Source organism: Actinospineispora eucalypti, assembly GCF_039543365.1.
GTDB lineage: Bacteria > Actinomycetota > Actinomycetes > Mycobacteriales > Pseudonocardiaceae > Pseudonocardia > Pseudonocardia eucalypti.
Genome location: NZ_BAABJP010000029.1, coordinates 171467 through 229137, shown reverse-complemented (window position 1 = coordinate 229137; position 57671 = coordinate 171467). Strand labels below are relative to the sequence as shown.

The 57671-nt window shown below is 70.6% G+C and carries 3 protein-coding genes (2 of these 3 running past the window's edge); 2 read left to right on the top strand and 1 reads right to left on the bottom strand.

Going from position 1 to position 57671, the window contains the following annotated elements:
* Positions 1–50838 carry the 3' portion of a trypsin-like peptidase domain-containing protein gene (locus tag ABEB12_RS24910; RefSeq protein ID WP_345703120.1) on the top strand. Its footprint begins 34521 nt before the window's first position, so the window shows 50838 of its 85359 coding nt (coding positions 34522–85359); its start codon lies beyond the left edge, outside the window; its stop codon occupies positions 50836–50838.
* Positions 50839–54083: 3245 nt separating this feature from the next.
* On the opposite strand, the gene ABEB12_RS24905 is transcribed toward ABEB12_RS24910, so the two are convergent.
* Positions 54084–54725, bottom strand: coding sequence for a TetR family transcriptional regulator (locus ABEB12_RS24905; RefSeq protein WP_185060781.1), 642 nt, complete (start codon positions 54723–54725; stop codon positions 54084–54086).
* Positions 54726–54855: 130 nt separating this feature from the next.
* Here ABEB12_RS24905 and ABEB12_RS24900 point away from each other — a divergent pair, with 130 nt between their 5' ends.
* A protein-coding gene (locus ABEB12_RS24900; protein ID WP_185060782.1) for a BTAD domain-containing putative transcriptional regulator crosses the window boundary here: on the top strand, positions 54856–57671 show its 5' portion. The gene runs 349 nt beyond the window's last position; the window shows 2816 of its 3165 coding nt (coding positions 1–2816); it begins with the start codon at positions 54856–54858; the stop codon falls past the right edge of the window.

Here is a 57671-nt window from a genome sequence, read left to right as displayed (position 1 = left end):
CAACAGTTCCAGGGACCACTGTGGTCGGCCCGAGTGGGCGACCACTACCCGGTTCGCGTCCGGTTCGCGGCCCGGGCCTCGGGCAATCGGGGGCCACCACCGGCGGCCGCCGGGGTGCCGCTGGAGCGGATGGGGGGCACACCGACGCCCCGCGAGGCCCTCGGCGGGAGCGCGCCGCGTGGAGTGCTGAAGGCCGTGCTCGTCGAGATCAACGGACGGTTGTTCGTGCTCAAGGCGGGCCACGACCTGAGGCACCCGTGGGTCGAGGTGGCGGCCAACCTTCAGTTCCGGTTGCTCGGTGGGCTGGCCCCGAGGATGCGTTTGGTGCTGGTCGAGACGGTGGTCGAGTACGGCGGCGAGCGGACGGCGGCTCCGGGCCAGCTCGCGGTGCTGAGCGAGCGGGTCCCCGGAAGCACACACAATGACTGGTGGGAACTCGAGCCGGGCAGGCGGGACGACGTCTTCGACCAGCTCGCGGTGAACCTGGTGCTGAACGCGTTGTCGGGCGGCTGGGACATGACCGGCGTGAGCAACGTGATGGTCGACGAGCACGGCCGGGCGTTCGAGATCGACTTCGACCTGGCCGACCGGTACTGGCCGAACCAGCAGCCCTCATTGAGCGGGTTCATGCCGGAGTTCGTCGCGGACGACTCGTTGGAGAGTTTCCTGCGGGTCATGGTGCACTCGGACCCGGCCATCTATGGCCGGCTGGGCGAGGATGAGGTCGTCGCCCAGCTGCGCGAGATGTTCCGGCACCGGGACGCGCTGCTGGCCACGGCGGTTGACGACGACGCCTATGCGCGCACGCTGACCGACCTTGGCTGGATCGAGTCGGTCCTCGCCGCCGCCGACGCGGACCAGCCGCAACCGCTCAGCGCCGCGCTCACCGAGTCGCTCGCTGCGGCCGCGGACTTCATCGCCAGCGGCCGTGAGGGCACCATCGGGTTCGGGGACCGGTCCCGCCGCGACCGCTACCGCGCCGAAGCGGCCGACCGAGCGGACGCCTTCGAGACCCCTTCCACCAGCGTCGCTCGAATCGAAACCCTCTACGCCGACGGGCTCGCCACCCTGTTCGATACCGGCGGCTCGATCAGCGTCTACGACGTCGACCCTGTGACCGGGCGGACAACGGTCGGCGTCAGCGAGCACCTTCCGGAAGGTGGCCCGTCCCGGTTGTCGCGCCAGGGCGAGACCGGCTCTGTGGCCCCGGCCATCGCGGCCAGCCCGCTCGTCCAGCAGGTGTCGCCAGCCAAGTTGTGGAAGCTGGCCAAGCGGGTCGGGGTGCCGCACCGGCTGTTCCGGGCCGCCGACAGGCCAGGACTCGATGCCCACGCTGGGTTCAACCGGCACGTCCGAGCCGACACCGACATTGACGACCTGATCATGCACTCCGGCTCCGACGGCCGGATGCATGCGGATGCACGGGTCTGGGTGGTGCTGCTCCGGCTCGCCGACACTCACCCCGACGTCGTGCGCGACCTGCTCGTACACGAGCTGACCCACCTGGCCCACCCCGACTGGACCGAGCAGCAGGTCCAGGCCGTCGCTCCACTGCCCCGAGACTGGCCCACCGAGCTGCGCACGGCTGTCGAGCTGGCCAGCGCCGACGGGCGGATGGCGGTGCAGACGCGGGCGCTGCTCGCGGAGCTGCGCCTGCTGCTGCGTGACCTGGAGCGGCTGGCAGCGGGGGCCGACCTCGATCTCGCCACGAACCGGCGTTACCTGGCCGTCCGCGCCGACCTGGTCGCCCTGCTGGCCCGCGCCGGTTTCCTGGACGAGGCTTTGCGCGAGTACCGGGAGATCACCTGGGTTCCGGGCGCCACCCGGGACCAGCGGGTGGAGGTCTTCCGCGCCCTGCTGCGCGCCGCGGAGACGCTGGTCCCGGCCTGGCGCGACGCCGGGCGCGACATCGCGGCGCTGACCGACACCGCGCCCACGCCGGAGCACTGGGGCGCGGTCGCAGCGGCGTGGGCTCGGTGGCTGGGCGCGCACGGCGAAACCGGCCAGGCGGTCGTGTTGTTGGAGCGGGCCAACAGGTTCACTCACCGATCCAACAAGGAGATGCCAAAACCCGGCTCCGACAGCGTGGCCGGGCTCGGCGTTGTGCCCAACGTGGTGATCGGCCTGCTGCGCGGCCGGATCGCCGCCGGCCTGGACACGCCGGACTCCCAGTCGCTGGGCATGGACCCGGACGACGTGGCGACCTTGTTGCCCATGCTGCGCGTCCTCGCGCTGGCCGCCGAGGGCAAGATCGACCAAGCCGGACGGGAAGCGGAGTCGATCGACGGTCCGGTTTATCGGGTGACACTAAGGCTGTTCGATGATGTGCTGGCCGAGCGCAACTCCCGCGACCTGGGCCTGCCCGCCGGTGTCACCGAGGGCTTCGACTGGTTCGGTGTGCTCGTGTCCGAGGCGAGCGACCTGGCCCGCCGAGTGCACTGGCTGCTCACCGAGCTAGCCGCCATCGGTCACGACGGCCTGACCGGGCAGACCCCCATCGAGGCTTTCACCGTCGCGGCCGCCGGTGAGTCCCCGGAGGTACGCTCGCGGCTCCTGGCCTGGGCGGTCATCGGCCACGCCCCGACCAAGGGGCCGGTCGACCCCGCATACTGGTCCGCCGCACTCACCGCGTTGGGCGAGCTAGTCCACGCACCGCTGGACGTCCGGCTGGAATGGGCCGAGGCGCTGCCGCGCACCCTGGTCGAGGTCCTGGAACTCCCGCTGGCCGAGGGCGGCGACTGGGCCGCGCTGGACGATCTGGTCGGCGGGGTCGACTGGCTGGCCGGCGCGGACCGGCCCGCGCGGCTCGCCTACGCGGTCGTGCTGGCCGTCACCCAGGGCTCCTGGCCGCTCGACGAGCTGACCCCTGCTGCCCGGCTGGACGCCCCGCAACTGGTGACGCCGTACCTGGTCGGCCTGGCCCGGCTGGTCACCGACCCGACCCTGGCCGAGGTGCGTGACGTGCTGACCCACCTGCTGATCCTCGCGCTGCCCGAGCCGACCGACCAGCAGGACCAAGAGCCGCTGCTCGACGCGTGGGTCCAGCTCGCCGGCACCCTGGTCTTGCTTGCCCCGGCGCTGACTCGGGAGGGCCGGATCGGCCAGATGAGCCTCTTGCCCACCTGGTTCGAATTGCGGCTCAACGAACACCGGCAGCTGGACTCGGTGACTGGAGCGCTCGACAAGCTCCGTGAGGACGTCCCCTCGATCCTGGCCGAACGGCTCGGCGTGGTCGCGGGCTCTGACCTGTGGGACCTGTTCACCACCCGGATGCACCGGCTCCCGGCAGATGTCCAGCGACTGCTGCACCACCTCGGCTGGCAGCTGCTCAACGGTGAGAACCCGGCCAAAGCCAGCGCTTTGGCCAGGGACACCTGGAACGGCGAGCTGCGCGAGCTCCACGGCAGCGGCGCGGTCGCCGTGCATCAGAGATTCTCGGCAAAAGACGAACACGCCCGAGCTGGCGGCCGGGACGTGGTGATCGGCGAGATCACCGACCTTGCGCTGCTCGATGAGCTCGCCAGCGCGAACGGCGAACCGGGCGACTACCTGCACCCCCGGCAGCTGGTCCTGGGTGTCTGGGAGGCAAGTAATGGGGCGCGGGGCCGGCTGCTGGGCCACGTGGTGCTGTTCCTGGGCCCAGACGGCATCCTGCCGCTCGGGCCGGTGCGCGGTCGGAGCGGGCTGGACCTCGGGCCGGCGCTGCGTGACTACGTCTGGGCGAGGGCGATCCGCCTGCGCAGGCCTATGCTTGCCGCGAGCGGTTGGGACGTCGGCTGGCTGACCCCCCGCTGGCGGGCGGGCAAGCCCGGCTCGGTGTGGCTGCCGGCCGACGGACGCCAGTTCCTGCGCACCCCGGACGGCATGCTTCCGCTGCCGGCACCCCTCGACCAGGTCCGGATATACCAACCTCGGCGCAAGTCCGCCGGCGGTGGCCACAACGGGCCGGTGTCGTTGCGGCCGTTGGACGGCATCGAAGAAGACGGCCTGGTGGCGGTGCTGCCGTGGCTGGACCGTCAGAGGACGCTCGAGCTGGAGGAGTGGGGCCGGTCGGCCCGAGGCCCACCGGAGCTCGCGATCGTCTGGGACGACCGGCTGGCCGAGCGGCTGACCGAGTACTACCGCGCGCACGACGACCCGGGCCGCGACGGCCGCGACACGGTGGCCAAGCTCGGCGCCTACACCGTCGGCCGCACGATCTACATCACCGTTGAGCGGCGGGCCCAGCTCGACGACGAGCTGCTCGACGACGTGCTGCGCCACGAGATCGACGAGCACGTCAACGGCGGGGCCCGGCGGGGCGGCCACGACCAGCGCGCCAAGCCCCTCGCCGCCCGGCTGCGGCAGGTCGACGACGCGTGGCGGCGCCTGCGTACCGCGGACCGTGAGGTCGATATCGCCGACCGGTGGGTCGACGAGGGCCGGCCGGACCTTGCCCGGATGGCGCTGCGTCGAGCCACCGACCTGTTCGGTGAGTTGGGCGACTGGCTGCGGGCGGACCTGGCGCGCGGGGCGCGGTTTGCCGCCATGGTCGGGGACGAGCTGGAGATGGTGCGCGGGCGGGTCGGTTCGCTGTCCATCCCGGACCCGGGCGCCCCGGAGTCGCCCACCGGGACGCGACCGGACCCAGTGCCGATGGGCGCGGTGTGGCCGATCTGGTCGGGCGGGACCCAGCGCGGCGTGGTGTGGGCGATCGGCCCGGACCTGTGGGTCGGCTCGGCGGGTGGGTTCGGTCGTCCCCAGGAGCTGGATGCGGCCGTCATCGGGTCCGAACCTGCCGGCCTGGTGATGCGCACCGAACCCGCCGACCACGGGGAGCACGCGGCGCTCGTCGAGCGGGCCGACCGGCTGTTCGGATGGCTGCGTGGGCACCCGGGCGCGGGCCTGGTGCTGTTCCGCCGGCCCGGGGCGGGCGCCAACACCTTCCGGCTGTCCGACCGGCCGGCCCGTCCGGGGGACCTGGTCACCATCGTCGGCCACCAGGGCACCGGCATGTGGCTGCACGCCGCGCTTCCAGCGGTCGCCGCCGGTAAAGCCACCCTCACGGTCCGAGTCGATCTGGACTACTCGGCGATCGGCGCCCCGGTGCTGGGCGCGGACGGCCGGGTGGTCGGGATGGTCGAGCACGTCGACCCGGACACCGGCCTGGTCACCGCGTCCACCACGGCGCCGCTGCGGCTGGCCGAGGGTGCCCGGCGGGTCCGTGCCCTGCATCCGCCGGCTACCCTGCTCCACCTGGTCGACGACATGTTCGAGCACGTCGATGCGGCGCTGGCCGCCGGGAACCCGGCGCTGGGCGCCGAACTGCTCAACGAAGTGGCCCAGGGGCTGGACACGGTCGCCCGCGAGCTCGGCCCGCGCCGCGACACCCGCCTAGAGCCCGAGGAGTACGACGCCGCCTTCGACCGCCTGATCGAGATCGGCCGCCACTGGTACGCCCTCTCGCCCCACACCGACCAGGACACGGACACCGACCTCGAGATCGGACGGATCCTCGCCGCCGCGGTCCTGGCCGCCGAGCGGGGCGACCGCCTCGACGCCGCGATGTTCGGCGAGGTGGCCGACGCCGCGCTGCTGGTCGGTGACCCCCGAGCGTGGCGGATGTATCTCACCTTCGGCTACGGGCCGGACCGGCTCGCGGCGGCGATCCAGAAGCTGGGCCGACAACAGCCGGCGGCCAGCACAGCCGACCTGATGAGCGTCCTGGCGAAGGCCGAAGCCGCCCTGCGGGCGTTGATCGACCAGCTACCCCCGGCGCAGACTGACCGCCTGGCGGCGGCCTGGGAGCGCGCCGCCGGGTGGTTCCACGAGCTGCCCGCGCTGCGCAAGCTGCTGCCGACCGCGCGCACCGCTCCCGCCCCCGCGCGGGCGGGGCTGGCCGTGGCCCGGTTCTGGCTCGGCCGGCTGGGCACCCTGGTCGACGGGCGCGGGCAGCGCCGGCGGCCGAACGGGCCGGACTCGCTCGCCGCGCTCCCGCTCGGCCTGCTCATCGCCGACGGCCACCCGGCGGCGATGCCGGAGCCGGTCGCCGACGTGCCGTCGTCGTGGCTGGGCATCACGCTCACGCTGCTCACTAGCCAGCCGGTGCTGGCCGGCGTGGTGGTCGGCGTGCTGGCGCTGGTCAGCTGGGTGTCGCTGCGCCTGTTCTCGAGCGTGATCGCGTTCGAGCCGGTGAGCTTGCGGCAACGGTGGGCGTTGCGCAAAGCGCTGAACGGGTTGGACCCGGCGCGGCCGTCGTCGCTGAGGACCGGGAAGCGCCGGGCCGCCGCCGTGCTGGCCGCCCTACTGTTCGCGATCGGCGCGCTGCGCGGGTCGGCGCCGCCGGTGCTGGACTTCATGCCGGTCCAGGACGCGGCCACCATGCGGGCCGAAGCGGCCGAACAGCGCCAGCTGGCCGGTCAGTTCACCCGGGCCGGGTTCGCCCCTCGGGGCACCGCCGGGCCGCGCGGGGAGATCATCGCCCTGCCCGACGCCCGGGGCGACGACCTGCTGATCGGTGCCGCGCCGGACTCGGTGATGTCGCTGCTGGTCGAGCTGCGCAGCCTCACGTTCGCCCGGGAGCACCGTGACTTCCTGGCGCCGTACGGCGGGGCGCTCGGGGAGATCCGCGATGACGAGATCTCCGCCGGCCCGGAGCAGATCGCGCAGGCCTGGCGGTCGCGCCCGGCCCGGCCGCACGCCCGGATCGGCGGGCTGGAGTACTACCTGAGCACGGACGCGCGCGGCGAGACCGTCGCGCTGCTGGTGGTGCGCACCGAAGCCGGGGCGTGGCTGGTGCAGTCCCAGCCGCTGGACCGCGACTACGCCGAGACCGCCCCGGGCGTGGCCGGACCGACCGCGATGGCCGGTGACCTGGTCGAGCGGGTGGTACCCGCCGTGGTGAAGCTGCGGCTGGCCAACGGCCACACCCTGGGCAGCGGGGTGCTGATCGACGCGCACGGCACGGTGCTCACCGCCGCACACGTGCTGGAGACGGCCGCTCGCGCCGAGCAGGCCATTGTCGCGGAGCTGTGGAACGGGCGCACCATCGGCACCGAGGTGCTGGACCTGCCCGAGGCCGAGCGGGTGCAGCGGCGGGTCGAGCAGGCCGTCGGGTTCGGCCGGCTGTCCGGGCCGCTGAGCTACGCCGGGGACGACAAGGCCGACTTCGCCGCGCTGCGGCTCGCCCGGCGGGACAGCGCGCCGTTGCCCTACCTGCCGCTGGCGGCGGAGCGTCCGGCGATCGGTGAACCGGTGCTCGGGTTCGGCTACGCCGGGGTTAGCGAAACCGCCCAGTACCTGGCGGTGACCGGCGGTCCGGTGGCCGAGGCGCGGCCACTGGACGAGTTCGACCGCCCGGACATCAAGGACTTCAGCTTCCTCGGCTGGGCCGTTCCCGGCTTCTCCGGCGGGGCGATCGTCAACGCACGTGGCGAGTTGGTCGCCCTGCTCACCAACCAGGGCCCGCTGCGCGGCCCACCGGCCGTGCACAGCCGGGGCGGCCCGGACGTCACCCGCGCCGTGGTCGAACTGACCACCCAGTCCCGCCGCCGTCCCCGACCCGCGAACCGTCCTGGTCCGAGCGAGCCGGGCTTTAGTGGGCCGCGCGATCCGGGCCGGCGCCCCGGCCGAACTGGGCACTCAGGAGCCCACGGCCCGGGTACGGGCAGGTCGACAAGCGGGAGTGCCGACACAGCTGGGTCGACCCGCGGCGGTCGGGGTTCCGGCGGCGAAGCGACCGACCGCCGGCCGAGCGGGCATGCGGCCACCGAGCCGCTTACCGGCCGGCACGCCACCCGAGCGCCCACCTTCGTTGAAGTGTGGGTGCTGGTGGCTGGGCGCCAGGCCCATGTGGCGCAGGCCGCTGGTTTCGTCGGCTTGCCGGGCATCCTCGGATGGCTCCAGCGGCGGTTCGCCGCCGGTGTTTTGGCCGCGCGCTCGCGGACCCGCTGGCTTCTGCTGCCTGGCAGCATGATGGCCGTCGCGCTCGGCATGGTCCTGGTCGCTTCGGGGATGCCGTTGCTGGGGGCGTCGGTCTTGTTCGGGGTCGTGTTGGTCGGCTTCTGGAAGCTCTATCAGGCTGGCGGCGTTCGGGCGCTGGCGGGCGTGTTCGGTGCGACGTTGCTGGTGGTTGTCGGGTTCGCGGTCCTCGGTGGTGGCGCAACGATGCTTCTGCTGCTCGGAGCCGTGGTGGCCGTGGTCGGCTGGGGTGCCTTGCGCACGCTGCGTTTCGTCCGGCAGGCACGCGGCCCGCCCGGCTGGCCGCTCCTGACCGGCGGCACGGCCCTGTTGTTCGGGGTCATCGAGCTGGCCGGCGGAGTGGTGCCCCTCGTGGTGACCATGGCCGGGTTGGTCGCCACGGTCGCCGTGCTGGTCGGGCTGCGCGCGATCACCCAGGGCTGGGAGACCAGGGAATACGCTCCGGTCGATCACCCTGGTACCGAGGTGCCGGAGGCCCTGCGCCCGTGGTCGGTGCGCTGGCGGGGCTACCGACCCGTGGATATCACTCCCGAGGAGCTGCGTCCGGCCGGGCTGGCCGCCGAGGTCGCCGCCGCATGGGCGGAGCTGCGCAACCGCCCTTCGGACATCTCGCCCGCCGAGTGGCGGAAGCGCCTGGCCGCCGCGCTGATCCCGTTCAAGCTGAACTGGCGCGGGTTGCCACTGAACCCGACCGGCCGCACCGGCCGGACTGGCCGAAACCTCGGCCTTTGGGGTGAGAACGCCGCTGTCGATGCGATCGTGGTCGCCGGGGTAGGCCGGGAACGGCGGGTGCTGCTCATCCGGCGCCGTGACCGCGGTGTGTGGGCGATCCAAGGCGGGATGATCGATGCCGGTGAGACCGCGTTGGCGGCACTTATCCGCGAGGCACGCGAGGAAACCGGTATCGATCTCACCCACGTCATCCCGATCATCCTCGGCAGCGTCTATGTCAAGGACTGGCGGGCCACCGACCTGGCCTGGGTTGTCACGTTCGCGGGGCTCTTCGTGCTGCCCGCGCCGGTGGGCGTGACCGCCGGTGATGACGCCGGGGACGCCGCGTGGTTCCCCTTCGCCGACATGGGCGAGCTCGACGCGGCGGTGGCCGCCTCCGGTGGAGAGGTGTATGCCGCGCATCGGCCGCTGTTTGCGATAGCGCTCGACTACCTCGCGGTGGTGGAGCGTCTGGCCGAGGTCGAGGAAGACCTTGAGTACCTGGCCGCGCGCCCGGAGCGCGGTGGCGAGCTGCGCGGGGTGCTTGCCGGTGCCGGCGCCGCCGTCGCGGGTGCGGTCACCCTGGTGCGGCGAATCCGGGATGAAGCGGCCGAAGGCAGCAGGGTGACGGAGCTGGCCGACAGCACCCTGCACACCCTCACCGCGATCGGCGCGGATCTGGGATTCGAGGCCCGCCGTGCCGATATCTCGGCGGAGCCGATCCTGACTGCTGTCTCGACGGTGATCGAGACGGTGCGGCGTCTCTTCGAGGCCAGGTCGCACGCCGAAGGTGACACGTTGGCGCGCCGTGAGGGTGGCGCGGTTGCCGTGGAGCCGGGCAGTGGGCGGCCGATCCGGTTGACCGACGTCGAGTACTGGGCGGTGCGGCAGGCGTTGACGGCGGCGAGCAAGCAATTCCTTCCTCGGGATCACCCGTGGTTGCGCCGGATCGACGTGACCGGTATGTGGGCCGAGCGGCGTAGCCGGTTCTACCAGGTCCACGGGCTGCACGAAGAGATCAACCAGTGGCTTCCGATAGGGAACCGGGAGTTTCGGGTGCTGTTGTTCGTCGCCCCCGACGTCGATGGTGTCCGGTCGGTGTATGCGGACGGGCGGCAGGTGCCGAGGCTGGCGTTTGCTCCGCTCGGGGCGCGGCGGCAGCTCAACGAGTGGGAGGGCGCGCGGATCGCGCACCCGGAGTGGTCCGAAGACCGGATCCAGGAGCTGCCACTGCCGCCGCCGGTCGTGCTGGCTGACATTGCGGCGGTGGGTGAGACCAGCGAAGAGCGGATGCACGAGTTGCTGCCCGCGTGGCGTACCTGGGGTGACGGGGCGCCGGAAGGTGTTCGTGCCGTGCCTACCAGGTGGGTGGCTCCGCAGCAGTGGCGGAACCTGCTGGACCGGATGCCCGAGCTGGACAGGTTCATCATTTTCGACGACCGACTGCTGGTAGAGCTGGGCGGAGTGCCGGCACTGATACTGGTCCTCGACACCGAAGCGGCCGCCGAGCGGCTCAGCGAGGCCGGGCTGGCGTGGGTCGCCGACGAACTGCTCGCGGTCCATCTGGCCGACCGTGGGGCCGTCCTGCTCACCACGGACCGGCGGGATGAGGTCGCCGCGTTCCTCGCGGGGACCGAGGCCGGTGAGAACCACGCGTTTTGGTTGAGTGTTCTGGTCTTGTACCTGAACAGCGTCGGGCCGCCGGCGATCGAGGCCTCGGATCTGGTCCGGTACTGGGCGGACTTCGGCGAGCGGTTCGGCGCTTCCCGGACGGCGGTGCGGGAAACAACCGAGCTGTTCGGAATCGCGCTGCGAGCGTTCGCCCGAAACGACATCGACGGGGGGCTGGCCGCCGAGCGGGCGGCAAACCTCACGGCGTCCACCATCGACCCGGAATGGCACAGCACGCAGCGTCACACCCTCTTCCGCGAGCTCGGCAACCTCGGAGCGCCGTCGCCCGGGGACCTGATCCGGCACCTCCAGCCGAAGATCACCGACGCGTTGGCTGGGGCGGGACGGCCGCTTCTGCCCGAAGAGCTCGCCGCCCGGGTCGGCGCGGACAGCCTTATCGTCAATTTGGCCGTGGCACAGCACCCCGGCATCCTCTATCTGGAGGGAGGACGGCTAGCTCTCGACACCAGGACTGACCAGGCCTTCGGCGATGATGGCGCGCTCGCGCCGCGTGAGTCCGGCCTGCTCGCGGCCGCGATGGTCGTGGCCCCGGAGCGCAGGAACGCACTGTTCCAGGCGTTGTCGCGCTTGGAACAGCGAGAGGGCGATCTGTGGCTGCGGCCGTTGGAGAACATGGTCAAGGTCCATTGGTATGGGGTCCTGGCCCGGGATCCGGAGCTGGTGGCCGCCGCCGGCCCGGTGTTGGTGGTGCATTACAACCCAGAGGCCCACGGCGGCATCCCGCTGGAGCTGGAGCCGGTCCGTGATGTGCTCGACGGTCTGGTCATCGCTGACTGGCCCGAGCGCGGCACCCGCGTGGTGGTTTCGTCCCTGCTGGATGAGATCAGCCGTCACGTGGCCGCGGGGAGGCTGCGGACAGACATCTGGGCTGAGTTGTTCAGCGTCGGTGGTGGGCAGCGGGCCGCCGCACGGTTGGAGTCGGCGCTGGCCTTCGGGGTGGACCTGCCCGCGGATCCCTCGGCCCTGCCTCAGCACCCGTCAGGGTTCATGCCGGTGCTCGACTCCGAGGGACAGTCGGTGTGGGCGCTGCGGGTCGGTGGCTCGGTCGGGACCGTGGTGTTGAACGACCCGCACCTCTACCGGGACGACAGCCAATCGGGCGGCGCGGCGAACGCGCTGGAGCACTTGATCCGGCAGGCGATGTGGCTGCCCGAGGAGCCGACTCCTCTCGGCCTGGGCGACCGGATGTTGGAGTTGGTGGCGGCTGTGTCCCGGTCGCAACCGGTCACCGAGTACCAGGTCGGCAAGTATCGGGTGCGTAGGGTTCGGCTGGACCAGCCGTTCACCGAGAATCGCGAAGACTTCGGCACCTCGACCGCCTACGCTGAGCAGGTCTTGGAGGAGCTGGTCGGCGAGGAGCTCGAGGCGCTCGCCGACGGGCTACGCCATCCCGGCACGCCGAACCACCGGACGGGCAACGACCTGGTCGAACCTGTTTACCTGCAGGTCGGGTTCTACCCGGTCCGGGCAGACCGCGCCCCTGGGTTGGTGGCGCATCCGGAACTGTTCGCCCGCGCCGAGGGCAACACGGTCGCCATCCACGATGGCCAGGGCAAGGTCTCGGCCACCGGCGCGATTTTCCAGACCGATGACGAAACCACCGCCTCGACCACGATCGTCACGAACTATCACGTCGCCAAGCACGCGCATGCGGGAGCGCGCATCGTCGCCGACCAAGCGGCCACCGACCCACGCACCCTGCCCCTAGAAGGCTACGACGACCTTGCCGACATGGCCCGCAAAGGGTGGCGTTGGATGGCGAAGCTACAGCGTGACCCGGAGCCCACAATTGACATCGCCGCGGTCACGGTGGCTGCGGTGCTCGGTTCGCCAGCGCTCGGCTCCCCGGCGCGACCGCGTACGGCCCCGCTGGAGGTGGGTGAGATCCTGACATTCTTCACCTACTCGCGTGGTCGATTCACAATCGTGCAAGGTCCCGTGCTTGAGGTGGTGTTCGGGCACGCGCGGGTGGATGTCGTGGTCGCCGGAGGAGCCTCGGGCAGCATCGGCTACGACAACACCGGCCGGCCGGCGGCGTTGCATTTCGGCAGCAACTTCTTCGGCAACGGCCTGGTGATCGGCCCCGAGCTGCTTGCCCGGTTCGACGAGCAAGTGGTGCGCGGCTCGGCCGGTCACCCGATATTGCCGGCGGCTCACGACCCCGACGTGGGCACGGATTCCGGCGCCAGCACCCGCGATACCGCGGAGCCCGCCGCCGACACGGACAACCGGCGCAACCGTGACGACGGGTCGAACGCGGCGTACACCGCGCCGGGGGTGATCCTCGGCGAGGTGAACACCTGGCTGGGCCTGGCCGCCATCGCCGTCGTCGCATTGGTGGTGACGCACCGGATGGGTCTGCTGGCCCGCTGGCTGGCCAAGCTGCGGGAGCTGTTGCGCCTGCTCGCCGCGCGCGCCCCGCCGGCACGGACGGCGAACGATGTGGGTGACATCATCGACCAACTGGCCACCCGAAAAGGGCATACGACCGAAACACGCACCGGCCAAGATCCCCAGCCCGAGCAGCACGGCAGGCCACACGAGAACGACGTGCCGGATGACCGATCGGGCGAGGACAACGCTCCGGCCGCGCTATTCCCGATAGCCGGCGGGCTAATGACCAGCCACACCTCGAGCATGCTGGCGGTGGCGGTCGTGGCTGGCGCGACAGTGCTGGTGCTCGCCAGGGTCGGACTGCTGGCCCGGTTGTGGGAACGGCGGCGGGCTCTCCTGAACGCCCTGACCGCCCGTGCCCCGCCCCCGGTGGCTCAGCTCAGCGTGACCGCGTTGCTGGTCGCCGGGCTGCTGCTCAGCGCGGCCGGTGTTCACCCGGTCGCGCTGGCTGGAGCCACAGTGTTCGTCGTCCTCGGCCAGTTGGGCGAGGGTGGGCAGCGGGTGGAGCTGACTCGGGAGCTGGCTCAACGGCTGGCTGCTGACAAGGACTTGATGGACTCGGTGCTGAGGCAGTTGCGGGCGCAGGGCGTGCCGGAACGTCTCGTGGACAGCTTCGGCCTGTACTGGGGTAGCAGCGGCACGCCGCTGTCTGCCACCGATGCCGCCCGCATAGCGGGGATCAAACGGAGCTGGTTCTACGAAAACATGCACAGCCGTGGTCTGCCAGTTCGGGAGATCAAGGACGGGATGCGGTACCAAACTCGGCGACCGGCTTCTCATCAGCAGCGCGCGGCGTTGGAACACGACCCGGATTACCAGCGGGAATTCTCCTGGGAAGTGATCGCGGACAGGTTGTGGGAACTGGCAATCGAGCTGGGTCATTCGCCGTCGCCGCAAGATTGGCAGGCACACGCGATGGCGCCTTCCATCGGGTACATCATCGATAACGTTGATCCGTGGAAGGAGATTCTCGAAAGAGCGCTTCTGCCTCCGTTGACGCAGCACTACACACAAACTCAGGTGCTTGCCGAGGTCGCCGTTGCCGCCATCGAATCGCGGATCGACCCGTATGAGCTGTCACAAAAGGCGTATGAAGGCTGGCACGCGCGACAGCGGAAGGGGATTCCGAATGACCGCACGGTCCGCCACCGGTTCGGTGGTTGGCCGAAGGCGAGGTCGGCGCTGGTAGCCCTGATTGCGGGATCTGAGGTCAGCCTCGAGAAGGCGCTGCGAGACCTGGCGGCGCTGGCTCCGTCCCGGATTGAGCTCATCGCAGCAGCGAAACCAAACTTCTCGGCGGCACCAGCCGAATCACCGGTACCTGCGGAGCGCGCTCGTACCCGACAGGTCGCTGGGCTGGACGAGCCGGTTGACACATGGTGGCGGCTCCACGACGAGCAGGGGTGGAGCATCGTCATGATCGCCGCCTACACCGGAGGCGCCTACACGACCATCAGGAGAGCCTTCGACCGCGTTGGTTTGGCTAACCGCGACCGCAAACAGGCCCGCAAACTGACCGCAGTCCAGGATCGGTCCGCGGCTAAGGCGGTCACACCGAGGGTCGTCCAGGAATGGCGCAAGGGTCTTGCCGGTGAAGAAATCGCCGACAAGCTCCAACTGGAGCCACGCGTCGTGGCCATGGCCCTCGCTAGCGGCGAAATCTCTGGAAAGGAATTCGCCGAGCGCAGGCGCGGGACCACCGGCGGCAGAGTGGTCGCGGATGGAAGGTCGGGCGCCGAGGCACAGCGCCGGAACACCGCGCGCGCCAGCCGCCAGACCGGCCCCATAACCGCAATCGGTCAGCCGGCGGATGATGCGGACAGCGGTGAAGCAAAGCGGACGCCGCAGGCGCCAGACAGCCCGAACGCGATGCTGGCGGCGGCGGGACTGGCCGTCGCGCTCGCCCCGACTCTCATCGCGGCCGGGTTGCCAGTCCTGGGTACCGTCGTCCTGGGCACCGTCCTGCTCGGCGGCATGCTGGCCGTCGTGGTGAAGGTTCTACACACCGTCCGGGAGGCCTGCGCACACTTCGTCGGCGGTCCCTCTGAGCCGATGCCGGCGCACCGGTCACGGCTCGGACTGACTCGGACGCTGGCCGCCGCGTTCGGCACGACCTTGTTGGTGGGCGGCGGATTCGCGGTACTCGGCGATGCCGGCGCGCTGGTGCCGCTGCTGGTGGGGGCCGGCGCAATGGTGACCGGCTGGGGTGCCCTGTTCACGCTTCGCCACATCCGTGACGCGCGTGGCCCCCCAGGGATGCTGGCAACCTTCTTGGCGGGCGCGGTGTTGCTGGCCGGGCCGCTCCTGCTGGGCGGCGCGACAATATCCTTCGCGGTGACGGCTACCACCGGACTGGTTACCGCGTTCACCGTGCTGGCCGGGCTGCGCGCGGTCACGACGCGCGGGCATTGGCCCCGCTGGGCCGCCAGCGGACTGCTGGCGGCCCTGGCCGTGCTCGGAATCGGTGCGATCCCAACCGACGCGGACGCAGAACCCGGCACCGTCTCGGATGCGTCGGTGATCTCGGACATGCAACCGCAAACCGAAGCGACGACGGTGCGGCTGCGGGTTGGGCGCACCCAGGAAGGCGATACCCCGCGCCGCTGGGCTGAGGGTCTGGGTACTACCGAAGCAGCGTTGCGCGCGGTCAACCTGCACATCGCGTGGCCAGCCACCACAGATACGCCGTTCGCTCCGAACACCGAGCTCTACATGCCCGAGGGCGCCGGCGACGACTGGACTGTGACGAGCCGGGTCGCCACCGGTGTCCGGTATGACGTGGTGACGGCGGTCATCGCGCGGTTTGGTCTGTTCACCGCCTACGGTCGCGCCAACCCTGCAGTGATCCTCAACGCTAACCGGGACGTATTCGCCCTTCGCGGAGTGGACGACCTGAACCCGGGCCAGCTGCTGAACGTCCCGGTCGGCGGCTACGGCACCGTGACGCTCACCGTGCCGGGCACGGGCGATGTCGGGCAGCCGAGTGAGCCTAATCGACCGGGGCAGGGCGACAGTTCAAGCTCCATCCAGGGTCCGAGCCAGCTGACCTCGTCGACCAGTACCAAGGCGACCGAGTCGGGAAGCGCCGGCCAACTTTCGACCACTGAAATGCCGTGGCGCTGGCTGATCGTACTGGCTGAAGTCGTGCTCGCTCTCAGCGCCGGGATCCTCGGCGCGCGGCACTGGAACGAGATCAAGCGCAAGCTCGGCCTAGGGCGCGTGAGCAAACGACTCGTCCCGGTTGGGAACTCCTTCGGACTCCCGCAACCCCGGCAACGGAAGCCGCTCTGGCGCGAGGCCCGCGCCCACGCCGCCGACGCGGCCTTGCCGAGTGCCCCGGCGGGTGCGGCGCGTTGGGCTCGCCGGTGGGTGTTGTGGCTCGGTGGTGGGTTCGGCACCGGTGTCTCGGTGACCGGGATCTTCGCCGCGACGGTGTTGAGTCCGGCGTTGTATCAGGCAACGACCTGGGGGCTGTTGGCGGGCGCTCTGGTGTTGTTGCCGCTGTGGGCGTTCCTGCCGAGGCGGGCGGTCGCGATCGCCGCGATGGGGTTGGCCGTGGGGTCGTACTGGTTGTTGGCAAACACGTCCGGTACCGGGTTCCTGGCGTGGATGGCGACGTTCGGGCTGGGCTTCAGCGCGATGCTCTGGACGGTGTTGCCCCAGCTGGTCGATGAGTGGACCGAGGGGCAGATCAAGAAACGGAACGCCGCCCGGCCCGAGGACCGGCAGCTGCGGCTGGGTGTGCGCAGCATCCACGCGCTCAGCATGTTCGGTTCGTTGCTGGTGTTGGCCTGGATGCTCAACCTGCAGCGCGCATTGCTCACCCAGTCGTTGGCCACCGCCGCCACGGTGTCCGCGGTGATCGCGGCCGTCGCCACCGTGGCCCTGTTGATCTTGCCGGGCGAGCGGCCCGACCGGAAGCGCCCGACATTGCGGACGCTGCTGTGGGGGGCGTTCGCGCTGTTGCGTGTCAGCAAGCACGCCACTGACCGGGTCGAAGCCGGCGAGAAGACGCGGTTCGTCCGGGCGATCTCGCGGCCACTCGGGTTCATCGCCATCGCGGTTTCGCTGTACGACGGCTACTGGCATCTCGGGATGCCGGCCGGGTACCACGGTTGGGCGCCCGTCCTGGACTACCGCTTCCTCGCCGGTGCGGCGTTGCTGGTCGGCATCGCGGTGGTCGCTGACCTGCGCGGCCGCAAGGACACCGGCGGTGGCTCGCTGTTCCTGATGGGCAGCTTGATGGTGGCCGCCGGGCTCACCGTCGCGGCCACTTCGCCGCTGGCCGGCGGAGGTGTCCTGGTCGGGATGATGCTGGGCGGGTTCCTCGCCGAGGCCGCGATCACCGGCATGGCGCCCGCCCTCTACGAGATCATCGACAGGCGGCTGCCGGCAGAGGACCGGGACCTGGCCTACGCCTCGGCGACCTTCATCAAGCAGGTTTCCCAGGTCGTCGGTTCCGCGCTCGGTTCCGTCGCCGGTGGCCTGTTCGGCTGGTCCGGTGTTGCGGTCCTGATCGGCGTGTTCTCAGTGTCCGCGTTCATCACCAGCCTCCGCGCCAAGAAGCGCTACGCGAGCCTGACCAACAGCACCTGGCCTCGCCTGACCGGGTCCCTCGGCCCGATCAATAAGTCCACGCTCCGGCCGCATCTTCTGACCGGTCTCGTGCTGAGTGGTTCCTGGTTTGTGCTGTCCCTGCTGTTCGGCGATGCGGGTAGGCGGGCCGCTGCCTCGATCGGGTTGCCGGGTTGGGCGGTGGTGACCACTACGGTGGTTGTGGGAGCTGCGGTCGTGGCTTGGTTGCGGCTGCGGGTGCGTCCGCCGCCGACCCAGGTGATCGCAGCGGTATCCGGGGTCGGGGCGGTGCTGGTGGCGGCCCTGTGGCCGTCGGTGACGAGCTTTGTCGGGTTCGCGGTGCGGGGCTCGGCAACGGTGGCGAACCTAGTAGCGAAGAAGCTTCCGCCATGGGCCAAGACCGCCGTTGCGGTGCTGACGCCAGTGAGCTGGTTGGCACACCTAGTGATCCACGTGCCCGCGATGTTGGCGGCGGAGCCGCTTGGCTTGGCGTTCCTGATCAACGCGTTCTTCGCGGTCTTGGACGCCTCGATGCTGGTCGTGACTTCGACAATGCTGGCGCGGGGGCCGGCGAACGTGCTGGGCTGGATGAACCGGTGGCTGAAGCAACGGATCGGGTTCCCGGCGCTGATCGTGGCATTGCCGCTGCTAGACATTCAGCTGGTCCAAAAAGACCTCTGGGCGGCGGCTGTGGCGATCGCGGTGATGGTCCCGACCATGGGCTGGGCGACGATATCGGGTCTGTTCGCTGAGGTACGCGGCAAGAACGCCTGGCGAGGAGCGAAGCCGATGTTAGTGGCTGGTCAGTGGGCGCTGGCCACTTACGGCGTCACGCGACTGATGTCCAACCCGGTCGCTGCCTGGGGAGCTGTGAGTGCTTCGGCGCTGCTGGCATTGATGTGGGTCATCCATCGACGCGGACCACCAACCGCGAACGCGACATCTCTTTCGGATGGGCCGGTGACACCGACCCGACCTTGGTGGCGGCTAGGTCGTGCTGTCCTGACCTTGATTGGTCGGGTCGGGATGGTGGGTCTGGTCGGGACCGCTGGGACCGCCCAGGCCGGCTATGGCTGGTCCTTCACCGTCGGAGCGGAGCCCGCCCCCGGCCACGATCATGCACTGTCTTGGTACCAGTGGCGCTGGTACCAAGACCAGTATGTGGACGAGCGCTGGGAGGGTGCTGTCCGCGCCACGTTGCCGTTGCTGGAACCGGCGCGGTCAGACCAACCTGTGAAGCCCGGCGATTTCGACTGGTCCGCGGAGCACGACCCGCCGTGGATCGAGTTGATCTCCGGTGCCGACCTGGCCGAGGCTCTGAGCCTGGTGCTGGGCTTCGATGCCGGCGTGCAGGCGGCCGGGCACCTGATCGCACACGGGGTGGGTGACCGGATCTACTTCGTTGACCTGTGGTGGGATCGGCTTAGCCCCGAGCAGCGCGCGCTAGTCGTCGACCACGAGATCGACGCCGACCCCGCCGATCACGACCGGCATGCCCTGAGCACGCTCAACGCGCTGCGTGCCTCCGGTGTCACCGATCGCGACATCGAGGCGATGGTGACGCTGCTAGCGGCCGAATTGTCACGTCGAGCACTCGACAGCGTCCCGGCCCGGATCTACGTCAGTCCGTCGGCGGAGAGCAAGGTACGGGACCGGGTGCTGGTGCTTGGCTCGGCGGCGCCGCGGGTCACGGACGAGCAGGTCGGGGGGTGGGCCGCCGCCGCCGAGTTCGTGGTTCCGGACATCGGCGGGGGTATGATTCCGCCGATCATCGTGTCGTTGGGGCCAGCCCAGGTGGCCGCGCTGTTCGGGATCGACGAGGCCCGGGTTCGGCAGGCGGGGCTTGTCCGGGTCGCCGCGTCGGCCGGGTATGCATGGCACGCGGAGAGCCTGGGTGGACGCGATGACGTGCTTGTCCACCTGCGGGATGACTTCGTGGTGGAGCGGAGCCCCAGGTTCCGGAATTCCGGGTGGCGGACGCGCGTGGCATACCTGGATCTGGCAGTCCTGGCGGCCATTGCCACATCGCCCGACCGCGACGGTGTTCGGCGGCTGGGTGAACTGTTGATCAATCTCGGCCAGATCGGCGCGAGCGGCACCGAGATCGCGGCGGACCTGTCCCCGGCGTTGCGACAGGCGCTGCGTACCAGCGCCGGCGACTACTGGCTCGACAGCGACCGCGCGTTGGCCTTGGCGCTTGCACTGCCCGGGATCGACTTCGACGCATCCGTGATCAAGACTGCTCAGCAGGCGATGGTTTTGGTCACCGGGCCCGACGCTCACCGCGGCTGGAAGCACGGGCTCGGTGTGAGCCTGGGTGACGGCGACGTGCTGACCGCCGCGCACGTGGTCGGTGACAAGTACGGGCCACAGCAGGTGCGTGTCGACGGGCGTCCGGCGGAGCTGGATTGGTCTGACATCGACCGGCCCACGGATCTGGCACGGGCGCGGGTAGCCGGGCTCACCACGCGCGCGCCGAATATCGAGTTCGCGACCACCCCGCTCGCCCCGGGGACGGTGGTGGCGATGTTCTACGCCGCGCATGCCGACCCCACTGGTCGGCCCGCCTGGTCAACCGTGGTCTTCGGTGCGGTCGATCCCACGCTTACCAGTCCGGGATTCCGGGCCGGCGTAACCGTGGTGGATGCTCCCAACTGGGGTGGCTTCTCCGGTGGCGTGGCTCTCACCGCTGGCTCGGTGGCTCCGCGGTGGGCCGGTGTCGTGATCGAACAGGATTACCCCAACAGCACTTTGCCCGCGGACCGACGGCGCGAGTGGAAGGAAACGGGTCGGACAGTGGCCGGGCTGGTCCCGGCACACAAGGTGGTGGAGTTCCTCGCCACGCGGACTGGGTTGCCCGAGACGGCGCCGACACAACCGGCCCGACCGGACGAGCATGGCTGGTCGAGCAGGCGAGGGCCGCCGGATCAGCGGCCGGCTGACGATGCGACCCCGACGTCGCTGATCCCGCTGGCCGGAGCGCTGTGGATTGGACACACCTCGAGCCTGCTGGCGCTGGCCGTCGTGGCGGGCGCGGTCGTGATCGTGCTGGCCAGGACCGGGCGGTTGGCGGGTACCTGGGCGTGGCTGCGGGCGCTGGTCCAGGGTCGGGCCACCCAGGCACCGCTGGGCGAGAAGACCGGTGCCCCGGCGACGGAGGAGGCGGTTTCCCGGCTGGTCGGACAGGTGACCTCTCGGTTGGCCGCGGTCACGGGGTCGATCCGGGCCGGGTCGCTGCTGACGCTGTGGTGGGAGGTCCGGGCTTGGGCGCGGTCGCCGGGTTCCGACGCTGCCGTGTTGTTGAACGGCGACCGCCTGCAGCCGGTGGCGCGGGTGATCCTCTATGCGGCGGGCGGGGCCGTGCTCGGCGCGTTCCTCGCGCCCGCGCTGATCGGTGTCGGCGTGCTGGGCGCGGCCGGTTTGGCTGTGGTGGTGCCCGACCGGTTGCTAGCGCCACGCAAGGCAGGGCTGATTGTGCGCTTTGCCCAGTGGGTTGCGGTGCCCCTCGGCCTGGCCGTGAGCGCGCTGGTGTTGACGGCCACGCCCGCATATGCCTACGCCGCGGGTGTCTACGCGGCGTTGGCCAGCGGGGTCACCCTCGCGCTGGTAGGGGCGGCGGTGCTCGTGTGGGCGGCCTACAGCTTCTACCGGCTGACCAGGCTGGTGACCGCGATGTCGCGGTCCGCACGGGAGGCGGAGCACCCCGAGGGTGAAGGAGCTGCGGTCGTTGCCGAAGCCCTATCGGCCCCAGAGGAGACACACGAGACGGTGGCCGGCCCGGCCGAGGCGGTTGAGGTGGACACGACGCAGCCCGAGCCCACCGCGATCCTGCCGAAGGCAGGGACCCTGGATCGCGATGCCACCGGCGTCATGGAGCTGGATGCCCCCGAGGCCATCGAGTTGGTGATCGACCGGTTGGCGGCCGATGTGAGTGCGGTGGCGCGGGCGGCGGAGGCTTCCGCCGCGTCGGGGCAGGTTGCGGATGAACAGCGGCTTGCGGACGTGTTCGGCTCGCTTGATCGGCTCGCCGCCGATTTGGACGCATTGCGCGAGCAGGTGGGGGAGACGGTGCTGGGCACGCGGCTCGGCGATGCGATGCAGGCCGCGTTTGGGGCGTTGGTGGAGCGGGACCACCGTGTGGTCGCGGCGGAGGTGTGGCCGGATTCGTATGTGTTGGAGCTCACGGCTGACCGGTTGGGGGGGTTGGCGCGGCAGTTCGGCGAGGCGGCCGGCCTGCTGGAGGCCAGGCAGGTGCGCGCGGCCGCAACGTTGGTCGGCGAAACGGTGGATGCGCTGGCGCGGTTTGCGCCGACGTCGAGCCACCACCCGAGCCCAGGTGCGAGCGTGCGGGCGCTGCATGGTGATGTGGCTCGGTTCCAGCGCGACATCTACCCGGGGCTGATGGATTTGGCGCCGAGGGCGCTGCTGACCGATCGGGAGATCGGTGCGCTGGTTGGGCAGTTGCGCGCGGCAGATCGTCGGTTGGCTGCGATCGGCCGTTCCGCCAGGCGCGCCCACAACGAGCCGGTCACCGAACCACTCCCGATCGTCCGCGACACCAACACCGACACAGCTCAACGCAGCTGGGCACCGCTGGCTGGCGCGGCGCTCGCACCGCACCGCTGGCTCACCGAATGGGCCGGCGCGCAGCAGGTTCTCTTCATCGCCGTCGTGTCGGTAGTAACGGCCGCCGCGCTCTTCGTGGCCTGGTCACGGTTGCGCACCACCCCGGCGCGCTTCGCGGCGGTGCTCGGCGTCACGCTGTCCGGCATCGCGCTGGTCGTCGCGCCGACGGTGACGATCGTGGCGGGCGCCGTGCTCATCACCCCGGTCGCCGCGGTTCGGCTCCCCCGGTGGGCGGGTGACGTGCTGGCCACCGCTTTCCCCAGCCGGATTCCGCTGGACGGCGTCGAGCTGCCCAGTACGACCGCGCCGGACGACGCCGAGTGGGCGCGCCTGATCGCCAAGGCGCCCCGGCATCTCAACCGGCGCCCGCAAACCCTCGGCAACGAACGGCAGGACGCGTCCCTCTCCTCGGCCGCCTTCGCGAAGGTGGGTACGCCGGCGGCTGACGAGATCATGGCCCGCCACCCCGTCGAGCTCTGGATACTGCGGGAAGACGGTTCGCTGTGGGTGTCCGTGATCAACACCCGGTACAAGCCACTCGGCTCGCGCACCTGGACGTTGGTGCGTATCAGGCACACCGTGCCAGCCGGCGCCGGACGGCCGGTGATCGCCGCCGGCGCGGCCGTGGTGCTCCGGGATGCGGATGGGCACTTCGTGCTGCGAAGGCTCACCACCCGCAGCGGGCACTACCACCGAGGGCTCACCACGGCGGAAAACCGCGCCGCGCACGTGTGGGGCGTGGCGGCGTTCGCCCGGCGCGGCATCGTGTACCGCCCGGGGCTGGCCGCCCGGCTCCTGATCGCGGCCTGGTCGCAGCCGCCCGGCGACGGCCCGTCATCGGCCAAACAGGCCCAGTGGTCCACCGCCCTGCTCGGCCTGGGGATCGGTCACGTGGACCTCGCGCTGTGGGTAGTGCCGGTCGCACTGAGCGTAGGTGCGGTGGTCGGGCTGGGTTGGTTGGTGCGCGCGTTGTTGCCGGTGCGGGAGGGCACGCCGACCCAGGGTTCCCCGGTCGAAGCGGACACGGCCGCCGGGTTCGCCAAGACCCTGCCCGCTGTCAGGGCGCTGCTGCCCGGAGCAGGCACCGCCAGCAGGGCGGAGCTTGCCGTGGCAGCGAACCGGTTCCTGGCGGCGAACCCGGGCGTCGCCGCGGCGATCTTCAGCTACGTCGACTACGGCGGCCCGGAAGGCCACCCCATGGTGTACCTGGGAATGGGCGAGACCGGCATGCCGGTACTCGGCAAGATCGACAGCGCCGCCACCTACACGGCGCTACCGGAGTGGATGGCAGGGCAGCTCGGTTATCGGCACGACGAGCTGCGGCCCTATGCATTCGGCCCGAACGGAGCCCACAGCGGGCTCCTGGCGACCCGCCCGGTGCGCGCGACGCTGCTCGACGGGTACAGCAGCCCATTCAGCGGTCTGGTCGGCGAGCCGTTCTGGTTGTGGCCGACCTTCCATGCCCACCTGGGCTTCCCAGTGTGGGGGCTGCTGGACTTCCTGCGGGTGTTCCCGACGACTTTCAGCGAACGAGCGCAGCAGCTCGTGGTCACCCGCCGCCCCGGCCTAGCCCCCACCGACCGCCTGGTCACGCGAGACGCCCGCAACTTGAAGGACGCCGCGTGGAGCAAGCAGAAGATAGCGGAAACCCAGCGGACGCAGGCAGCGGCGCTGGGCGGCGCCACCGACCGACCACGCGGGAGCGGGCTGCTCGGGCACCTGCTGCGCGAGCAGCCCGGCCGGCCCGGTGGCGAGCTCGAGTTCGTGCCGGGCGCCACTGCTCCCGTCGGCGCCCCGCAGCTGTGGGTCACCACGACACACCCTTCAGGCCGAACGGTAAACACCTGGGTGGTGCTCGACACCGGTGCCGACTCGATGGCGTTCAACCAGGCCAGGGCCAAGTTCTACGGCTACTCATCGAGGTACCCCTACGAGTCGGTTTTCGTGAGTTCGGTACACGGAATCGTCGCCGATCGCTGGACGATCGATCCCCTGCAGGTCTCGGTCATGGGATTGCCCGAAACAGCGACCATCAGGCCGCATTTCCAGCCCGAGGCGAATTTCCCCCAGGTGGGAGCTCCGTTCCTGCGGCACTTCGCCGTCGAGATCGACGGGGGCGCCCAGCGGTTCACCATCACCCCGCACACGTACACCGAAACGGACGCCGACGACACCGAGACCGGGGCCGCTGAGACCGGGCACGAAACCCCGACACACCGGACTAAAGGCCCCGAGACACCGGGTACGAAACCCCGACACACCGGGGTGGACGCTGGTGGCGAGGCACCGCAGCGGAGTTGGGCGCCGCTGGCCAGCGGAGCGCTCGCCGGGCATGACTGGGTCACCGGCCTGGTCGTCAACCATCCGTTGGCCCCCACGCTCGTACTGGTCGGCGCGGTGATCGTCGCAGTCGCCGTCTGGATTGTGGTCCGGCTGCGTTCGGGTCGGGGGCCGAGGGCGCCGCCGCCGGACGCCCGGCTGATCGTGGTCGACCTGGCCGAAACGCGCACCAGGGTGGTGAGCCAGCTGGCGAAGAAGCTGGTCAAGATGCCGCCGGCCGGCCGTTGCGGGGCGCTGGCCGAGAGTGGGGCGTTGAACGGCCGCCAGGTGGTGCCGGCCGACGCGATGATGCGTCACGCGCACGAGGAAGGACTTCTGAGACCGCTGGACGACGAGCAGCGGGAGACGACGGGCAGCGCCGACCCCCGGCTCTGGGTGGTGCCCACTGAGGTGTTGGAGCGGCTGGCCGACGGCGGGTTCGGCGCGTCGGTGGACGGCCTAGTCCTCTACACCTGGGTCGACCCGGCGGCACCGGGCGGCGCGCTGATCGGGGTGGCCGCGCCGGTGCTGGAGCAGACGGTGCGGATGCGCCGGCTCGCCGCCCTGCTCGGCCCGGCCGAGGCGGCCACGGCGGACAAGAAGGTGCGCGCGTTCTGGGCGGTCGGCCTGGCGTTCGAGGAGAAGCACCGGGTCAACGGCGTGCGTGCCGGCGAGGCCGCCGGCCACCGGCGGGCGATGGGGCTGCTCAACCGGCTGCGCATCGAGCACGCTGGCCTGTTGCGTGACGCGGCCCAGCGGGCGTGGGCCGAGTTCACGCTGCCCCACCCGACGGCCGGACCCGATCAGGAGCTGTTCACCGGCTGGGCGGCACGCGCCGACCGGATGACCGAAATCCGTGAGCTCGACCTCGCGGACCTGCTGCGCACCGCGGCGCGGGCCGGGTCGCGCCCGGCGGAGGAACTCGGCGGCCTGTTGGCCGGCATCGCTGAGCTGGTGGACGGCGCGGTCGGACTGGTCGTCCGGATCGCCAAGGCGGAGGAGGCGGCCCCGCCGCACCGGCCGGGCAGCCAAACCGGCGAGGCGGTCCGGTTCCTGGCGGAGCTGCGCGAGCAGGTGGAGCTGCGGGCGCATCGGTGGCACCAGCTGGGCGCGGCTCTGCGTGCGCCGGCCCACGGCCCGGGCCAGTCCCTGGCCGGCATCCAGCTGCTCGCCCGGACCTGGCTGGACGTGGTCGACCTGGAGAACCGGAGCGACACCGAGCTGGACGAGGTCTACGTCCAGGCGCACCGGTTGTCCGTGGTCGAGGGACTGCCGCTCGGCCCGGAGGGTGCCGACTCGCCGCTCGCCGCCCCGATCGAGCAGGTGCGGGCACGGATCGCCGCGCTGTACCGGCGGGCGGACCGAACCGCGGACGAGCCGCTGCTCACCCGGCTGGAGACGCTGCGGGACGTGATCCCGGGCCGCGCGACGACGCTGCGCCGGGCCGCCTGGCTGCTCGGTGTGCCCGAGGAAGAGCTGCGTGCCCTGGTCGAGGCGCCGGAGCACCGCCACCGTTTCCGGCTGCGCGACGGCACGAAGCTCCACCTGCGCGGCCCGGGACCGGAAGAGGAGCCGGAGGGCGAGGCCATCGCCGGGCCGACAACGGAAGCGCTGCCGGTGCAAGCAGCGTCGAAGCTGCCGACCGGCAACTCGCAACCCGAGCTCGACCGACTGGTCTCGCTGGTCGCCAACCCGGACCGGTTATTCGCCGGCCTGTTCGACGTGCCACAGCGAATGGTCGACTCGCTCCCGCCGCGCTCGGTCCGACCCGGGATCGACATGCTGGTGCACGACTGGGCGGTGCAGGACCACGAGGCGGAGCGTGCCCTGCTGGGGAACGCCGCCGGTGGCCTGTCCGGGCCACAGCTGGAGGTCGTCGCCGAGGCGTTGGCCCTTGTCCGGCGGATGGACCTGGACGACGTGCGCACAGCCGCGTACCGGGCGGAGGCTTTTGGTCCCGATCGGCGCGTAGAACTGCTCGCCAGGATGCGGGAGCTGTGGTGGTCGGCGACGTCGCTGGCCGATGAGCTCGAGGTGGTCCACTTCGAGCTGTTCGCCCCGGGCCGGGACGAGGCGGCCACCGAGGTGATCCTGGCCGTCTTCACGTCGGTGGCCGAGATAGCCCGCCGGCGGTCGGCCCGCTGGTCGAACCTCGTCCAGGCGCTCGAAACACCGGGGGACCCGGCGACCCGGCCGCTCGACGCCGCCAGCCGGATCGACCGGTTGGCCCGGCTCGTGGCCCGGCCGATACGCGAGGTCGGAACCACCGATCGGCTCACCAATGAGCAGCGGCTGGACGATATGCGCCGGATTCTCGGGCAGCTCGCCGAGCTGCGGGTCGCGGCGCGGATGTTGAACGACGCCGGCGAGACGGACGAGCGAGTCGACGCGCTCCGGGAACGGCTGCACGGCCGCTACCACGGCCTCGACCCGTCCGCGAAGTCGCTGGCCGACCGGCTTACCACCCTGCTGAGCCTGGACCCGGGCCGCGCGGCCGAGCTGGGCCTGGTCCAGGCGCTGTTCGACGTCGAAGCCGGCGAGCTGAACCGCGTCATCCGGTGGTACCGCAGCCGGTTCGAGCTGGTGGACGGCGCAGTGCGGCTGGCCGACACCGACCGGCCCGACGGGAACCAGCGGCACGCGTCGATCGGCGCCGGCCTGACCGGACTCGCACTCGCCCAAGACGGCCCGCTCGCCTCGGCTCGTGATCTGTTTACCGCCCACAGCGTCTTCTTCTGGGTCGCCGGGATCACGCTCGCCGTACTGACCTACGCGATCTGGCGGCACGGCCCGCCGGCCTGGCTGATGCGGGTGCTGTACGTGCTGCAGAGCGCGTGGCTGCGGTTCTGGTCGGAACGGCCCGAGGTCATCCACGCCAGCGGATACCGGCCGAACCCGGTGTTCCACGGCGAGGGCCCGCTGTATCTCGGCCTGGGGCTGGAGCTCCGATTCCGCACGCTGCGGTTGGAGGACGCCGCCGAGCTTGCGGCGCGGCGGCTGGGTGGACTGGGTTACCTGAAGAACGACACCTCGATCGCGCACGGCTTCGAGATCGTCACCCACCCGATGGGCTACCCCTACGCGACCGCCAACTTCCCGTGGTCGCTACTCGCCCAGCTTGAGCGCAAGGGCGCCACCGCCAACGCGGCCGGCCTGCACATCCACCTCAGCCGGGCCGGATTCGACTCCGTGGCGCACCGAGTGTGCTGGATGCGGTTGATCTACGACAACAGCGACCAGGTGACCGCCCTGGCCCGCCGGACGTCGGGCTTCGCCAAGTTCACCGACGAGGACAGGGCACAGCTCGAGCGGTACGCCACGGGCGCGTTGAAGACCGACGCCAACGCGGCGATCAGCAACCACCACAAGGACACGTTCGAGCTGTGGGTGTTCGCCAGCACGCTGGATCCGGCGCAGGTCATGGCGGCGCTGGCGTTCGCGGCCGCCTCGGTGGAGTACACACGCCAGCACACCGGCGAGGACGCACTGGACTGGTCCGCCTTCGCGCGCTGGGCCGGCGGCCGGCCCGACTACGCCCCGCTCACCAGGGAGCTGGCGCGGCTGCGTGGCCCCGGTGGCCCCACGACCGGTGGCGGCACGTCCAGCACGTCGGCGCATGTCCCGTCGTGGTGGCAGCGGTTCCGGGATTGGCTCACCGCCGGCTGGAGCTGGACGCGTCGGTTGACGGCCGCCGGTGCTGGCGCGGTGGCGCTGGCCGTCGTGGCCGCCCTGCCCTCATACGCGTCGGCCGGCACCGATGCACCGGTCACGCCGGAGAAATCGTCCATCCATTTCTTCCAACAGGACTGGGTGCTCGCGGCGACGCTCACCGCCGGGGCGGCGATCGTGCTCGGCGGGCTCGCTTGGCTGGCCATGCGCGGAACGGCCAAGAACCAGCCACCGCGTGCACCCGCCGCCGACGTACCCGCGAATTGGCGCGAGATCACCGGTCTCGTTCAACACGACGACTACAAGCCGGAGCCGGTGTTCCACGGCGAGGGCCCGCTGTTCGAGGGCCTCGAGCTGGAGGTCAGCACCCCTCAGTACGCCGTGGCAGTCGAGCTCGCGCTGGATGTGCTGGATGCGCTGGGTGGACTGGGCTATCTCAAGCGCGACGGGTCGATCCGGATGGGCTTCGAACTGGTCACCCATCCGATGAGCTACCGGTGGGCGATGGCCAAGTTCCCGTGGGCGCTGCTGCCCGCGCTCGAGGCCACCGGCGCCAGCGTTGGGGACGACCTCGGCCTGCACATCCACCTCAGCAGGGCCGGCTTCGGCCCGTCGGAGCACATCGAGCGCTGGATGAGGCTGATCTACGACAACAGCGCGGAGATGACCACCCTGGCCCGGCGGAGGTCGATGTTCACCCAGTTCCACCAGCAGGACCGGGACATGATCCCGGCCTACGCGCGGGGGGAGCCGGGCATCAGGCGCGGCCGCGACCGTGTGATCAACACTCAGAACGAGAGCACCTTCGAGCTGCGCATCTTCGCCAGCTCGCTGGACCCGCAACAGGTCCAGGCTGCGCTGGCGTTCGGCGCGGCGTCGGTGGAGTACACCAGCGACCCGGCGAACCCGCTGGACTGGGCCAGCTTCGCGCGCTGGGTCAGCCAGCGACACGACTACCTGCCGCTGACCCGTGAGCTGCGCCGCCTCGGCTTCCTCGAACCGATGGAGGGCGAACTGGCCGGGCGCTTCGAGGACGCCCTGTTCGACCGTCTGATGGACGGCTCGCCGGAGGCCGACGCCGAGCTGAAGCTGGAGTACCGGGTGGGCGAGCTACTGGCCGACCACCTGGCCGGGCAGCCGGACCAGGCCCGCCCGCTGGCCGAGCTGCTCGACGAGCTGGGTGGCTCGGCGGAGACGGCGGACCTGGTGGCCCGGGCGGTCGGGGTGTACCCGGGGCTGCGGACGTCGCTGGACGACACCACGCTGTGGTACGTGCCGGCCGAGCCGGTGGGCGGCGAGGAACCGCAGGCCGGCGAGCCGAGCGAGCCCCGGCCGACCGCCGAGGATGCCGACCCGATCCTCGACGACGACGGTCTCGGCGGCCGGATCCACGCATTGGTCCGGGAGTTCCCCAGTCTGGTGGCTACCGCGCTGCCGCTGGACCAGCGCACCTGGGAGACATTGGACGCCCTGTCCGACACGCTGATGACCCGGATGTTCTGGGCGGAGACCGGCCCCAGCTCGCTGGAGACGGTCGGCGAGCTCGACGGCGGCCTGCCCGAGCTGCGGTTGTGGATCTCCCCGACCCAGTTGGAAACCTATGCGGCCCGGGTAAAGGAGGTGTTCCACCGGCTCGGCCACCCGATCACCGACGAGCAGGCCGAGGACCTGGGGCTGCGGTTCCTGCTGTGGCACGAGCTGACCCACGTGCTGCAACAGGCCTACGCGACCGGCCGGGGCAGCAAGCTGCGGGTGCAGCTGGCCATCGACACCCTCGCGGCCGGGCTGTCGGTTGTGCTGGGCATCCCGCTGGGCGAGCGGGGCCACCCGCTGGCGGTGGAGGAGGAGCGGATGGCGCACGGCGTGGCCATCACGCTGCTGGTCCGGCACGTCACCGACAACTACCCGACGCTGAGCGAGACCCAGCGGCGCCACCTGCCCGAGGTGTTGCGCTCCACGGTCACCGACATGACGCACCGGGACTTCGCCAGGGACCGGCACGGCGCGCCGACCCCGGATGTTGCCTCCCTGCCCGGCTATCTCTACTTCCACTCGGAACCGGTGGTGCTGGCCGTCTTCGAGTGGCTGATGCGGGAGACCCCGGCGTTCACCGTCCTGCCCGAGCTGGCTTCCCCGAGCGTTATCGCCGGCATACCCGGCGTCCGGCCCGAGCTGGAGTTGGTGCACTGGGCCCGCGCGGTGCTCGCCGACCCGCGTGCCGAGCCGGACGCCGAGTTCTGGGCGCGGGTGCGCGGCGCGCTCGCCGGCCTGGCCTCGGTCCGTGAGAAGACCCTGTTCAGCTGGCTGCCCGTGGCACAGTTCGAGGCCGTGTTCGCGCTGCTCGACCGGTTCGACCACGCCACCCCGGCCCGGGTGGCCGAGCTGCTCGGTGACGGCGCCCGGTCGCCGCCGTGGTTCGACGAGCACTTCCTGGACCACCCGGACCTGGATGCCCACCGGGAGCGGCTCGACCGGCTGCGTCGCCCCGGTATGCGGACCGAGGCGGAGCAGGAGCGGTATCTGGCCGGCTGGCGCGAGCTGATCAGCGCGCTGCTCGAGACCCACACCGCGCCGAGCGCGGTGGGCCGGGTGCTCGATCGGCTGTCCGCCCACCTGGAGGACACCCCGGACCCGGCCGGCCAACTCGACCTGATCGGCTACGCGGCCGCCGCCGTGCGCATGCTGGACGACGCGCCGCATTCCGGCGGGGTGATCGCGAACGAGCGGAAGGGCGAACGGCGGCGGTTCGGGGCGCTGATGCCGGCGCTGGAACCGCACGGGCGGCTGCACCGGCGCGCCGGAGACCCGCGCCAGCCCAGGGCACCACCGGGGGTGCTGGAGCTGCCGCTGACCGGTGAGGTCCGATCGCTGCTCGCCGGCGCGGAGCTGGACGACCTGCCCGACCGGATGATCGGGTTTTACTGGGCCGAACGCGATCTGATCGTGGTGTTCGCGCCGATGGCCGAGCGGGTGCGCCAGACCGGCATGTGGTGGCGGCTGCTGGAGCACGAGGAGTTCTTCCACCGGGACGGCAACGAGCACGCCCGCAACCGCTTCGGCCTCACCCACGCCGAGGACGTCGACGAGATCGTGGCGATCGTGCTGGGCGGCGGCCCGGCAGTGGCCGACGATGTGGCGCTGGCGGCGGCGGTCGCGGTGGCCCGGTTCCAGGCGGAGGTGGACGAGCGCCACCCGGCCGATGCCGAGCTGCGACTGGCGTTCGAGGTGGGCACGCTGCTGGTCCACCACCTGCTGCCCAGGCCGGACCAGGCCCGCCCGCTGGCCGAGCTGGTCGCCGCGCTGGACGGCACCGAGGAGGCCGACGCGCTGCTGCGGGAGGCGATCGAGCGTCACCCGGGGCTGCGGCTCGGGGACGAGGGCTCGACGGTCTGGTACGTGCCGGCCGAGCCGGTCGGTGGCCCGGCTCCGACCGCCCGCAAGCGGGAGCCGTGGATCCTGCCGGAGGAGGACGGCGCCGAGCGGATCGTCGCGGACCGCGACCTGGGCAGTCAGGTCCTGGCGGTGCTGCGGGAGTTTGCCGACCTGCCCGACACCCTGCCGCTGGACCGGCGCACCCGTGAGGCGCTGCGCACCCTGCTGGCCGGCATACCGGCGCGCACCTATTGGGCGGGCGGGGCCAGCAGCTTCGCGCGGTACTCGCCGCAGGGTGCCGCGATCGGTCCCGACGCGTCGCTGTGGATCTCCCGGACGCAGGTGGAGGTGGTCGCCCACCGGGTGATGGAGGCATTCCGGCTGCTCGGCCACCCCATCGGCTACCCGACGGCGCGCGAGCTGGCGGTGCGCTGGCTGTTGGGACACGAGGTGGGCCATCTGTTGCAGTACTCCGTCGCGGACGTGCGGACCAAGGATGTGGATCTGCTGGCCCACCGTGCCTTCGCCGCCGGGCTGTCCGTCCAGCTGGCCATCCCGTTGGGCGGGTTGGCCAGCGCCGAGGAGGTGGAAACCGAGCGGTTCGCGCAGGGCTTCAGCACGATGCTGCTGGTCCGGCACATCACCGAGCGGTTCCCGACGCTGACCGAGGCGCAGCGGCACTACCTGCCGGACGTGCTGCGCTCGGTGTACACCGACTCGCTGCACCGGTCGCTGGCGAAGGACCGGCACGGCGGCCCCACCGCCAAGGCACCCGAGCTGCCCGGCTACCTCTACTACCACCCCGAACCGGTGGTGCTGGCTCAGCTCGAGTGGTATGCACAACCCCGGCCGGGCCTGCCGCTGGCCGACCCGGACGCGGTGGTCTGGATGCCGGGGGCGCGTCCGGAGCTGGAGTTCATCCACCGGGGTCAGGCACTGTTCGACGGGCGGACCGCACCCGGCGAAGGGTTCGCCGGAGAGATCGGCGGCGCGCTCGCCACGCTGGCCCGCATCCCCGAACCGCTGGCAGACATGCTGCACCGCCGGCAGCTCACGATGGCGTTCGACCTGCTCGACCGGTTCGGCCCGGCCGCGCTCGACGCGCCGTTCGGGGCCACCCCGGCGGCGGTGACCGCTTTGCTCGGCGACGCGCCGGCGAAGCCGGCGCGCTGGGTCGGGCGCCAAACTGGGCGCCCGACGGGAACACAGCCGGCGGCCTGGTTCGACGCCTCGTACCTGGGCCGGCCGAGCGCCGAGCCCGAGCTGCGGTCCTACCTGAACGTGCTCGAGGAGCTGCTCGAACCGGTGACGCGCGACCCGACGGAGCACGACCGGTTCCTTGCCGGTTGGCGAGACCTGGTCACCGCGCTGATCGAAACCACCCGTGCGCCAGACGGGTACCGCCACTTCGACTTGATCTTCGACCTGCTCACCAGGCTGACGCGCGACGTGACCGAGGTCCGACACGTGGTCACCCGGTTGAGCCTGCTGGCCGCCGCCACGGCCACCGTGCGCTCGCTGGGCGATGCCGGTCCGGGCATGAACGGTGCCTTCGAGCTGCACCCGAGCACCGATCGACTGCGCCGCAACGAGAAGCGGCGGCTGAACCGGAGACTGCCCGAGCTGCAACATCTGACGCCGCTGGGCGCCGAGCGGACCGGTGCGCCGGAAGGCGTGCGGGTGGTGGCCTACTGGGAGGACGAGCTGGCCGGGCTGGTCGGTGCCCGCACCACCGGCAAGATCGCCGCGTACACCGTGGACCGCGTGGTGTACCTGCCCAGGACCGCGGTCACCCGGTTGCCGCCGATGCTGCTGCGCGCGCTGGTCGACTACGAGGTGATCCACCGGGTGAACGGTCCGACCGACAAGGCGGACCGCGAACGGCACGCTGGCGCGCTGCGCCGCGAGCTGCGCCAATACTGGGGGCCGGTGCGGCCGGGCGAGCGTGTCGAGCTCGGCTACCTGTTCGGCGCGCTGGAGGCGCTGCTGCGCGAGCTGGACACCGCGCACTGGGGCCTGCAGAACGAGGCCGCGCGCCGGGTCGAGCAGCAGGCCAGGGTGCGGCTGCTCACCACGCTGACCCAGCTGGGACTGCTGGACGACGCCGTCGCGGCCTACCGGGACCTGCTGGACTACCGCACGCTGGTCGACGCGGCACCGGTGCTGCTGAAGGCCTGGCGGAAGCAACGGGGCGACTCGGCGGACGAGCTGGCTTCGCTGATCGCGCTGATGCCGACCAGCCGGCACTGGGCCGCGCTGACCGCCCAGGCGGCGTGGACCATCGGGCTGGACGAGCCGGCGGCGGCGATCGCCGAGGGGCACGGCAGGGCCACCACCGACATCGACTACCCGGACGGGCGGCGCTGGGCCTACGGCTACGACATCGCCCTCGCGGTGTTCGACCGGATTGCCGGCGAGGACGGCTACCCGGCCGCCGAGCGGGCATTCGCCGGGGATCCGGCGCTGGCGGCGGCGTTGGGGTACGTGCACCGCCTGGTCGAAGCCGGGGCGCGGGACGGCGAGGTCGACGGGTTCGCCGAGCTGGCCGACGGGCCGGCCAAGGACTGGGCGCACGAGCAGGCGACGGAGCTGATGATCTGGTTGGACGAGGAGTCCGGGCTGGTCGGGCGGTCCTCGGCGGAGCTGGGCCGGCTCACCGACGAACAGCTGGCCGCGCGGGTGTGGGACGCGCGGGACACGGGCGGCGACCGGGCCACCGATCGGGCCGTGCTGGCGTACCGGCTGGCCGACGCCATCGGCTACCGGGTGCGCGAACTGCCCGCCGGCCTGCGTGACCTGACCGACCTGGCCCGAGACGGCGCGCCGTGGACCAAGCGGACGCAGTGGCCGGCCGCCGTCTGGCCGCGAATGCGGGCCATGCTGCTGGCCGGTGCCTGGACCCGGTTCGGCGCCCACGATGCCCGGTACTGGGGTGCCGCAACCGCCGCCATCAACGACCTCGGCGATGCCGGCTCGGAACAGCGGCTGGCGCTGCTGCGCGGGCTCGCGGTCGCACTCGCCGAACCGGTCGCGGACGACCACCGGGAGGCGCACCGGGAGCTGGCACTGAGCATGCTCGCCGAGCTGGGGCTGGCCCTGCCCTTCGACGCCGTGCCGACCGACCAACTGGTCGACCTGATCACGCTGTGGGTGGACCCGACGCTCGCGGCCTACCGGTTCCAGCTGCACCGGCTGCTGGACGCGCTGCCACCCGCCGAACAGGCGGTGACGGACGCCTGGATCCGGCTGGCCAGCGCCACGGTCCGGGTGGAACCGGCGCTGCGCACCAACCGTCGCGCCGAAGTGGCGATCGCCGAACTGACGCTGCTGCCCATGCGGGTGCCGACGCTGGGCGAGCTCGCCGCGCCCGAGCTGGACGCGGCCGTCGACACCCTGCACAACGTGGTGCACCGCGCGCTGGGCCTGACCGAGGGCACGCTGGTCGACGCCGACCTCAGCTCGGTGCTGGTCCGGGACCGCCCGACCCACCCGGGGCTGGCCGCGCCGCTGGCCGGTTACGAGTCCGCATTGCGCACCTTCCGCGACCGTGACCTGGCCGTCGACGCCACCGCCGGCGCCACTGGCCGGCCGGGTGCCCGGGCGCCACCGCCGGACCAGAAGTTCGAGGTGAACGGCCTGCCGGTGCGGGTCGCTGAGCTGCGCGACCTGGTGGTCCGGATCGACCTGCTGCGCCGGCACCTTGGGGGCACGCTGGACGAGGCGGCGGTGGCACTGCTCACCCACCCGAGGGTGGTGTGGCTGGGTGCTTGGAGCCCGGACGACCGGCTGCTCGGCTACACCGTGGTGTTCCGTGCCGAGGCCGGCCTGGCCGAACTGGTCCCGGCGCGCACGCTCACCCACCCGGACGTGCGAGATGTCTTCCGCCAGTACCGCACCGCCTGGGACCCGGCCGGCTCGGTCGGCCCGGTCACCCTCACCCCGGACGGCCACCGCTTCCTGCGCACCGCCGATGGCGTGCTCGCGCTGCCGCACACCCTGAGGGTCGACAGTGGCGACGCGGGCGCCTCCGGTGCGTTGTCCGAGCGGCTCCTGGAGCCGGAGGAGGACCTCGCGGTTCAGCGGATGTTCGCCTGGGCACTGGAGCACAACGAGGTGCTCGCGCTACCCGAGCGCTGGCGGGCCGAGCTGGGGCTCACCGACCGGCGGATGTGGCTGATCTCGGACCGGTTGCTGAGCGGGTTGGCCGACGGCGAGTTCGGCGCACCGGTGAGTGGGCTGGTCCTCTACACCTGGACTGCGGCGGACGGCGCGCCGAGGGACATGATCGGGGTGTCGCAGTGGATGCTGCGGGAGGCCGAGGACCTGTTCGAGTTCATCGCCGCCCAGGGGATCCGCGACTTCGCCGGAGTACTGGAAGACCTGCGGGCGTTCTGGACCACCGCCCAGCAATACGAGGTGCACCACCGGATCAACGGGGCACCGGGCGCGGAGGCGGCCCAGGAGACCCTGATCGAGTGGCTGCACCGGTTGCGGATCCGGTGGGCCGAGGCGTACTTCCCTGATGACGGTGAGTTCTGGACCCGAATCCGGGCGGCGCTCGCCGTGCTGGCCCGGGTGCCCGAGTCGGCCACCACTCTGCTGCTCATCGACCAGCTACGGCTGCTGTTCGACATGCAGGACCGGTTCGGACCCGGCGCTACCCCGCCGGCGGACTGGTTCGACCGCCATTACTTGGATCGCGACGGCGTCGCCGAGGAGTTGCGTGCCCATGGGGATTCGCTCGACTGGCTGTGGGCAGCGGGGGCTGGGCGGGAGCATTTCCTGGCGGCCTGGCGCGAACTGCTCACCGCGCTCATCGAGACCGGTGCACACACCGCCGGCCAGGAAGCGGTGTTCGACCTGTCCTTCGACGTCCCGGACCGGATCGACGCGGCCGAAGATCTGGCCGCCCAGCTGGAACTGATCGCCGATGCGGTGGCCGTACTGCGCGCGCTGGGCGGCCGAGCGCCCTCCGGCGTGGTGATCGAGAATAGGCGCGACACCGACGGTGACGACGCGGGCGGGACGGGCGGAGCCGCCGCGTCACCTGCGGCAGGCCAGCCCGGCGGGACGGCGACCACGCCGGACGACGACGGGTCGATGCGAGCCGAGTCGCGGGCCGGACCGTTCTGGCGGCGGATCGCCGGCTGGCTTGGCCGGACGGTGCCGGTCGTGGGGCTCACCGTGGTGTTCGTCACGGCGGTGCCGTTGATGCTCGGGCGCGGAGGTGGCTATGACGTGTCGCGCCCCGTCGCCTCTTACAGCCTGCGCGCCCTGATCGCCGCGGTGCACGTCTTCCGCACTCCAGCTCGGGTGGCGAAGGCGCTCAGCCGGGAGGGGGATCGGGTCGACCCGGTGGCCGTCCGGGACTCGCTTCACCTGCTGGCCGGCTGGGAGGTCATCGTCGGTGACCAGAACAACGGCTACGAGCTGACCGCATTCGGCCAGGCATTGCGGCGGCTGCCCCGCGAGCGGGCGATGGTGCAGGACTTCACCCTGCACGACGCCGTGCTGCTGGCCCACAACGCGCTCGCGCGGAGGCCGGAGTTCGGGGCGTACGACACGCTGTCGCGCCTGGCCGCGTTGCTAGCCGCCCGGCCGTTCGAGCTGTCTTCGGTAGCTCGACCGGAGGAGCCGACGTCCGGTCTGGGACGGCTGTTCGAGCTGCTCACCGCTGGCGTACCGCTCGACCACCTGGCCGACCGGCTGGGCCGCGACGTGGAGAGCGTCGAGGCGGTACTGCGGGTTCTGGTGGACGAGGGCTGGGCGGGGTACCAGGGCGGGCGATACCGCCTGGCCAACCGGCCGAGGCAACTGATGGCCAGGCTGGGCGAGCCCGGGTTCAACGGTCTAGCCCGGCTGCTCGCTCGGTGGCCGGATTGGCCGGCCCGCGCCGACGCCGACTGGGCTGTGTTGTGGGCGGCGTTGAGTCGACCCACCAAGTCCGGCTCGGTCAAAACGGAGCGCGCCGACCTTGAGAGTGTGCTGCGGGTGCTGGCGGACGCTACCAAACCGGTCAGTCTCGGCGCGTTGGCTACGGCGGTGCAGCGGGTCACCAAGAGCCTGCGCGAACGGCTCGACGCACTCGCCGTCCTAGGACTCGTACATTTCGAAGGAGGCGGGGCCTCTGGCCGCCAGTACCAGATCACGCTCACCGACCGGGGCTACGAGCTGCTGGACAGGCTGGACAGCGAGCCCACCGACGTCGCCGCCCAGGCCGTCGCCGAGCTGCTCGACGGCTGGCCGAGGCCGCGCGAGCTGCTCGAGCGTGAAGACATCTTCACCGAGCTGCTCGGGCCGATCGGCTCGAACGGTGCCCTGGAGCTGTTCCCCGAAACGGACCCGCTGGACCCGGACGACGAGGAACCTCAGCTTGCGCGGGAGTTGCCCAACCTGGCGCTGACCCCGCTGGACGCCGACCGGACCGGCGCACCGGCCGGCGTGCGGGTCGTGTCGTTCGACGTCGAGGAGCTGGCCGGCCGGGTCGGCGCCCGCACCGCTTACAAGGTCGCCGCGTACACCGTGCGCGGGGTGGTGTACCTGCCCAATACCGCACTCACCCGGCTGCCCCCGGAGCCGCTGCGCATCCTGGTCGACTACGAGGTCATCCACCGAGTGCGTGGTCCCACCGACACGAGGGTCCGGGAACGACACGCTGGCGCCCTGCGCGGCGAATTGCGTAGGCACCGGGGCACCGGTCGGCCGAAGGCCCACGCCCGGCACCGGGTCGAGAACGGCTACCTGCTCGGCGCGCGAACCGCGATGACGCCGGAGGCGATCCATGGTTTCGCTGGCCTGAAGACAGGTGAAGCGGCGGGCGCACCTAAGGAACTCCGGGTGAGCGACGACTTCCTCATCACGTTGCGGGAGGCCGGGGGGCCGCGTGAGGTGGTGATCTACGCGGGTCGGGACGGCTGGCCCGACACTGACAGCGCCCTCCTAGAAACCCAATCGGAACCTCTCGTGGCGTACGGCCGCTTCGCGCGGGTGGTGTTCCGTCGCGTCCGCTATCTTGCCGAGCCGGGCACGGGTGGGGATCTGTCCAGCGGTGGGATGGACGACGATCAGCGGGCGCTGTTCGAGGATGTGCTGCGCGAGCTGATCGAGCGGGCCGGGCTGCCCGGGTTCCAGCGGTTGCCGTTCGGGCTGGACGGGCCGAGGGTCCGGTTGCTCCGGGCCGAGGGCGCGGGTCCAGTGTTGCCTCGGCGGTTGCGGGACCTGCCGCAGCGGCTGCTGGGCTATGGCCGGATGACCGCCGAGGGCACGGAGATCGTGGCGTTCGACCGGACCTGGGCGCTACTCATGGAGCTCACCCGCGCCGGCCTGCTGGACGCGCGGTGGTGGTGGGCATACGCCGGGCATGAACTGCGCCACATCGGGCAACGGTGGACCGGCGCCGACCATGATCTGCACGCCGCGCTGCTGGTCGCGGTGGTGCGGGCGGCGACCGAGCTGCTGTTGGCCGAGGGACGGCTGGGGGAGGTCCGGCGGCTCGCCGCGCACCCGCACGGCCGGGCGGCCGCTGCCGGGCGGCTCGTGCAAGCCGCCGACGCGTTGGCCCGCGCCGAACTGGACCTGGCCGCGCTGAGCCTGGCGGAGCTGGAGCGGGCCGGGCTGCCGGCGGATCTGGCCGGGCCGCTGACCGAGCGGCTGGCGGCCGCGACCCGGCTGCTGGATGTGCTGCGCGCGGCTGACCCGGACCGGGCCGTGCGGCCGAACCCGCTGCCACAAGCCGGTTTCGACACGGCGGCCGCACACCTGGGCTCCGTGCTGACCGCCGCCACCGCCTCCGATGCCGTGGTGGCGATCGACGGTACCTACTTCGAGGCGATCACCGAGGCGGCCAAGCCCCACCTGCCGGCGGCGCTGGATCAGGCGGGCCGAACTCGGTGGCTGCTCGACGTGCTGGCGCAGGGCCGGGTCGACCGGGTGGAGTGGACCACCGACGGCGAGCTGCTGGTCCGGGTGGTCGGGGAGCGGCCGGTCGCGCTGTTCGGGGACGTGCCCGGTGGCGTGAGCGGCCTGCTGCAGCTGCGGCTGGCGCAGCCGGAGCTGGGCCGATTCCAGCTGCTCGACGCCGCGCCGGAGCCTGGGGTGCTGCCGGTGCGGCTGTCCAATGGCGGGACCGTGTACGCCCCGCTGACCAGCACCTGGGACGCGCCGGATCCGGGCCGGGTGGAGTTCACCGTGATCGGTGACGGCTGGCTGGGCGCAGTGGTCAGCGACAAGGCGCACAAAGTCAGCCGCAACCCGGCCAAGGGCGTCAACCACGACGCGGCGGTCCTGGGCTGGCGGCCCGGCGGAGTGTTCGCCGGAACGCTCGCCGACGGCGCCGGCGCCACCAGCGCGCCCCGGGAGGCGGCGCACAACGCCGCCGAGACCGGTACCGCCGTCCATCTCGGCGAACCCACCGCCGCGTGGCAGGACCCGGAGTGGCTCGCCGAGTACGCCGCGCACGAGGCGAACCGAGCCACGATGGCCACCACGCCGGTCACCGAGGGGCTCAGCCCGGCCACCACCTATCTGTCGGTGCTGATCACCCCGCGCGATCATGGCGGATGGCGAGCCACCGTCGTGCCCTTCGGCGACAGCGTGCTGTACCGCGTCACTCAGCACGGCACCGAGCCGGTCAACCAACCGGTGCACATCGACGGCCAACTGAACGCCCCCGAGGACCTGATGGGCTTCCCGCTGGCCGCCGACGAGCTCACTGCGGTCACTTTTGACCTGGCCGACGGGGAGCGGCTGCTCGCCGTCACCGATGGGGTCACCCACTACCTCTCCCCGCAGGAACTCCACCAGGTGATCACCAGCGCCGCCGATCCGATGGCCGCCGCCCGGGTCATCGTCGCCCTGGCCAAGGCCCGGGGCGGCGGGGACCACGCCACAGCGGTGGTCTTCGCCCCGACCGACGGCCTGGGCGCCGACTCCGCCGCGCACCGGGGCGAGCAGCGGTTGGGCATGCTGTCCACCGGCTTGCTCGGTCTCGCGGCCGGGCATGGTGATACCTCGAGCTGGGTCGGCCCGGTGGCCGCCGGTACCGATGGGGTTGTGTCGGCGATCGGCGTGGCCGTCCTCGTCGCCATGGTGGTGGGCCTCTACGCTCTGGCAGCCTACCTCGCCTACCTGCTCGTCCGTGGTTCCGCCCGGATGCGCGCGAACCAAGCCGTGGATCGGCTGATCGGCCTAGTGACCACCCGGCTGACCGAGGCCGACCAGGCAACCGCCCGGTACCTGAATCCTCCGGCGGGTTACCCGCGCACCGCTTACCACTACATCCATGCCCTCAGCACGCTCGCCAAGCTGGCCGAGGCGATCGCCGAGCTGCGCGCCGCCACCGCGCACCCCGAACTGACCGGTGCCGTCCGCGAACAGGCCCGCACCGTCGTCGTCGCCGCCGAGCGCGGCCACCGCGATCGGCTCGGCCTGCTCGAGTCCTCCTGGATCTTGCACGGTCCGGGCCTGCCCACCCTGGACCCCGCCAATGCGGCGGGCCGGGCGGAGCTGGGTATCCGGACCGCCGACGCCTACCCGAACCGCCCGGCGCTCGGCACCCGGTCGCTGTGGATCCTGTGGATCGCCGCCGGCGTCGGTGCGGTGCTGGCCGCTGTGTTGGCCGCGCTGCTGGGGCCGGTGGTGCTCGGGCACGCGATCGTAGCCACGGTGATCGTCGGGATGGTCAACCTCGGTGTGCCCTTCCTGCCGCACGGCTCGCGCCTGCGCCTGGCGGCTCGGCTCCTTCTCGCCGCGACCGCCGGGGCCGTACTCGGCGCCCTGGCTGCTCCGTATCTGGTCTCGGGTCTGGGCTGGGTGGCTGGCGCGGCCGGCTCGGCCATGGTCGCGGCGCTGCCCAGCCGGCTGCTGCCGATCATGCAGGCGGTGCGGGCGGCGGACGGCGGGATCGGCCGGCATGAGCTGGCCGAGAGGTTCCCCGAACTGAGCCTCGACTCGATCGTTGCCCGGGTGCTGTTCCTGCGCCGGGCGGGGCTGGTTGTCCGCACGGTCGAGCAACTGCCGGCCGAGAACAGGCCGAGCGGCCCCTGGCTCACCCGCTACCACGCTTCCGAACGGCTGCCCGAGCTCTGGGGCTACCTGAGCGATCCGGGCAGCTACCCGGACGAGCGGCCGCGGTGGGCGCTCGATGTGTTGCTGCGGTGGGCGGCGCCGGACGCGGAGTTCACTCCGGGCGAGCAGTCGGCGCGGCGGATCGCCGCCGCGGTCCGCGCTGCGCTGGGGCAGGCCGACGAGTCGCCGGCACCGCTGACGCTGGTGCCGCGGAACTCGGTCCGGGCTGTGCTGGAGGATCTCGCCGACCACGTTGACGAGATGGCCACCACTGAGTTGGCCGAGCTCGCCGGGCTCACCCCGCAGGCGGTCGCGGAGTGGATGGCGCGGCTGACCCGGCTGGGCCTGGTGTGGGCAAGCGGCTATCGCTACCGGGTATCGGCGTACGGCCAGGCCCTCCTGGACATAGCTGACGACCCAGTCGACTTCCGAGGCCAGGACCTCGCGGCGCTGTGGGCATTCGCCGCGGCAATTATGAATCCGGCCGTCCGGGACACCCCGGCGGCGGCCGATCAGGACCTCGACTACCTGCTCCGGCGGATCGGCAAGATTGCTGACGGTCCACTGGCGGGTATTGCCCGGCTGGCTCCCGCCGCCTCGGTGGGCCACCTGCTCTACGCGCTCCCGGGCGGGGGCGCCGAGGGCCTGTCCCGCGATGGTCTGGCGGCGCTTCCGGGGGCCGCACCACGGGACAGGACCCACCACCGCCTGCCGGTACTGACCCGGGTGAGTCTGGTTGACGCCGTCCGGGCCGGTGACAGCAGAAGCCCGAAGCTCTACACCAGAAGCAGCGCCGGGCAGCGGTTGCTGGACGCGCTGGACGGTCTGCACAACCACCTCAACCCGCACACCTACGGCAAGCTGTGGCGGCTCGTCCGGATGCTGCACGACATCGATCTGACGCTGGTCTCCGGCGAAGGCGTGACGGAGGCGTTCGTCGACCTCGTTCTCCAGCTGCGCGGGATCCTGGACGCCGAGCTCCCCCCGCGCCCCACCGGCGTGGCTCGCGACTCGGTGTGGTTGCTGTTGTGGGTCGTCGCCTCGGTGGAGGGTGGCGTAGCGGCCGGGGGCGGCGCCGACGCGGAGTGGCTCGAGCCGCTGACCGAGCTGGGGCTGGTCACCCGAAGGGGCGGCCGTTACCACGCAACTGCGTCTGCCCGGGAGCTGCTGGGCGACCTCGCCGACCCGGCCCGGGTCCCCCACGGCGCCTACCGGGCGGAGGTTGAGCGGTTCGTCGAGAGTTTCCGCCGGTCGACGAGCCTCGCCGAGCTCGCCGACGGCGTCGCGGCGTTGCGCAACCCGGCCGACCCGAGGCTCACCGAGCTGGTGAACCCATCGGCGAAGACGCCGCTGACCTTCTTGCTTGTCCTCGCCGCCAGCGTGAACGGCATCACGGGCAAGGAGATGCGACGGCGGCTGCCCGGCGGCTACGGCAAAGCCACGGTGGGTGGGCAGCTGCTCATCCTTTGGCAGCTGGAGCTGGCCAACCGCGACAAGGACACCCGGCCATCCGGTCACCCCAGCGCCCTGCTCTACACGCCCACGCCGGAGGCCATCGAGTTCGCCGCCGCGCTGCGCGATCCCACCGGGATCACCGATAACGTGGTCCGGCGGCTGATCGGGCAGGCCAGGGCACGGCTCAGCAACAAGGGGGTGTTCACCCTCTACTCGGAGAACGCCGACAACGTCCACGAGGTGGTCCACGCGGTGCTGCCTGCCCTCGGTCTCAGGTCGGGTGGTCCAGTGGTTGCGGACATGCCCACCGCGCAAGCGCGGGCACTGCTGGAACCCCAGATGAATTCCCTGGTCAGCGAGGCGGTCGAGCTCGATGGCGAGATGTTCTGGCAGCTGGCGCGAGCTCCGCCGGAGCTGGCCGAACTGCTCGCCGAGCTCGTGGCGCTGGTCAGGGTGACTGATCAAGCGCCCCTGGACGGGAAGCTGATCGGGTACGGCTGGAAACCAGCGGGCGTGATCCTGGTGCCGGCGCACGTCGCGACGCTGGTGAACGCGCTGATCGAGCTCGACCCGTCGTTCCTGGCCTGGTGGATTGACTTTCTGCGGCACGAGCGAGACCGGCACCTGCTCGGCGACGACCACACCGGCCTCGAGCACGACGCCGAGATGGTCGACCTGGTCAACCGGCTGCGCGATGCGGTGGCGCGGCTGACTGGCACCGCGAGCGAGCCCGAGCTCGCGGTAGCACGGGCCCGGTTCCTGTCGATCCACCCCGGCGTGGCCGGGATGATCTTCCGGTACACCCGCGTCGGCGGTACGACCACCGCGCCGATGGTCAGGCTGCAGCTGGGCGGGGCCGAGTTCCTGACCGAGAATTACGAGATCACAGACTGGTCCTTCGCGGGGCGGCACGGGCTACGCAGGGTGCCCGATACGGCGGCTTACCTGCTGCCGCCGGAGAGTACCCGGCGGCAGCCGCCGCGCACCGTGCTCGCGCTCGTCTCGCGGGGCGGCCGGCAGGGGTCGGCGACCACCGCCGAGCTCGCGGAGGTCCTCGGGCGTGCGCCACAGAGCGTTCGCGCTACCTGGTCGGCGGGCCTGCTCGGCCTGGCTGTGGGCCACGCGGACCTGGCGCGGTGGATCGCACCGGTGGCGGTGGTCGGCGCGCTCGGTATTGTGCTGGCCGGGGCGGCAACGTCGCTGTTGGTTCTGTGGCTGCGCGCCCGAAACCTGCCTGTCGGCATGCTGTCCAACCGCGCGCGGCTCCAGCCGGCCGCTCGGTTGATCTTCTATCTGGCGGCAGGCGCGAGCGTTGGCGCATTCCTCGCGCTCTCCCCGGTAGCGGCGAGCGTGGCCGGCATGGCAGGCATGGCCGTCGTGGTGCCCGGCCGGCTCCTGCCGATCCTGCGGAAGGTGCTCGCGGCGGAGGATGGGGTTCTCCTGCCGGAGCTGACCGGGCTGTTCCCGGGCCTCGATCCGCTCTCGGTCGACAACCGCCTGGTGGTGTTGCGCAGGGTGGGGCTGGTCGTCCGTGCGATGGAGCCCCTGTCGACCGGCGGCGCGCAGTTCCGTTACCGGGCCTGGAAGCACCTGCCCGAGTTGCTGGGCTACCTGACCGACGCGAGCACCTACCCGGCGGATCGTCCTCTGGCTGCGTTGGAGCTGGTGCGGCAGTGGTTGGCGCCGGATGCGCCGTTTGCGCCCGCCAAGCTGCCGATTCCCGAGATCAGGGCCGCGGTCCGCCAGGTGCTGGGACTGCATGACGAGCCGGTGACGCCGGACTTGGTAGCGGAGGACTCGGTCCGGGCGTTGCTGGAGGCGTTCGTTGATCACAGTGAAGGGCTGACCGCCAAGAAGCTTGCGCGGCTCCTGCCGGCGCTTGGTGAGCAGGCGATTCAGGCGTGGCTGCCCGCGCTGGCCCGGTTGGGTCTGTTGTGGTCGAACGCCGGCCGCTACTGGCTGCCGAACCACGTGCGGAAGCTGCTGACCATCGTCGACGATCCGGAGGGTTACCGGGGGCAGAACCGCGCGGCGCTGTGGGCGTTCGGTGCTCGGCTGATGGAGACGGTCGTCAGGGAACGCTTGGCCGCCGCGGAGCGGGATCTCAGTGATCTCCTCAAGCGGATCGCCCGGATTCCCAACGGCCCGCTGGTCGAGACCTTCCGGCTGGCTCCCGAGGGTTCGCTCGGCCACATGGTTGACGTGATCCCCAGCGCGCGTGCCACTGGCATGACCCGCGCTGAGCTGGCCGGGCTTCCCGGTCACACACCGATGGGCCGGGTCAACTCCCGGGTCCCGATCCTGGTCAAGCTGGGCCTGCTCGAGACCGCCCCCGGCCGACCGGAGCGCTACACCAGGACCGAGTTCCTGGAACGGCTGTTGGCCGCCCTGGATGGCCTGCACGACCACCTGAACCCGGACACCTTCGACCTGCTGTGGCGATTCGCCGGGATGCTGCGCGAGGGAACGCTGGCCCTGGTGGGTGGGCAGCGACCGACGGACGAGTTCGTAGCCCTGGTCACCGGCCTGGCGAAAGTTTTCAACATGAAGTATCGGCCGGCACTCCGACCGTCCGTGGCCGGCCGCTCGGTATGGGCGTTGCTGCACCGTGTCGCGACGGCCAAGGAAGGTGCCGTTGCCAGGCCTGACAGCGGAGTCGCGATGGTGCTCGACACGCTGGTCAAGCTGCGGTTGCTCACCGGGACCGTCGGTATCGAGAGAATCCATTACCGCGCCACGGTGTCCACCGTGGAGTTGTTGCGCGATCTCGCCGGCGCGGCGTACCGAACCAGTGGCGAGTACCGGAACGCGGTTGAGCGGTTCGCGCGGGTGATCAACCATGTGCCAACGGCTCAACAGCTCATAGCGGGGGTCTTCGCGCTGCGGCACCCGCCCGATCCCCGGCTCGACGAGTTGGTGGCCGTGCCGGCGAAGGCGCCGCTGAGTTTCCTGCGGAGCATCACGAGCAGCACGGTCGGTGTCACCCTGGGAAGCCTTCGCGGTGAGCCGAACGGTTATGGCGACTACGTGATAGGCGGCCAGCTGATCGAGCTGTGGCATCTGGAGCTGGCCACCCGGCAGAAGGATGCGCGGAAGCAACACGGCGACAAGAACGCCCACCTCTACCGACCCTCCCAGCAACTCGTCCAGCTTGTGGCTGCGTTGGACGACCCGTCGTCCATTGGCGATCGCGCGGCTCGGCGGGTGCTTGGCCAGGCCAGAGCCCGGCTGAGCAGCGGGTGGTCGTTCTCCGCCTACGGTATCGGCGCCCGGGACTTCGAGGGCGTAGTCCGGACCGCACGCGCCGCCCTCGAGCGCCGCTCCGGTCGCGGAGACGGTCCGAGTCGGTCGAGCACACTGTCGACAGGCCTGATCGGCCTGGCCATGGGTGACGTGCACGTCACGTGGTGGATCGGGCTGGGCGTGCTCGCCGTGGCGGGTTGGCTGTTGGTCCGCGCCCGCTCGCCGGAGCGGGACGGCCGTCCCGCCAGGGGCTCTCCGGCGGAACCGGCGGCCCAAGAGACGGCGGAGCAGGCCACCCCGTCGCTGGTTGGCCAGGACGAGTCAGACCAGCAGGCGAGCAGGGACTCCACGAACAGCAAGCGATGGTTTGCGAGCGCCGTCCGGGTGGGCGCGGTGGTCGGCGCCGCGGTGGTTGGCGCTGCGGTGGTTGGCTGCGTGCTGACCGTGGCGTTCGGCCGGGCGGCGATCATGGCCGGGCGCACCGGTGTGGCCAGCGTGGCCGTGCTGGTGCCCAGTCAGCTCCTACACGGGATCGGGCTCCTGGGCCGTCTGCTGGACGTCTTCGGTTCGCGTGCCTCGATCGCCAGCCTGCTGGCCTGGGTGCGTGGCCGGTTGCCCTCGCGGTTGCCCGGCCGCGCCTCGGCCCGCGACACCCAGCGGCGCGTGGTGCGTCGGGACCAGCGGTCGCGGCACGCCGGGCCGCTCTTCGCCGCGCTCTTCCTGATCGTGGCCGTCCCGATGTTGCTGGTGGTGCTGGGTGGGGGAGTGTTCGCGTACGCCGGCACCCTGGCCGGTGCCGCGCCGGCGTTGCCGGAGCTTGGCCGCACGGTCGGGCAGGTGCTCCCGGTGGTGCTGACCGGTCTCGCCGCTTGGACGGTCCGGGCACACCTGTCGAAGCGGGACGCTGAGCTCGGCAACATTGAGCGGAACGCGATCGCAGTCGTCTGGATCTTCTGGGCACTCCCCATCGGTGGCTGGTTTGGCCCGCTGGTGCGGGTCGTCTCCGTGTCCGTGATGAGCCTCTGGTTCGGCGCCATGGCCTGGGCAGGGTGGTCCCGGCACAGCCTCGGATCAGTGCTCACCAACGCGCAACACCGTCCACCGCGCAACGTGCCGCCGGCCGGCGGCGCGGTCGCCGCGCGGGCTTCCAGCGGCCAACCGGTGTCGTTCCTGACCGGGAAGCGCGCGATCCGGGCCGCGATCGCCCAGCGGTTGGACCAGGCCGAGCGGCTGCTCCCGGACCACCCGCTGTACCGGCGCAGTGACCCGCGCGGCCGCTGGGCCGAGCACGGGGTCCGGTACTACCTGATGCCGGAGCTGCGCGAGTTCCCGGCCCGGGTCGCTGGCGCCCCGGACGTGCGGCTCGTGATGTACGTGGCGCCGGACGCCGACGGGGTGCTGTCGGTGTTTGTCGACCCGGTGGTGGCCGCCGAACTGGTCACGCTGAGGGTGGCCGAGCGGGCCCTGCTCGCCGAGCGCGAGCTGGTCCGCATCCTGTATCCGAAACGCCCGGAGCACCGGGTGGCGAAGATGCCCCTACCTGACCAGGCAGTGCTGGCCCGCCTGGTCAACGCCGTGCCACTGGGCACCCGAGGGCTCGGGCTGAAGCTGGCCCGGTTGGGACAGGTGCACGGGCTGACCCCGAGGGGTCACCGCAAGGTCGGCGGAACCCGGCCCCGGGTGGCTAGTGCCCGTGCCGGCACCGGCGAGACCGTGGTGCTCAAGCACTGGCTCAGCTCGCCGCTCGAAGCGATCGCCGCGGTGGTGGCGGCCAACCAGCCGAGGGTGCCTGGACACCTGGCCGCGCCGTCCGAGCTGGCCATCGTCACCGAGGACGTGACTCACCCGGACGATTGGAGCTGGGCGAACGTCGGCCAGGTGGTGGAGCGGGCGCAGTGGGTGGAGGGTGCTCCACCTACGGAGGCCGACCTGCGCGCGACGGACAACCAGGCCGCCCGGGTGCTCTACGGCGGGGACGATGCGCTCACCCCGCCAAACCTGGTCCGCACCGGCGGCGGAGACCTCTACGACATCGACTTCACCCCGACCCTGCTATATGCCGGCCACCTGGTCGACGCTCTGCGCCGGCTCGCCGCCGGCGGTCCGGACGTGCTACCCCCACTGGCGGAGCTGATCGAACAGCTCACCGAACTCGCCGAGCAGCGGGCTGTGCTGCTCGCCCCGCTGCCCAACCAGCGGCTGCGCGACCAGCTCGCTGACCAGCTGGACTGGATCGACCGCACCCTCGCCGCCGCGCCGTTCGACACGGTCGCCGACCTGCTCGCCATCGCGCGACATGTCGCCACGGGCACTCCGACCGGCGTCGAACGTGCCCGGTGCTTGGGGCTGGTACCCGATACCGCCCAGCTGGTCACCTTCGCCGGGCTCATCGGGCTGGCCCGGACCGACACCCAGATCACAGTGCACGACTTCCTGCACAACGCCGAGCTGTCCACCGATCAGCGGTCGATGTTCGGCCGTTGGCTGGTCACTACCGCGCCGGCCGAAGGCTCGCCGGACGCGGAGTTCGCGCCGAGGAAGCCGCCCGCGCACCCGGTCGCCGCCGCGGTGCGCGAGGTGGTGGGACTAACCGACGGGCTGGTGGACCTGGTGCCGGAGAACTCCGTTCGCGCGCTCTTGGAGTTCCTGATCGACTGTCCAGAACCTGACCACCCGGACGGGTTCACAATCTGGGAGCTGGCACGGCTGATACCTGGACTCAACGCGTATGCGATTCGGGAATGGCTGCCGGCGTTGGCCCGGTTGGGACTGCTGTGGTCGAGCGCCGGCCGCTACCAGCTCGCGGAGCACGTCCCGGCGTTGTTGCACACGCTCGATGATCCCCTCGGTTATCGGGACGAGGACCTGGCGGTGATCTGGGCGTTCGCCGCGCGGTTGATGGGACCGGTCAGCAAGCAGCACCTGGCCGCCAGGGAGGCTGACCTCGCGTACCTGCTCAAGAGGATGGGCAGGATCGCCGGCATGCGGCCGGGTAGCTTCCAGCTAGCCCCCGAGGGTTCGGTTGGCCACATGCTCGACGGCGTCCCCGCCACGGGCGGCTCGCCCATCAGCGGCGACGAGCTGGCGGCGCTGCCGGGCAGCCCGCCAAGGTCTCGTATCGGCACTCGCCTTTCGGTCCTGGAGAACTTGGATGTGCTCAACGCTGCGGGACATCCGAAGCGCTACCACACGACCGGGTTCTTCGAACGACTGCGGGAAGCGCTGGACGGGTTGGACAGCCACCTGAACCCGGACACGTACGACAAGCTGTGGCGGCTTGCCAGGATGCTGCGCGACCGCGAGCTGGCGCTACAGCATGGCAGTGCCGCGAGAAACGTGTTCACGGACCTGGTGGCGCGGCTGCACGAGATCGTCAGCGCAAAGCTGCCCATGCCCCCGGCTGGTGTGGATTACGACTCGGTGTGGGCACTGCTCCACCGGGTCGCGATGACTAAGAACGGCGTCTTGCTCAAGCCTGGCAGCCGGGCGGCGACCTGGCTTGAGGAGCTGACCGAGCTGCGGTTGCTCACCCGGATCGCTGACCCCGAGGGTGTCCGGTACCGCGTGCCCGTGTCCACCCGGGAGCTGTTGGCGGATCTGGCCGACCCGGCGGGGCGGACGCGCGATACCTACCGAGCGGCGGTCCAGAACTTCGCGCGGGTGATCCGTAAACGGACGGCAACGGTTGACCACGTTCGAGCTGGCGTCGCGGCGTTGCGGAACCTGCCCGACCCTCGGCTCGCCGAGCTGGTCGCTGTTTCGGACAGAACGCCGCTCGGTTTCCTGCGCGCCTTCACCGCCCATCCGGACGGCATTACCGCCATTGAACTCAGTCGCCGGACGAACGGCTACAACTACAACCGAGTGAGCGGCCAGCTACTCGTACTGTCCCGCCTGAATCTGACCGCTCGGCTAAAGGCGTGGCGTGCATCGGCCGGCCGGCTGGAGCCGGACCGCAGCGCTCACGGTCTCCGGCCAACGAGAGCCCTTGTCGATCTGGTGGCCGCCCTGAACACACCCGGCGACATCACCGTCGGCGCCGTGCGCAAGTTGCTGGGACAGGCCAGGGCGCGGCTGAGCAGGGAGTGGTCCTTCCCCGAAAACGGACAAGGCGCCGACGAGTTCCGCGACGTGGTCCGGGGAGCCCTCGCCGCACTCGGCCACCGCGGTGACCAGCGGGCCGGTTCGGATCGGCTGGGTAGCTGGTCGGCGGGCCTGCTCGGCTTAGCTATGGGCCACATAGACCTCGCACTGTGGTGGGCGCCGCTGGCGTTGAGTGTGGCCGGCGGGGTTGGGTTGGGTTGGCTGTTGGCCTGGATGCTGTCCCCGGACCGGGTGCGCCGGCCGGCACCCGGTTCGCCGTTGGCGCGGCCAGTTGTGCGGGAGACCGTCGAGATGGTCCAGCGGGCCTCCGCCGACTGGTGGGCGAACGCGCGCGTCCAGGTCCGATCCTGGTGGGGACGGGGTGTTCAACGACACGAACAGTGGTTCCACATCGGGGCTAGCGCGTACTCCGAACGCGAACACGAGGATGACCGGCGTAACCGGGTCCGCGAGCTGAACCGGCTGCGCGCCCAGCCTCGGGCACCCTGGCGGTGCGTTCGTGGTTCTCGACGACATGGACATGGACGTGGACGACGACGCCGCCTTGCTGTTCGAGAGCGCCCTGCGCGGGTGGCTGATCGACGAAGCCGGGGCCGGAGATCGGGAGCTGCCGTTCGACCTGGACGGGCCGGTGGTCCGGTTGATCGACGGTGACAAAGCCGGTGAGTCGCTGCCGAAGAAGCTGCGCGACCTGACGGTATGGACGATCGTGTACGTCTGGCGGTATCGCGAGCGCGCCGAGATCGTAATGTTTGAGGAGACCTGGCTGTTCATGTCCAGGCTCACCCGGGACGGTCTGCTCGAGGAGGCGTGGTGGCGGCTGCTGCGAGACTTCGCATGGCGGCGGATCGAGTGGCCGAGGGCCGGTCAGGAGGACAACGAGGACGTCGAGTGGCTGGCCGGTCACTTGGAGTTGGCCACCGCGGCGGAGCAGCTGATGGGTATCGAGTTGTCGATCAGCCGAGCTCGGAGTCTGTCGCGTGAGCAGTGGCGTGACGGGCTGTTCGAATTGGACGAGGTCCGGGAGCAGCTGCGGCTTCTGCGCCAGGACTTCGCGTGGCTGCCCGCCGGCGACGCTATGGAGGACTTCTCGGCCAAGGTGACCTCGGCCGAGTCCGAGGTGTGGCGCGGCCGCGTCAGATGGTACGCGGCGGCGGCGGAGGAGTTCGGGTTCACCGCGACGACTACATTCGACCTCGTCCTGGAGATCACGGGGCCGGTTGGCCTGTTGGAGATCAGCGGCGACCTGATTCGGAATGAGGGCCGTCGTAACCTGATCTGGGTGCTCGCCTTGCTGTCCGATCTCGTCGTGAGGTTCGTACCGGAAGCGGAAGTCTGGAACGCCGAAGAGCGCCTGGAGTGGGCGCTGCGCACGATCGCCACCGGGTGGACGACCAGCAGCGCCTTGACCGGTGTGATCGGTTCGCTGCGGGTGCATCGCTTCCAGCTGTCCGGCAATGAGGTGGTCGTCTCGGCAAATGGCGAGCGAGTGCGCGAGGTCGAGCTGGTCACTTTCGAACGCCGCAGCGGCCGGCATGAGCTGGTCGGCATGCATCCGGCCGCCGGCGAGCCCATCGCACCCGAGCGGCTTGTCGAGATCGTGCGTACCGTCAGGCGACACGTGGTGCACCTCGTCACACCCTCGGGCAGTGGCAGCGGGATCGTGCTCGAGCAGGGGCGGGTCCGCACCGCGCTGCATGTCGTCGACGGTGTGAAACCCGGCAACGTGCGTGCCAACGGTATTGCGTTGGATGGCTGGGCGACGGTGACCCGCGAGCAGTACGGCGACGATCCTCGGGTCGCTCGCGCGGTCCACGGCGGGCTGCGGCGGTGGGGAGACGGGGGCCGCACCGTCGACCTCGCGGACGCGGTCGTGCCTGGCCTCGGCGTTGCGCCCGCCCGGAAGCGACGCACCGAGCTACGCCTCGGCCAGACCGTCCTAGTGGCTGGCGTCGTGGGCGGTGCCCTGGTCGTCTGGGTCGGTCCGGTCATCGATCTGGAAGGGGGCTATGTGGGGGTTCCCGCGCTGGTGGGGCGGGGGGTCTCCGGCGGTGGGTTGTTCGACCTCGACGTCAACCACGTGGGGACCCTGGTGGCCGTCTCGAACGAAGGCGGTCGCGGTGTGCTTTACGCGGTGGGCCCAGAGCTCAGCGACGCGTTCGACCAGCGGATCGACCAGAGGCGGAAACAGCGGGCGACCGGTGGGGTGGGCCGTCGGCCCCGCCTGGGGGAATGGTTTGACGGGGACACCGAGCTGTTGTCGCGGGTGCTTCCGGAGCTCGGCGAGTACCTGACGCGGCTGGCGGACACCGGATATCGGATGCCGAGGGGGCTGCCGGGCCCGCGGCCGGTGTGGGTGCTGGACGAGGAGCAGGCCGCGCCCGAGCTGGAGCGGCTGGTGGCCGAGGGGCGCTGGCCCCGGACGAGCGGGACCGGGCGGTGTGGGCACTGGCCCGGTTCGGGAGCAGGACCACAACCGACGGGATGCCATACCGGTGAGGACGGTGGGTCATGAACGTGGCGTGGCCGTGGTCGACATTCCGCGATGCCATGGTGGCGCTGGCCGTGCTGGTGATATCCATGGGCGCGGAAGATTGGCAGAACGCGGCCGCAGGCTGCGGGTGGTTTCGCCCGCGCGGGGAGCGCCGTCGAGATACTCTCAAGCGGCGCGCGAGGCGAGATCTTGGTCTCCGCCCTGCTCCTGCCGTCAGCGAGGGTGCTGTTGGAGACAGAGGCAGCCTGAGCACCGGCTACGAGTCGTGGCTCCCCTTGGTACGAGCGACCGCCGCGGTAGTTGTCCCCGTGTCGCGATGGGGCGGACCGATTTTGTGCACCTGCCGATACGATGCGGGCTTATGTGCGCGGCGTTGGCCGCCCTGCTCGGGCCACGGCATCTGGTGCGTAACGGCCCACTGTTTGCCATCGGCTTCGGTGGTTATCTAGCTGGTGGCCGTGGCGGGTGCTGGGCTCCCGGCCGATCCGGCTGGGCCGTCCACCGTCCGTGGCCGTTGTGGTCATCCTGAGGCGCCCCGAGGACGGAACTGATCGCTAAGCAGTTGCGAAGGACCCGGATCTATTCTCATGCCGCAACAATTAGTGGCCGCTATCTCAGGCGTGCGATGATGAGGAGATTCACGAAATTGCACTGGAAACATTCGTCCGCGTCGTGCCGCGTCTGTTCTGAGAGGCGTGCGGGTTGGGGACACGCCGAGGGGCTCATTTCCCGAGTCTGGAAAATCGGCGTCGGGTGTGCTTTTGCTGGCGTGATGGTGCTGATGGCCCAGCCGGCCTACGCGATAGCGCCGGCCACTCCCGCCTATGACGCGAACGGTTGCTCGACCGGGTGGGGTTGCGCCGGACCGTTTCCCACCGAGCGGGCGTGCGTGGACGACGCTCTCAGAGGTAAATACGAAGTTCAGAAGCCCGTCAGGTGTCATACTCCGCGTCCCGGTGTCTGGTATTATCAATACAAGCCGCCGGTTCTATAGAGTGATGCAAGCCCGCCACAGTGAAGGCTCACGCCGGTTGTGATGTAGCCGATCCAACGGGGATCTGCGGAAAGCGTGACCCTCCCGCACGAGAGTCTCCGAGCTCTCACCTTGCCTGTTTTCACTGCTTGGTGCCCGGCGGTCAGCGAATGCCTCCGTCGGGATTTCCTGTGCATGTGCCAACGCGGACAGAGACGGCGTGCTCGCCCAGCGGCGGCCGTGCCTAAGCCCATTGAGGTGTCCGAACAGATCCTGACCTCCGGCGGCGGCACACTAAACTATGGCCGGCGGACACAACACCGGACTTGCCCGGCGCCGGCCCAGTTTGGACGCGTTCAGCGGCAGTCCCTACCCGATGCGCGGCCGTCACCACCGAATTCTTAGAGCGATTCCCGGAATGATTGCCTGAGTCTAGGATTCGTGATCGAGTGGACCGGTGGGCTCGAGACGGCCAGCGTGCGTGATAAGCACCTTGGCGGCCTGCTTCGCGTGCGCGACGATTTCCGTGATGCGGTCGGCTGGGGGGTGTGCGCCAGCCTCGACCAGCACGCGACTGCTCGCGCCGTCGATGAGTAGAAGTAGCTGCGACCCGAGCTGGGCCGGGTTGGTCAGTCCGGCGTTGGTGGCGAGCTCGGTGAGGAAGTCGGTCATCCAGCGTTTGTGCCGGCTGATCACTTCCCAGGCCGGCTGGTCGGCATCCGGGGTTTCAGCGGCCGCGTTGAGGAACGCGCAGCCGCGCGGCGCGTCCCGCGCGTAGATCTCGGCCAGCCAGTCGAACAGCGCCAGCAGCCGCTCGAGCGGGTCGTCGGCCGCTTCGCCGAGCCAGGCGGGCAGGGCGACTACCCGGCGCGTGTGGCGCCGATCCAGGACGGCGGCAATCAGCTCGGACTTAGACCTGAAGTGCGCATACAGAGTCGGCTTCGATACCCCGGAGGCCTCGACGACCGTGTCTACCCCGGTCGCCACAATACCGCGCCGATAGAACAACGCGCTCGCGGTGTCCAGCAGTTTCTCCCGTGCGGACGTCGAACCCGACCCGGTCAATATCGGCATGCGACCATCCTGCCAGACTGACAGGTCTGTTAAGTTAGTTCGCGTGCATCAGCGACGATGAAGCGAATGGAGATGTATCGAAACTCGCCGCCTGGTCGCGCGGGGCGGTGCGAACCAGGATGGGGGCGCCATGGAGGACAAAGCTGGTGGGACGCGCCGCGTGCGCTACCGGGTGCTTGGCCCGGTCACGGTGCAGGGGCCGGGAGGTCCGTATCGGCTTGGCGCCCCGAAGCAGCGCGCGGTGCTGGCGGTCCTCTTGCTGCATGCGAACCGCGTGGTGACTGAGCGTCGGCTGTACGCACTCGTATGGGGCGAGAAGTTGCCGCGCAGCGTCCGGGGGCGCCTGCAGGTGTACATCTCGGAATTGCGCGCGCTCTTGGGGGACGAGGTGATCGTGCGTGTGGGTCAGGGCTACCGCATCGATGTCGCGCCGGGAGAGCTTGACCTGGACGTCTTCGCCGAGCTCGTCGCCAAAGCGCAATCTGATCAAGAGTCGAAAACGGCGGGAACTGTGGCGCGGCAATTGCGCTCAGCGCTGGCCTTGTGGAGCGGTCCTCCCCTTGTCGGGGTGAGTGAAGCGCTGATCGAGCATGAGCGGCGCGGTCTGGAAGAACGCCGACTAGCGGCGCTCGAGGCATTGTTCGAGGTCGAGTTGGCCGCCGGACGGCACGGCGAGATCATTGACGAATTGCGCCGAGCCACGGCGGCGTACCCGTTGGAGGAGCGCCTGGCGACTCAACTGATGCTTGCGCTAGACCAGGGCGAGCGCCGAGAGGAGGCATTGCGAATATACAGCGAGATCCGTCGCAGGCTGGTCGATGAGCTAGGGGTCGAACCGGGGCAGCGGCTGCGCGCTGTGCAGGCGCGGGTACTCAGTGGCGGGGACACCGTTTCCCAGGTGGCGGCGGATGCGGGAAGGGGCACTCGCCGTTCGGTATCGACTGGGTTTGTCCGTCCGGCCGAATTGCCGAGGGATATGCAAAGATTTGTCGGCCGGCGTGATGCGTTGGCCGCTTTGGACGCCCAGCTGGCCGTGTCGGACTCTGCGGTTTGTGTGATCAGCGGCAGTGCGGGTGTGGGAAAGACCTCGTTGGCGGTGCATTGGGCGCACTCGGTGCGAGACCGCTTTCCTGACGGTCAGCTCTACCTCGATCTGCGTGGCTACGAGCTGGACGAGCAACCGCTGGCGTCGTCGGGCGCGTTGAACCGGTTGTTGCGATCACTTGGAGTCGATCCGCGCCGAGAGTCGGCCCCCCTAGCTGAGCGTGTCGAGCTCTACCGGTCGATGTTGGCCGGCCGCCGGATTCTTGTCATCCTGGATAACGCACAGGAATCAAGTCAGGTGATGCCTTTGTTGCCATCGTCGGGAATGACGGTGGTGACCAGCCGTAATCGGCTGAGCGACGTGATGGCCACGGTGGGCGCGGGCGCCGTATCGCTCGGCACGTTGACCGATCGCGAAGCGCTCGAGCTGATGGAGACCGTGATCGGGCACTCTCGTGTGGGAGCCGAGCGGGCTTCGGCGACCGAGCTCACGGGGCTTTGCGGCGGTTTGCCGCTGGCGTTGCGGCTTGTTGCGGCACAACTGGCCGCGGTTCCCCAGGCGCGCATCGCGAAGGTAGCCGCCGAGTTGGCGCAGGGGGATCCGTTCGCGGTCTTTGCCGCGGACGGATCCGAGCACAGTGTGGTGAGGGCGGCGTTTTCGGCGTCCTACCGCGCACTCGACCCCGCTGGGCAGCGCCTGTTTCGGCTGCTCGGTTTGGTTCCAGGGCCCGACTTCACCGCATCCACGGTTGCCGCGCTGGCCGCTCTTTCGCCTGACGACGCGCTTAGAGGGCTCGACGCGCTCAGCGAGGCGCATGTGATCGAACGAGCTGTCGCCGGGCGCTTCCGGTTTCACGAGCTGCTGCGTCTGTATGCCGTCGAACAGGTCCGGAACGATCCTGAGCGGACTGCGGCTTGGAATCGGTTGGTGAGGCATTACCTCGACATTACGACCGCGCTCACTGAGCGTTATCGGGAAGGCGGGTTGGCTTTGCCGAGGGCGTTACCCAGGGAACCGGACCAAGCGGGGCAGCCAAATTCAAAGCACTCTACATTGACCGCGCTGGATGTAGAGATTCCCAACGTTGCGGCTGCCGTGACGCTAGCGGCAAGGCAAGGGCCTTACCCGGATGCTTGGTTGGTCGCCGACGGCCTCCGAACCTATTTCCACCGCAACGGACGCCGAGCGGAATGGTCGGATATCGCACGCGAGATCCTCACCGAAGCGGATCGACGCGATGAGCATGACGTGCGGGCCATGCTGCATTACAGCATCGGCGATTGTCGCTTCATGGCGGGACAGTTGGGCGAAGGCGTCTACCACCTGACTAAGTCAGTGGAAATTGCGGGGAACTGCGGGTGGCATGAATGCGAAGCCTCGGGACTCGCCGCGCTCGGTGTCACACTCGCCTGGACCGGCCAACTCCGCGAGGCAACAAAGTACACTCAAAAAGCCGCTGCACTGTTTTCCGAGATCGGCTCTATCGTTGGCGAAAACCGCACGCTCAAGAGCCTCGGAATTCAACACTACCTCGCCGGAAATTTGCGAGTCGCCGAGGACTGCCATCTCCAAGCGCTCGATCTAAGTACTCGCCACGGCCTGCGGCTGGCGCAGGCGGCTGACCTCGCACACCTCGGATCTGTACGGCTACTGCTCGGTCGCGCCGACGCCGCCGAACACGACTTAACGCGTGCCCGGAACATGTTCACCGAACGCGGGTCGACGAACGGTCTTACCTTGACACAAGCGTGGCTTGCTCGGTTGCGCTGGGAACTTCAAGACTATCCGTCAGCGGACAGGGAGATCAGTCGTGCCCTAGAAGTGGCTGCCCGAAACGAGACAAAGCCGCTCAAGGCATTTGTGCTTTTAGGCTTGGCCGACATCGAAATTGAAATGTTCCA

Excerpts from the sequence above, each read along its gene's own strand:
- ABEB12_RS24905 (WP_185060781.1), bottom strand. The coding sequence starts at position 54,725 with ATGCCGATATTGACCGGGTCGGGTTCGACGTCCGCACGGGAGAAACTG.